Annotated in this window: 50 protein-coding genes, 1 other RNA gene and 1 pseudogene; 26 read left to right on the top strand and 26 right to left on the bottom strand. The window is 72.2% G+C overall.

What is annotated here, in order from left to right; all coding sequences use genetic code 11:
- Window positions 1-224 precede the first annotated feature (224 nt).
- Together AB0C36_RS21860 and AB0C36_RS21855 are read left to right on the top strand one after the other, a co-directional pair.
- Entirely contained in the window at window positions 225-857 is a 633-nt protein-coding gene (locus tag AB0C36_RS21860) for a neocarzinostatin apoprotein domain-containing protein (RefSeq protein ID WP_358356435.1), read from the top strand.
- Window positions 858-1,126: 269 nt separating this feature from the next.
- Window positions 1,127-1,537, top strand: a complete 411-nt coding sequence (locus AB0C36_RS21855) for a VOC family protein (protein ID WP_358356433.1) — start codon at window positions 1,127-1,129, stop codon at window positions 1,535-1,537.
- 87 nt (window positions 1,538-1,624) lie between these two features.
- Here AB0C36_RS21855 and AB0C36_RS21850 read toward each other — a convergent pair whose 3' ends face one another.
- Window positions 1,625-2,311: a helix-turn-helix domain-containing protein gene (locus AB0C36_RS21850; protein WP_358356432.1), complete on the bottom strand. Its 687-nt coding sequence runs from the start codon at window positions 2,309-2,311 to the stop codon at window positions 1,625-1,627.
- Between the two features lie 102 nt (window positions 2,312-2,413).
- Between AB0C36_RS21850 and AB0C36_RS21845 the strand changes: the two genes are divergently transcribed.
- Window positions 2,414-2,617: a YegP family protein gene (locus tag AB0C36_RS21845; RefSeq protein ID WP_358356430.1), complete on the top strand. Its 204-nt coding sequence runs from the start codon at window positions 2,414-2,416 to the stop codon at window positions 2,615-2,617.
- Between the two features lie 119 nt (window positions 2,618-2,736).
- Here AB0C36_RS21845 and AB0C36_RS21840 read toward each other — a convergent pair whose 3' ends face one another.
- The 6 genes from AB0C36_RS21840 to rny all read right to left on the bottom strand — a co-directional run bounded on the left by AB0C36_RS21840 (window position 2,737) and on the right by rny (window position 9,029).
- Window positions 2,737-3,138 (bottom strand): TraR/DksA family transcriptional regulator, encoded by a 402-nt coding sequence (locus AB0C36_RS21840; RefSeq protein WP_435839090.1) that lies wholly within the window; start codon window positions 3,136-3,138, stop codon window positions 2,737-2,739.
- A 322-nt stretch (window positions 3,139-3,460) separates the two neighbouring features.
- Window positions 3,461-4,291, bottom strand: coding sequence for a Scr1 family TA system antitoxin-like transcriptional regulator (locus tag AB0C36_RS21835; protein WP_358356427.1), 831 nt, complete (start codon window positions 4,289-4,291; stop codon window positions 3,461-3,463).
- Between the two features lie 8 nt (window positions 4,292-4,299).
- On the bottom strand, window positions 4,300-4,869 hold the full coding sequence (locus AB0C36_RS21830; RefSeq protein WP_358356425.1) for a DUF6879 family protein: 570 nt from the start codon (window positions 4,867-4,869) through the stop codon (window positions 4,300-4,302).
- On the bottom strand, window positions 4,856-5,062 hold the full coding sequence (locus tag AB0C36_RS21825; RefSeq protein WP_358356423.1) for a hypothetical protein: 207 nt from the start codon (window positions 5,060-5,062) through the stop codon (window positions 4,856-4,858). Before AB0C36_RS21825 ends, AB0C36_RS21830 begins: the two co-directional genes overlap by 14 nt.
- Window positions 5,063-5,758: 696 nt before the next feature.
- Window positions 5,759-7,141: an L-serine ammonia-lyase gene (locus AB0C36_RS21820; RefSeq protein WP_358356421.1), complete on the bottom strand. Its 1,383-nt coding sequence runs from the start codon at window positions 7,139-7,141 to the stop codon at window positions 5,759-5,761.
- Window positions 7,142-7,430: 289 nt separating this feature from the next.
- Window positions 7,431-9,029 carry a ribonuclease Y gene (rny, locus tag AB0C36_RS21815; protein WP_358356420.1) on the bottom strand — a complete coding sequence of 533 codons (1,599 nt, stop codon included), beginning with the start codon at window positions 9,027-9,029 and terminating at the stop codon, window positions 7,431-7,433.
- 958 nt (window positions 9,030-9,987) lie between these two features.
- On the opposite strand from rny, the pseudogene AB0C36_RS21810 reads away from it, so the two are divergent.
- Window positions 9,988-10,155: pseudogene (locus tag AB0C36_RS21810) on the top strand (IS5/IS1182 family transposase); the annotation flags it as partial.
- Window positions 10,156-10,211: 56 nt separating this feature from the next.
- Here the strand turns inward: AB0C36_RS21810 and AB0C36_RS21805 are convergent.
- The 3 genes from AB0C36_RS21805 to AB0C36_RS21795 form a co-directional block, all read right to left on the bottom strand.
- Window positions 10,212-11,171 (bottom strand): regulatory protein RecX, encoded by a 960-nt coding sequence (locus tag AB0C36_RS21805; RefSeq protein ID WP_435839091.1) that lies wholly within the window; start codon window positions 11,169-11,171, stop codon window positions 10,212-10,214.
- A gap of 429 nt (window positions 11,172-11,600) precedes the next feature.
- The gene (recA, locus tag AB0C36_RS21800; RefSeq protein ID WP_358356418.1) at window positions 11,601-12,668 is read right to left on the bottom strand and encodes a recombinase RecA; all 1,068 of its coding nucleotides are present in this window, start codon (window positions 12,666-12,668) and stop codon (window positions 11,601-11,603) included.
- A gap of 392 nt (window positions 12,669-13,060) precedes the next feature.
- Window positions 13,061-13,252: a hypothetical protein gene (locus tag AB0C36_RS21795; RefSeq protein ID WP_358356416.1), complete on the bottom strand. Its 192-nt coding sequence runs from the start codon at window positions 13,250-13,252 to the stop codon at window positions 13,061-13,063.
- A 423-nt stretch (window positions 13,253-13,675) separates the two neighbouring features.
- On the opposite strand from AB0C36_RS21795, the gene AB0C36_RS21790 reads away from it, so the two are divergent.
- Complete coding sequence (locus AB0C36_RS21790; RefSeq protein ID WP_358356414.1) at window positions 13,676-14,287, top strand: NADPH-dependent FMN reductase; 612 nt, start codon at window positions 13,676-13,678, stop codon at window positions 14,285-14,287.
- A gap of 264 nt (window positions 14,288-14,551) precedes the next feature.
- Here the strand turns inward: AB0C36_RS21790 and npdG are convergent, their stop codons facing one another.
- Window positions 14,552-15,244: an NADPH-dependent F420 reductase gene (npdG, locus tag AB0C36_RS21785; RefSeq protein ID WP_358356412.1), complete on the bottom strand. Its 693-nt coding sequence runs from the start codon at window positions 15,242-15,244 to the stop codon at window positions 14,552-14,554.
- A 223-nt stretch (window positions 15,245-15,467) separates the two neighbouring features.
- On the opposite strand from npdG, the gene AB0C36_RS21780 reads away from it, so the two are divergent.
- Together AB0C36_RS21780 and AB0C36_RS21775 are read left to right on the top strand one after the other, a co-directional pair.
- A complete protein-coding gene (locus tag AB0C36_RS21780) occupies window positions 15,468-16,277 on the top strand; it encodes a YegP family protein (RefSeq protein WP_358356410.1) in 810 nt (269 codons plus the stop codon).
- A 128-nt stretch (window positions 16,278-16,405) separates the two neighbouring features.
- Entirely contained in the window at window positions 16,406-17,188 is a 783-nt protein-coding gene (locus AB0C36_RS21775) for an MgtC/SapB family protein (RefSeq protein ID WP_435839089.1), read from the top strand.
- A gap of 9 nt (window positions 17,189-17,197) precedes the next feature.
- On the opposite strand, the gene AB0C36_RS21770 is transcribed toward AB0C36_RS21775, so the two are convergent.
- Window positions 17,198-17,503 carry a hypothetical protein gene (locus AB0C36_RS21770; RefSeq protein ID WP_358356408.1) on the bottom strand — a complete coding sequence of 102 codons (306 nt, stop codon included), beginning with the start codon at window positions 17,501-17,503 and terminating at the stop codon, window positions 17,198-17,200.
- 81 nt (window positions 17,504-17,584) lie between these two features.
- Between AB0C36_RS21770 and map the strand changes: the two genes are divergently transcribed.
- A complete protein-coding gene (map, locus tag AB0C36_RS21765) occupies window positions 17,585-18,433 on the top strand; it encodes a type I methionyl aminopeptidase (RefSeq protein WP_358356406.1) in 849 nt (282 codons plus the stop codon).
- 64 nt (window positions 18,434-18,497) lie between these two features.
- Window positions 18,498-19,487, top strand: a complete 990-nt coding sequence (locus AB0C36_RS21760; RefSeq protein ID WP_358356404.1) for an SCO2278 family lipoprotein — start codon at window positions 18,498-18,500, stop codon at window positions 19,485-19,487.
- A gap of 105 nt (window positions 19,488-19,592) precedes the next feature.
- On the opposite strand, the gene AB0C36_RS21755 is transcribed toward AB0C36_RS21760, so the two are convergent.
- From AB0C36_RS21755 to AB0C36_RS21745, 3 genes are all read right to left on the bottom strand, one after another.
- Window positions 19,593-20,300, bottom strand: a complete 708-nt coding sequence (locus AB0C36_RS21755; RefSeq protein ID WP_358356402.1) for a bifunctional DNA primase/polymerase — start codon at window positions 20,298-20,300, stop codon at window positions 19,593-19,595.
- Window positions 20,301-20,778: 478 nt separating this feature from the next.
- A complete protein-coding gene (locus AB0C36_RS21750) occupies window positions 20,779-21,021 on the bottom strand; it encodes a chaplin (protein ID WP_358356400.1) in 243 nt (80 codons plus the stop codon).
- A gap of 87 nt (window positions 21,022-21,108) precedes the next feature.
- Complete coding sequence (locus AB0C36_RS21745; RefSeq protein ID WP_358356398.1) at window positions 21,109-21,312, bottom strand: hypothetical protein; 204 nt, start codon at window positions 21,310-21,312, stop codon at window positions 21,109-21,111.
- 70 nt (window positions 21,313-21,382) lie between these two features.
- On the opposite strand from AB0C36_RS21745, the gene AB0C36_RS21740 reads away from it, so the two are divergent.
- Together AB0C36_RS21740 and AB0C36_RS21735 are read left to right on the top strand one after the other, a co-directional pair.
- Complete coding sequence (locus AB0C36_RS21740) at window positions 21,383-21,517, top strand: hypothetical protein (RefSeq protein ID WP_358356396.1); 135 nt, start codon at window positions 21,383-21,385, stop codon at window positions 21,515-21,517.
- A gap of 69 nt (window positions 21,518-21,586) precedes the next feature.
- Window positions 21,587-22,156 carry a hypothetical protein gene (locus tag AB0C36_RS21735; protein WP_358356394.1) on the top strand — a complete coding sequence of 190 codons (570 nt, stop codon included), beginning with the start codon at window positions 21,587-21,589 and terminating at the stop codon, window positions 22,154-22,156.
- A 170-nt stretch (window positions 22,157-22,326) separates the two neighbouring features.
- Here the strand turns inward: AB0C36_RS21735 and AB0C36_RS21730 are convergent, their stop codons facing one another.
- Complete coding sequence (locus tag AB0C36_RS21730; RefSeq protein ID WP_358356392.1) at window positions 22,327-23,454, bottom strand: LLM class flavin-dependent oxidoreductase; 1,128 nt, start codon at window positions 23,452-23,454, stop codon at window positions 22,327-22,329.
- A gap of 513 nt (window positions 23,455-23,967) precedes the next feature.
- Here AB0C36_RS21730 and AB0C36_RS21725 point away from each other — a divergent pair.
- Entirely contained in the window at window positions 23,968-24,315 is a 348-nt protein-coding gene (locus tag AB0C36_RS21725; protein WP_358356438.1) for a winged helix-turn-helix transcriptional regulator, read from the top strand.
- 10 nt (window positions 24,316-24,325) lie between these two features.
- Here the strand turns inward: AB0C36_RS21725 and AB0C36_RS21720 are convergent, their stop codons facing one another.
- Entirely contained in the window at window positions 24,326-24,880 is a 555-nt protein-coding gene (locus AB0C36_RS21720; protein WP_358356389.1) for a carboxymuconolactone decarboxylase family protein, read from the bottom strand.
- 180 nt (window positions 24,881-25,060) lie between these two features.
- A complete protein-coding gene (locus AB0C36_RS21715) occupies window positions 25,061-25,711 on the bottom strand; it encodes an SDR family NAD(P)-dependent oxidoreductase (RefSeq protein ID WP_358356387.1) in 651 nt (216 codons plus the stop codon).
- A 284-nt stretch (window positions 25,712-25,995) separates the two neighbouring features.
- On the opposite strand from AB0C36_RS21715, the gene AB0C36_RS21710 reads away from it, so the two are divergent.
- From AB0C36_RS21710 to AB0C36_RS21700, 3 genes are all read left to right on the top strand, one after another.
- The gene (locus AB0C36_RS21710) at window positions 25,996-26,892 is read left to right on the top strand and encodes a LysR family transcriptional regulator (RefSeq protein WP_358356386.1); all 897 of its coding nucleotides are present in this window, start codon (window positions 25,996-25,998) and stop codon (window positions 26,890-26,892) included.
- Window positions 26,893-27,062: 170 nt separating this feature from the next.
- The gene (locus tag AB0C36_RS21705) at window positions 27,063-27,338 is read left to right on the top strand and encodes an early set domain-containing protein (protein WP_358356384.1); all 276 of its coding nucleotides are present in this window, start codon (window positions 27,063-27,065) and stop codon (window positions 27,336-27,338) included.
- 117 nt (window positions 27,339-27,455) lie between these two features.
- A complete protein-coding gene (locus AB0C36_RS21700) occupies window positions 27,456-28,736 on the top strand; it encodes an MFS transporter (RefSeq protein ID WP_358356382.1) in 1,281 nt (426 codons plus the stop codon).
- Between the two features lie 396 nt (window positions 28,737-29,132).
- Here the strand turns inward: AB0C36_RS21700 and rnpB are convergent.
- Together rnpB and AB0C36_RS21690 are read right to left on the bottom strand one after the other, a co-directional pair.
- An RNA gene (gene rnpB / locus AB0C36_RS21695) (RNase P RNA component class A) lies at window positions 29,133-29,535 on the bottom strand.
- 24 nt (window positions 29,536-29,559) lie between these two features.
- Window positions 29,560-30,990 carry an RNB domain-containing ribonuclease gene (locus tag AB0C36_RS21690; RefSeq protein WP_358356380.1) on the bottom strand — a complete coding sequence of 477 codons (1,431 nt, stop codon included), beginning with the start codon at window positions 30,988-30,990 and terminating at the stop codon, window positions 29,560-29,562.
- A 205-nt stretch (window positions 30,991-31,195) separates the two neighbouring features.
- Between AB0C36_RS21690 and yaaA the strand changes: the two genes are divergently transcribed.
- Window positions 31,196-31,993 (top strand): peroxide stress protein YaaA, encoded by a 798-nt coding sequence (yaaA, locus tag AB0C36_RS21685; protein WP_358356378.1) that lies wholly within the window; start codon window positions 31,196-31,198, stop codon window positions 31,991-31,993.
- Window positions 31,994-32,031: 38 nt separating this feature from the next.
- Here yaaA and AB0C36_RS21680 read toward each other — a convergent pair whose 3' ends face one another.
- The 3 genes from AB0C36_RS21680 to AB0C36_RS21670 all read right to left on the bottom strand — a co-directional run bounded on the left by AB0C36_RS21680 (window position 32,032) and on the right by AB0C36_RS21670 (window position 34,950).
- Window positions 32,032-33,255 (bottom strand): bifunctional RNase H/acid phosphatase, encoded by a 1,224-nt coding sequence (locus AB0C36_RS21680; protein ID WP_358356377.1) that lies wholly within the window; start codon window positions 33,253-33,255, stop codon window positions 32,032-32,034.
- The gene (locus tag AB0C36_RS21675) at window positions 33,252-33,995 is read right to left on the bottom strand and encodes a zinc ribbon domain-containing protein (RefSeq protein ID WP_358356436.1); all 744 of its coding nucleotides are present in this window, start codon (window positions 33,993-33,995) and stop codon (window positions 33,252-33,254) included. Before AB0C36_RS21675 ends, AB0C36_RS21680 begins: the two co-directional genes overlap by 4 nt.
- 124 nt (window positions 33,996-34,119) lie before the next feature.
- Complete coding sequence (locus AB0C36_RS21670; RefSeq protein ID WP_358356375.1) at window positions 34,120-34,950, bottom strand: Nif3-like dinuclear metal center hexameric protein; 831 nt, start codon at window positions 34,948-34,950, stop codon at window positions 34,120-34,122.
- Window positions 34,951-35,308: 358 nt separating this feature from the next.
- Here AB0C36_RS21670 and AB0C36_RS21665 point away from each other — a divergent pair, with 358 nt between their 5' ends.
- A complete protein-coding gene (locus tag AB0C36_RS21665; RefSeq protein WP_358356374.1) occupies window positions 35,309-36,508 on the top strand; it encodes a PASTA domain-containing protein in 1,200 nt (399 codons plus the stop codon).
- Here AB0C36_RS21665 and AB0C36_RS21660 read toward each other — a convergent pair.
- Both AB0C36_RS21660 and AB0C36_RS21655 read right to left on the bottom strand, forming a co-directional pair.
- On the bottom strand, window positions 36,429-37,133 hold the full coding sequence (locus AB0C36_RS21660) for a hypothetical protein (RefSeq protein WP_358356372.1): 705 nt from the start codon (window positions 37,131-37,133) through the stop codon (window positions 36,429-36,431). The genes AB0C36_RS21665 and AB0C36_RS21660 overlap by 80 nt on opposite strands.
- Window positions 37,130-38,047, bottom strand: coding sequence for a MerR family transcriptional regulator (locus AB0C36_RS21655; protein WP_358356370.1), 918 nt, complete (start codon window positions 38,045-38,047; stop codon window positions 37,130-37,132). Before AB0C36_RS21655 ends, AB0C36_RS21660 begins: the two co-directional genes overlap by 4 nt.
- A gap of 210 nt (window positions 38,048-38,257) precedes the next feature.
- Here AB0C36_RS21655 and AB0C36_RS21650 point away from each other — a divergent pair, with 210 nt between their 5' ends.
- The 6 genes from AB0C36_RS21650 to AB0C36_RS21625 all read left to right on the top strand — a co-directional run bounded on the left by AB0C36_RS21650 (window position 38,258) and on the right by AB0C36_RS21625 (window position 48,637).
- Complete coding sequence (locus tag AB0C36_RS21650) at window positions 38,258-39,022, top strand: SDR family NAD(P)-dependent oxidoreductase (RefSeq protein WP_358356369.1); 765 nt, start codon at window positions 38,258-38,260, stop codon at window positions 39,020-39,022.
- A gap of 405 nt (window positions 39,023-39,427) precedes the next feature.
- Complete coding sequence (gene lanL / locus AB0C36_RS21645) at window positions 39,428-42,505, top strand: class IV lanthionine synthetase LanL (protein WP_358356367.1); 3,078 nt, start codon at window positions 39,428-39,430, stop codon at window positions 42,503-42,505.
- Window positions 42,502-44,403, top strand: a complete 1,902-nt coding sequence (locus AB0C36_RS21640) for a S9 family peptidase (RefSeq protein ID WP_358356366.1) — start codon at window positions 42,502-42,504, stop codon at window positions 44,401-44,403. Before lanL ends, AB0C36_RS21640 begins: the two co-directional genes overlap by 4 nt.
- 151 nt (window positions 44,404-44,554) lie before the next feature.
- Complete coding sequence (locus tag AB0C36_RS21635; RefSeq protein ID WP_268823938.1) at window positions 44,555-44,704, top strand: VenA family class IV lanthipeptide; 150 nt, start codon at window positions 44,555-44,557, stop codon at window positions 44,702-44,704.
- Window positions 44,705-44,981: 277 nt separating this feature from the next.
- Window positions 44,982-46,829, top strand: coding sequence for an ABC transporter ATP-binding protein (locus AB0C36_RS21630; RefSeq protein ID WP_358356364.1), 1,848 nt, complete (start codon window positions 44,982-44,984; stop codon window positions 46,827-46,829).
- A complete protein-coding gene (locus AB0C36_RS21625; RefSeq protein ID WP_358356362.1) occupies window positions 46,826-48,637 on the top strand; it encodes an ATP-binding cassette domain-containing protein in 1,812 nt (603 codons plus the stop codon). Before AB0C36_RS21630 ends, AB0C36_RS21625 begins: the two co-directional genes overlap by 4 nt.
- 19 nt (window positions 48,638-48,656) lie before the next feature.
- On the opposite strand, the gene AB0C36_RS21620 is transcribed toward AB0C36_RS21625, so the two are convergent.
- Window positions 48,657-49,430 carry a helix-turn-helix transcriptional regulator gene (locus AB0C36_RS21620; RefSeq protein ID WP_358356360.1) on the bottom strand — a complete coding sequence of 258 codons (774 nt, stop codon included), beginning with the start codon at window positions 49,428-49,430 and terminating at the stop codon, window positions 48,657-48,659.
- Between the two features lie 167 nt (window positions 49,431-49,597).
- Here AB0C36_RS21620 and AB0C36_RS21615 point away from each other — a divergent pair, with 167 nt between their 5' ends.
- The 3 genes from AB0C36_RS21615 to AB0C36_RS21605 all read left to right on the top strand — a co-directional run bounded on the left by AB0C36_RS21615 (window position 49,598) and on the right by AB0C36_RS21605 (window position 51,947).
- Window positions 49,598-49,954: a hypothetical protein gene (locus AB0C36_RS21615; RefSeq protein WP_358356359.1), complete on the top strand. Its 357-nt coding sequence runs from the start codon at window positions 49,598-49,600 to the stop codon at window positions 49,952-49,954.
- Between the two features lie 37 nt (window positions 49,955-49,991).
- Window positions 49,992-50,366, top strand: a complete 375-nt coding sequence (locus AB0C36_RS21610; protein WP_358356357.1) for a hypothetical protein — start codon at window positions 49,992-49,994, stop codon at window positions 50,364-50,366.
- Window positions 50,367-50,762: 396 nt separating this feature from the next.
- On the top strand, window positions 50,763-51,947 hold the full coding sequence (locus tag AB0C36_RS21605; RefSeq protein ID WP_358356355.1) for a PASTA domain-containing protein: 1,185 nt from the start codon (window positions 50,763-50,765) through the stop codon (window positions 51,945-51,947).
- Window positions 51,948-51,971 lie beyond the last annotated feature (24 nt).

The following is a 51,971-nucleotide window of genomic DNA, read 5'->3' as shown; positions in this document are numbered from 1 at the left end:
ACCCGCTGGAAGAGCTCGTACAACTCGTCCGGCACCAAACGTTCGACCATCGACACCAGTTCAGGCTACCGAAAGCACCAAATGAGATGACGTCTAAGTTAGTGTGATCGCGAGCCGGCAGGGCGACGCACGGTCCGCAGGACCCGCTGCGACGTTCGCGCCGAGCAACCGGGCTGCCCCGGCCCAGAACCGCGCACGACCTTTCTCTCTGGAGTCCGCAGACCATGACGTCCTCGCGCCTCATCACCGGTCTCACCCTGACCGCCGCCGCCGCGGCCCTGACCGTGGGCTTCGCCGCGCCGGCGAACGCCGCGGGCTCGCTGTCCGCGAGCAAGACCACCGGACTGGCCGCGTCCGGTGAAACGATCAAGGTCTCCGGCACCGGCTTCGAGCCGGGCAAGTCGCTCACCCTGATCAACTGCGCCCTCTCGACGCAGCGCGGCGAAGGCTGCGACATGGCCGCCACGGCGTCCGTGCAGACGGACGCGCAGGGCGCGTTCAGCGCCGACTTCGCGGTCAAGGGCTCCTTCGCGACGACCGACTGCGCCAAGGTCGAGTGCGGCGTCGTGGTGTACGACATGGCCACTCACTCCCTCCCGGCCCGCCTCAAGCTGACCTTCGCGGGCGGTGCCGCCCCGGCGCCGAGCCGGGCGGCCACCGAGAAGCCGAGCGCCGCGCCGACCGGCACCGCGGCTCCGACCGGCACCGCAACCCCGACCGACAAGCCGCAGCTCCCCAAGACCGGTGGCTCCGACGCCACGCTGCCGCTCGCCGCGGGCGGCGCCGCCCTCGTCCTGGTCGGTGCGGGTGCGGCGTTCGCGGCCCGTCGCCGCGGCGGCTCGAACCACGCCGTCTGACCGACGACTTCGCCACGCCGTGGGCGGTCACGCCGTGGGCGGTCACGCCATGGGCGGTCACGCCATGGGCGGTGGGTCCAGTACTGGACCCACCGCCCACGTTCTTTCGCACCACCGCCCTCGGCCGCACTACCCGCGTGCCACGAACTGCCGCCACCGTTCGCCTCGCCAGGCTCGTCAGCCGACGGCCGGTCCTCGGCGCGACACGGACCACCGCCGCGTCCGATTCGTTCAAGACCCCTGGGCCACCGCGCGCATAGCTTGAGCCCATGAGCACTCCGAAACCGCAGATCACCTTCTTCGGTCTGGTCGTCGCCGACATGGCGGCCTCACTCGCCTTCTACCGGCGGCTCGGCATGGACATCCCCGCCGACGCCGACCGTGAGCCGCATGTCGACGTGCCGCTGCCCGGCGGGCTGCTGCTGGTGTTCGACACGATCGAGACCGTCCGCTCGTTCGACCCGGACTGGGAGCCCCCGAAGGGCGGCCACCGCATGGCCGTGGCCTTCACCTGCGCAAGCCCGGCAGACGTCGACAGCCTGTACGCCGAACTCGTGGCCGAGGGCCACACAGGGCACAAGGCGCCTTGGGACGCGTTCTGGGGCCAGCGCTACGCCGTCGTCCTGGACCCCGACGGCAACGCCGTCGACCTGCTGGCCGCCCTGCCGACCGCAGGCTGACCGGGCAGACTGACTCGGCCGCCTCCGCCGACTCCGGCGTTCGTCGGCCCAGAAGCTGCGCCGGCGCCGGGGCCGCGTTGGCCCCGGTCAGCGGCCGAGCAGCGTGCCCAGCGGTACGCCGGCCAGAGACCGCACCTCACGGGCAAGGTGTGCCTGGTCGGCGTACCCCGTTGTGGCCGCCACGTCGGCGAACCCGCTTCCCCCGCGCGCCAGTTCGAGGGCGCGGCCGAGGCGGAGCACGCGGCCGAGCGTCTTGGGGCCGTACCCGAACGCGGCGATGCTGCGCCGGTGCAGCTGCCGGGCACTGAGGCCGGCCCGCTCCGCGAGGTCCGCAACGCTCGTACCGCGGGCGAGGCCGTTTGCCACCATCGCGGCGACCGGGTCCGGCGCGGCGTCCCGCAGGCGCCGTGCGGCGACGCCCTCCAACAGGCCCCCGGGGTCTTCGGACTCGCTCATGCGTTCGATCAGATCGCGGGCCGGGCCGCCCCACAGGTCGGCCAGCGGCACCCTGCTGTCGCGCAACTCGACGGCGGGCACACCGAACACCGCGGGCCCGAGCCCGGGCGGAAAACGGATGCCGGTGTACGACTCTCCCGCCGGCCCGCCCACGACGTGCGCGACCGTGTCGGGCCCGGCCACCACCAGGTCTCCGCCCATCCAGATGAGATCCATACACCCGTCGGGCAGCACGCGCGTCGCCGCGCCCGGCGAATCGTCGGGGCCCCGCCACCACACCACCGCCCCGGGGACCGCGGCTCGTCGCTCGCCATACATACCCCCAGCATGCCGGAGCCTTCACCCATTCGAGATGCCCCGTTGGACCCACCGGCCTACGCTGCCAATACGTCACCATCCACGGTAATTGAGGTGATTTCCGTGACGGGCAAGTTCGAGTGGTTCAACGACAAGGCCGGCAAGTGGCGCTGGCACCTGCTTGCGGGCAACGGCCAGATCATCGCGACCAGCCAGGCGTACAAGTCGAAGCAGGCGTGCATGGACGGCATCGAGTCCGTACGCAAGAACGCCCCCGTCGCGCCGGTGGTCGAACACCAGCCCGAGAAGATGATGGCCGGCGTCTGACGGACACCCGCCCCACCAACCACACCGAGGGTCCCGCTGCCGGGTGGCGGCGGGACCCTCGGCATGCGGTCGACGGTGTCGTCTGACGTGCCATCGGACACGCCGTCGTACAACGGGGATCAGCGCGAATGCGCCTCGGCGCAGCGCACGCAAGTCGTCGCGGCCGGACGTACCTCCAGCCGCTCCGCCGGAATGGCCTCGCCGCAGTCGACGCAGCGCCCGTACTCGCCGCGCGCCAACCGCTCGGACGCCACATCCAAGTCGGCAAGCCGCTCCCGGGCCTGGGTCAGGAGGGACGCGACGTGCGCACGCTCGAAGGCGGTGCTCGATCCCTCCGGATCGTGCTCGTCATCGACCGCCACGAGCGCGTTCGCCGCCACGATCTCGTCGAAGTCGCGGCTCAGCGCGGCAATCTGGGCAAGCGTCGCCTCCCGGTCCGCCGCCAACCGCGCCCGCACCGAGGACCCGTCTCCCACCAATTCGTCCACGCCAGACGCAACACCCACCCCGCGCCCACACATTCCACCCGAAGGCGCACCCGCCCAGCTAGCCCCGTCTGCCCCGCCGCGTGCTTTGAGGGGCTTGGTCTGTCAGCCCATCAGGTTGGGGCCTGTTACTTACCCGCCGAGATTACGAGGCGATTACCCCCGGCCAACCCAAGATCATCGAGCGCCCCGCCCCATAAGACGGCAACCGCCACTTAACACCCAATGATGCGCGCCTCACGCCGCCCCGCGGAGCGATTCCTGGCAACTCGTCGTCACCGGCACCGCAGTTCTGGCGAACAGTCCCGCCCTTTGCCGAGCAGAAGGCGAGTGCCACGGGCGCGCCGACCAAGCAGCGTCAGCCGTCGTTGCGCAGTCGCTCAAGCAGGTCACGCGAGTCATCGCCGAACAGCGCTCCTGACGCCAGGGTGTCGAAATGGCGTCGATACTGCGCGATGTCCTGCGGATCCGACACGGTGATCGTGGCATGCAGAAGCCCCACCGTGACGAGCCGTGCATCAAAGATTTGAAACGAGTGCAGCGGGACGTCGCCGACCTCGGCGCCGGTCGGGATGATGCCGATACGCACATAGTCGTTGCCCAGGTACGACGCGATGCGCGCAACCTGCTCGGCACGTGCTTCCGCCGGAACGAATCCCCAACGAAGCGCCGCTTCGGTGAGCACGAACATGAAGCGCTTGTCGGCCTCGTGCAGCACATGCTGACGCCGCTGCCGAGCTTCGATAGCGCGCACCAGTTCGGCGCCGGACAGGTCAAGCGAGAAGATCCGGCGCATGTAAGCCGGGGTCTGGAGCAGGCCAGGCACGCCGAGGATCGAGAAGAAGCGCAACTCTTTCGCCGCCGCTTCGATGCGGCCGATCTGCGTCTGCCGCTGGGCGGCACCACGGCGGAGGTGGGTGCGGTTGCTCTCGATGTCGGCATGGAGCCGATCGACGAGTTCGCCGACCTCCACACGGGCGTCGGGCGTCGCCCGGTACACGTCCAGGATCGTGGCCGAGTCCGGCGGGGACGGGAGCAGGTGGGCGTTCTCCCATTTGGAGATCTTGGCCTGGGACATGCCTGCCGCCGCGGCGGCTTGGGCGCCAGTCATGCCGGCACCCGAGCGCAGGTCCTTGAGGAGCTGCGCGAGCCGCTCACGATCGGTCAGGTAGCGCTCTGGGTTGTCCATGGATCCTGTCAGGTCTGCTGCGGCTCGATGGTGAGCCAGTTGTCCCGCCAGTACTGCGGATGAGCGGCCCACCACCGCTCGGACGGCACGCCCGCGTCGAGTGACCGGTCGCGCCATGCGACGTGCGCGGCGGCGGCGCTGCCGGGCAGTTCCTCGGCACCGACGAACGCGCCCGTTTCGTCGTAGTGGAACTTAAGCACAATGGCGGAGTCGAACATCCACCAGTCGTAGGCCGGGAGGCCGATGCGGTCGGCGTCCGCACGCTGGAGGATGCGCGTCCGCTGTCCGTGGCGCGCGGACGCCGGGTAGCCCCACTCGCATTCCCACCGCTCGTACGGAGTCAGGTTGTCCCCGAGCACGCGGACCTTGCGCCAGTTGATGCCTTCGGACGTGCGGGCGCGGATGTAGCTCTGCCACTTGGTCGGCTCGCGCGCCATGTCGTACGGCTCGCCGGCCAGGTACGCGCGGAGCAGCGGCTGCTCGACATCCACGCGGTACTCGGGCAGTGCCTCCATTCGGAAGATGTCGCCCTTGGCCAGGTCGAAGAACGGATCGAGGTCCGCGTCAGCCAGCAGCATCCAGCACCTCGCGAATCAGGTCGGCGTCGATGATGACGGCGCCCTCGCCTGGAGGCAGGCCGAGTTCGGCGAGTTCGTCGGGGTCGGTGACGTTGTAGCCCTGGACGAGGACGCGTCCGTCGGGACGTTCGTAGAGCGTCGGGCAGGTGCGTTCGTCGTCACAGCTACTGCGTAATACGCGAAGGAGAGCCATCGGGGCACCTTTCACGTCGGTTGAGTGCATCGTGACAGGACTTTCCTCTTCTCGCCAGACTGATTGAAACTTTCAGCGATTCAGTGAATAATTGCCGTAGGGGCGGCGAGAGGTCACGTCATGTGCGGAGTCTGCGGCAGTCGGGGCGTCTTGATGCATCCTCGAGTCCACGTGTATCCGGCAGGGCTTCGTACACCCGTGTGCCTGCGCTGTGTTCCCCTCCGGGGCGGTGCGCGGTGACGGCCGAGATGGACGTCCAGGCACACGCGTTGATGAATGAGCCGCCCAAGTGGACGGAGGCCGTTTGTGTGTTGCATGGGGGGCGGCGGGGGCGGCTTTGTTTGCTTGCTTCGGGGGGCTGGCTGTGTGCTGTGTGCCTTGCGCAGTTCGCGCTGCAGCAGCTCAATCGCGAGGCGCTGGCTGCGGGCGCCGTACGGGTTCCTGCGCCTGCGGAGTCGGCCTGGGGCCTTCCTCGGCTGCCGCGTGCCTACCTTCACTGCGAGGGCTGCATGCCCGCGGCGACAGAGCCGGTGGTGTGGGTCGCGGCGGCGGAGATGTGGTTGTGTGCCGAGTGCTGCGGGGAGGTCGTGCTGCGGCTCGGGGCCCGGGGCACGAACTCAGACGGCTAAAACTCGGACGGCTAAGACTCCGACGGCTAAGACTCCGACGGCTAAGGGGCGTTCGTGCGTGCCGCGGTCAGCATTCGATGATGTTGACGGCGAGGCCGCCGCGGGCGGTTTCCTTGTACTTGGTCTTCATGTCGGCGCCGGTCTCCTTCATCGTCTTGATCGCCTTGTCGAGCGAGACGTGATGGCGGCCGTCGCCGCGGAGCGCCATGCGGGCGGCGGTGACGGCCTTGACCCCGGCCATGCCGTTCCGCTCGATGCACGGGATCTGGACGAGGCCGCCGACCGGGTCGCAGGTGAGGCCGAGGTTGTGCTCGATGCCGATCTCCGCGGCGTTCTCCACCTGTTCGGGCGTACCGCCGAGCACCTCGGCGAGGCCGCCCGCGGCCATGGCGCAGGCCGAGCCGACCTCGCCCTGGCAGCCCACCTCGGCACCGGAGATCGAGGCGTTCTCCTTGAAGAGCATGCCGACCGCGCCGGCCGCCAGGAGGAAGCGGACCACGCCGTCGTCGTCGGCGCCCGGCACGGCCGCGGCGTAGTGGTGCAGGACGGCCGGGATGATGCCCGCGGCCCCGTTGGTCGGGGCGGTGACGACCCGGCCGCCCGCGGCGTTCTCCTCGTTGACCGCCATGGCCCACAGGGTGACCCACTCCATGGCGTGGCTCGCCCGGTCGCCCTCGGCGCGCAGCACCTTGGCGGTGTGCGCGGCGCGGCGGCGGACCTTGAGGCCGCCGGGGAGGATGCCTTCGGTCTTGAGTCCGCGCGTGACGCACGCGCGCATGACGTCCCAGATCTCCAGCAGCCCCGCGCGTACCTCGTCCTCGGTCCGCCACGCCTTCTCGTTCTCCAGCATCAGCGCCGAGACCGACAGGCCGGTTTCGCGCGTGAGGCGCAGCAGCTCGTCGCCGGTGCGGAACGGGTAGCGCAGCACGGTGTCGTCGGGCTTGACCCGGTCCGCGCCGACGGCGTCCTCGTCGACCACGAAGCCGCCGCCGACCGAGTAGTACGTCTTCTCCAGCACCGGCGCGCCCTCGGCGTCGTACGCGCACAGCGTCATGCCGTTTGCGTGGTACGGCAGGGACCGACGCCGGTGCAGCACCAGCTGCGACGACTCGTCGAAGGCGATCTCGTGCGCATCGCCCACCTCGGCGCCCAGCAGGCGCAGGCGGCGGGTGGAGCGCACGCGTTCGAGCACCGGCTCGACGCCCTCCGGGTCGACGGTACGCGGCGAGAACCCCTCCAGGCCCAGCAGGACCGCCTTCGGCGTGCCGTGCCCGTGGCCGGTGGCGCCCAGCGAACCGAACAGCTCGGCGCGCACCGACGCGGTCTGGGCGAGCACGCCCTGCGACTTGAGGCGGCGGGCGAACATCCGGGCCGCGCGCATCGGACCGACCGTGTGCGAACTCGACGGGCCTATGCCGATCGAGAACATGTCGAAGACGCTGATCGCCAACGGAGGTGGCCTTTCGTGGGGTCACGGTCGGTATGGGCGCCCGGCCCGCACGGAGGCGGACAGGCCCACTTGTGGCGGGCACGCGGACGATGGCGCGGGTGGTGCGTCGTCCCAGGGTATGCGCTGGCGCTTTCGCGGCGTGATCGCAGACATAGGCGGACACGGGCAGACACAGGCGGACACTGACACCGGCGGACACGGGCAGACGCTGGCAGGCAGACGCGGGCAGACACGGTCGGGATCAGGCAGAGACGGTCAGGGTCAGGCAGGGGCATGCCTCCGCAGGCCGTCAGCGGACGAACTCGGTGGCCCTGCTCTCCCGGACGACCGTGACCCTGATCTGCCCCGGGTACGTCAGCTCCTCCTCGACCTGCTTGGCCACGTCCCGCGCGATGACCTGCGCCTGCAAGTCGTCCACCTCCTCCGGCAACACCATGACCCGCACCTCGCGCCCCGCCTGCATCGCGAAGGCCTTCTCCACACCGGCGTGCGCGCGGGCGATCTGCTCCAGGCGTTCGAGGCGCGTGACGTACGCCTCCAGCGACTCGCGCCGCGCGCCCGGTCGGCCTCCGGAGATGGCGTCCGCCGCCTGGGTGAGCACCGCTTCGACCGAGCGGACCTCGACCTCGTTGTGATGGGCCTCGATCGCGTGTACGACGTCCTCCGACTCGCCATAGCGCCGCGCGATCTCCGCGCCGATCTGCGCGTGGCTGCCCTCCACCTCGTGGGTGAGCGCCTTGCCGATGTCGTGCAGGACCGTGCAGCGCTTGAGCAGCGGCGCGGGGAGCCGGAGTTCGGAGGCCATCATGCCCGCGATGTGCGCTGCCTCGACGAGGTGCTTGAGCACGTTCTGCCCGTACGACGTGCGGTAGCGCAACTTGCCGAGCAGTGCGATCAGTTCCGGGTGCAGGTCGGTGATGCCGAGGTCGACCACCGCGTTCTCGCCGGCGCGGACGCAACCGCGCTCGACCTCGCGGCGGCAGCGCTCGTACACCTCTTCGATACGGAGCGGGTGGATGCGCCCGTCGGCGACCAGCGTCTCCAGCGTGAGCCGCCCGGTCTCGCGGCGCACCGGGTCGAAGCAGGGCAGCAGCACGGCCTCGGGGGTGTCGTCGATGATCAGGTTGACGCCGGTCACCGCCTCGAACGCGCGGATGTTGCGCCCTTCCCGCCCGATGATGCGGCCCTTCATCTCGTCGTACGGCAGGTGTAGGACGGACACCACGGACTCGGCGGTCTGCTCGCTCGCGACCCGCTGGATGGCGAGCGTGACGATGTTGCGGGCGCGCTGCTCGCCCTCGCGGCGCGCCTCGGCCTCGATGTCGCGCACCACGACGGCCGCCTCCCGCTTGGCCTGGTGCGTGATGCCGCGCACCAGTTCGGTCTTCGCGGCCTCGGCGGTCAGGGCGGCGGTACGCTCCAGCACCAGCTGCCGTTCCGCCGCGACGTCCGCGAGCTGGGCGCGCTTTGCCTCCAACCGCTCCTCGGCCACCGCGAGCTCGGCGATGCGCTCGCGGAAGCGAGCGCGGTCCGCGTCCAGGCGTTCCTCGCGCTCCGCGAGCCGCTGCTCGCGGCGCTCCAACTCATTGCGGCGGTCGCCCAGTTCCTCGGTGACCCGGCGGTTCTCGCGCTGGATCCCCGCCGCCGCGGCCCGGATGTCGGCCGCGTCGGCCTCGGCACGGGCGCGGGTCTCGGCGGCCTCGCGGTCGGCCCGTGCCCTGACCTCGTCGGCGGTACGCGCCGCCCGGGACAGCTCCGCCTCCACCATCGCGGGCACCCGGGCCCGGATGCGCAGCACCGCGACGAGGCAGGCGACCGCACCCACCGTGAAGAACACGGCCCCGGCCACGGGGGCGACCACATCGGATTCCAGGCCGAACGTCACCACGGGCCCACTCCCTCTCAGTCACCGACTCCGCGCGCCCGGCGAGGCTCGTCAGGGCGTGCGGGAGCTGCAGGAGGGCGGTTGTCGCGGATCGCGACCGGGGCCGCCCCGGCGGGTGGTGGCCGGAGCCGGCTGGAGGTGACCCGCGTCGAGCGCCGACGGGGCGGCGGCGTGGGCGACGGCGTTACCCACGGGGCCGCCGTGCGGGCGGACGGCGATGGTCGAGAAGTGACTGCCGGGCGCGGTTGCTGGTGACGGCCGCCGATGCGGTCGGCCGGAGTTGTCGAGTACCGGGGTTGTCGAGTAGATGTCCGTGACTATCGAGTGGTGCGCTCGGCGTCGGTCGGCCCGCGCCACGGGATGCCCCCGAGGCGGCCCCGAATGGCGTACGGCACGGTACGGTCACATGATCCGCGATGATCCCTCACTGTCTGTGACAGGCTAGGCCGCTGATCACAGGAGGGTCAAGCAACCGGGCAGGAACTCCCTTATATCCACACGCGAGTTGCCCGCCCGGCCAGAGGGACGACGCCACGGACTACGGCCCCCGCGCGCTGCATGCGCGGCAGCGCGCGAGCACGGGTGTAGGGCGCGCGGGGTGGGCGGGACAGCCTCCCGAAGAGAGATCCCGCCAAGTCCCGCGGAATTCCCTCGGACACGACTTGGGGAGTGTCTTCACAGTCCCGCCGGACAGTCCGCGGGCCGTGGTGCGTGCGCTCGCAAGGCGCGGGCTGTGACTCGGCCTTGGTTTGGTTTGGGAGGGCCGCCCGGCCCGGCGCAGGCCCGAGCCTGCCGCGGTTCGCGGACCCGGCTGGAATTTGAAGACACGACCTAAAAGTTGTTGCAGAAGGCTGTGTGGGCATCTGCCTTGCATGGGTGGGGTGTTGCGGGTCGAGGCGCTATGGGTGGAGACGTTCACCGGGTTGCGGATGGACCGGTTTCTGCGGCTGGTGAAGGCTGGGAGGAAGCCGACAACGCCGCACACCGGCACGTCCGCGCCCGCGCCGAACACGTCCTCGCCCACCTGAAGAACTGGAAGATCCTCCGTGACTGCCGCCAGCGCGGAGGCGGACTCCACCACGGCGCCCAAGCCGTCGCCCAGCTCCATAACCTCGTCTACGCCGGCTGATCCAACTGCCCGAAATCTCAACCGAACACGCAGACCCCAGCGTTCTGCAACACGCTTTAGTCCTCCGGCTCCGGGGGTGTGTCGTCGGCGCCGAAGGGTTCGTGGGCCCAGCCGTCGTCGTCCTCGGCCTCGCGCTGCCACGCCTCGTCGGCGTCGAGGGCTTCTCGTACGACACGCAGTGCGAGCCCTTCGCCGTAGCCCTTGCGGGCCAGCATGCCCGCGAGGCGGCGCATGCGGACCTGGCGGTCGAGGCGACGTGTCGACGGGATGCGGCGTTCCACCAGGGCCCGTGCGGTGGCCAACTCCTGTTCCGGGTCCAGCCTTTCGACGGCCTCGCTGACGAGTGCCGAGTCGACACCGCGTTGCCGCAGCTCTTGGGCCAGTGCGCGGCGGGCGAGCCCGCGGCCGATGTGCCGGGTGTCGACCCATGCCGCCGCGAAGGCCGCGTCGTCGATCAACTTGACCTCGGTGAAGCGCCCGAGCACGTGCTCCGCCACGTCGTCGGGGACGCCCCGGCGCTTCATGGCGTCGGCCAACTGCGCGCGCGTGCGCGGCTGGCCGGTCAACTGGCGCAGGCAGATCGCACGGGCCTGGGCCTCGGGATCCTCGTCGGGGTCGATCTGCGCGGGACCGATCCGCCGCTCCCGGCGGCGGCCCCCGGGTTCGCCGGCGTCGTCTCTGCCGCGCCGACCGCGGCGCCTGCCGCCCGGCCGTGCCGCGCTGCCGTCGGTCGACTCGCCGAAGGTGCCGTCGTCATCGCCCCCGGAACCGGAATTCTCGTACGCGTCGCCCCGGCCGCTCCCCGCGAGTCCTCCGACCCGCCGACCGGACCCGCGCGTCGTGGTACCGCGGGTCCCTCGGGTACGCCGCCCCGCGCCGCCGAGTTCCGTCCCGCCCGGTTCCGTCTCACCGGGCGCCACGCCGTCGGGCGGCCCGGTGTCCGGGTTTGCCGCGTCGCCCGAACCGCGGCGGCCCGCCGGGCGCGTACGGCGGTTGGCCTCGGCCCACTCCTTCACCGCGTCGGCGGCCACCGAGCCGCCTTCCAGGGCCAGTCCGAGCAAGGCGCGAGCGCGCGCCTGCTCCTCGGGGCTGACCCGGCCCGCCCATGTGTCGTTCCAGCCGGGCGCGGTGTCCGCGGGTTCCGCCCCGCCGAGGGCACCCTCTTGCACGCCATCGGACACGCTGTCGTCGGGCCCTACCGCGTCCGCGGTACGCCGCGTGGCCCGCCGGTCGGCGGGCCGTCCGGCATCGCCGCGCGCGGGTCCCTCGTCACGGCGGTCTTCGCCGCCCACCGCTCGCACTGCCTCCGCTCACTTCCCTGCCACGGCAACGTCGTCGCCACGCCGACGGCCCCCGAGCCGTCGTCTCCGCGTGGGGGGCCGGGTGTGTCACCCGCCCGGCCCCGTCCCCTCGTCGGCGCCCCTGCACCCGCTACCGCGGGTCGGTCAGGAGCCCTCTGCCGCCGGCGCCGCCGGAGCTGCTTCGGCGGCCGGGGCGGCCTCGGCGTCGACGCGCGGGCCCACGCCCAGCTTCTCCTTGATCTTCTTCTCGATCTCGTTGCCGAGGTCGGGGTTGTCCTTGAGGAAATTGCGGGCGTTCTCCTTGCCCTGGCCGAGCTGGTCGCCCTCATACGTGTACCAGGCACCCGACTTGCGGATGAAGCCGTGCTCCACGCCCATGTCGATGAGGCCGCCCTCGCGGCTGATGCCCTCGCCGTAGAGGATGTCGAACTCGGCCTGCTTGAACGGCGCGGCCATCTTGTTCTTCACGACCTTGACGCGCGTGCGGTTGCCGACCGCCTCGGTGCCGTCCTTCAGCGTCTCGATGCGGCGGATGTCGAGCCGCACGGACGAGTAGAACTTCAGCGCGCGGCCACCGGTCGTGGTCTCCGGCGAACCGAACATCACGCCGATCTTCTCGCGCAGCTGGTTGATGAAGATCGCGGTGGTCTTGGTCTGGTTGAGCGCACCGGCGACCTTGCGCAGCGCCTGGCTCATCAGCCGGGCCTGGAGGCCGACGTGCGAGTCGCCCATCTCGCCCTCGATCTCCGCGCGGGGCACCAGGGCCGCGACGGAGTCGATGACGATGATGTCGATCGCACCCGAGCGGATCAGCATGTCGGCGATCTCGAGCGCCTGCTCACCGGTGTCGGGCTGCGAGACCAGCAGGGCGTCGGTGTCGACGCCGAGCTTCTTCGCATACTCCGGGTCGAGGGCGTGCTCGGCGTCGACGATCGCGGCGACGCCGCCGGCGCGCTGCGCGCTGGCGATCGCGTGCAGGGCGATCGTCGTCTTGCCGGAGGACTCCGGGCCGTACACCTCGACGATGCGGCCGCGCGGCAGACCGCCGATGCCCAGCGCGATGTCGAGGGAGATCGCCCCGGTGGGGATGACCTCGACAGGGGCCCGCGCGTCGTCGCCGAGACGCATGACGGAGCCCTTGCCGAACTGCCGTTCAATCTGGGCGAGCGCGGCGTCGAGCGCCTTCTCGCGGTCCTGTCCTGCTCCTGCCATCGGTGATGCCGCCCTGTCGGGTCGTGGTGTGCGCTTCATTGTCCTGACGCTAACCCGTCCCACCGACATCGCGGGACGCGCCTCGCACACCTGTGGATAACTCCGCCGAACCAGCGTAAGCGAAAGTTTGTTCGAGTACGACTCCGACACACGACCACGGCCCGAAAATCAGGCGAAAGAGGAGCTTCGCAAGGGGCGGCCACGGCGTGTCGCGGGGGCGCGACGATCACGTGAGGGGCGCGCGACAGGCGTACGGGAGCCGCCCCCATACCGAGGAAGCACTTCACGTCGGGGGCGCACTTCAAGTCGAACGGGCTTCAGCCGGACGGGCCTCAGTCGGACGGGCCTCAGTCGGACGGGCTTGAGTCGGAGAGGCTTGAGCCGGACGGGCTTCAGCCGGCCGCGGCCGCCGCATGGGCCTTGCGGGCCCGGCGCAGATAGAACCACGCGATATTGCCGTCCACAGCAGCCAGCAGCAGGAACGGGACGCCGAGCCAACTGCCGTCCGCAAAGGCGATCACGGCTGCGGCGAGCGCGAGCACGCAGACGACGAGGGCCAGCACGGCGACGCGCGGCGTACGCACGGAACCCGTCCCCCCGCCGGATGCGGGCGCGGCAGAAGGGGCGGAAGAGGAAGGTGCGGGGGACGCGGAGGACATGTGGTCGGCTCCCGAAGCGGCGGTGTCGTACACGCCATTGTGGCCGAACGGAATAAAAGTCCGGCGCGCGGACCTGCATAGGCGGGAGCGGCACGTACGAGCCGGCCCCGGCGATGTCGTGCGGAGCCGGCCAAGGGAGCGGGCAAACGCACCCGCCCCGGCACCACGAACGCCCCCGGCCCGGCGCCAGCCTGCCACCGAGACCGGCCCTGGACCGGCCGCCCACGCGGACTCGACGGGCACCCCACGGCGACCCCGACCGGCACCGCAACCGGTGAAGTTGAAATCTCAACGACCCGGAGGTATGTTGTTAAACGTTCAACCACTCATGCCGCTGGAGGTTCCGTCATGACCCGCATCCTCGCCATCTCGGGTTCGATCCGCACCGAGTCGTTCAACACCGCGCTGCTGAACGCGTTCGGCCCGCTCGCCCCGGAAGGCATGACGATCGAGGTCTTCAAGGGCATCGACGAGCTGCCGCACTTCAACCAGGACCTGGAGGGCGACGTACCGGCCTCCGTCACGCGCCTGCGTGAAGCCGTGCAGGCCGCCGACGGCGTGATCATCTCCACCCCGGAGTACAACCGCGCCATCCCGGGCGTGCTCAAGAACGCGCTGGACTGGGCCTCGCGTCCGTACGGCCAGTCCTCGTGGGCCGGCAAGCCCGTCGCCGTGCTGTCCTCCTCGCCGGGCGTCCAGGGCGGCATCCGCGCCCAGGAGGAGCTGAAGGGCCAGCTCCGGAACCTCGCCGCGTACGTCGTGCAGGGCCCCGAGATCGCCATCCCCGAGGTGCACACCCGCCTGGGCGTCGACGAGCAGGCCCGCGTCACGCTCACCGACCCGGCCACCGCCGGCATGGTGAAGTTCCTCCTCCAGGGCCTCCAGAACGCCGTCGACACCAAGACCGGCGAGACGCACACCAAGGCGCTCAACGCCTGGGCCGCCTCCCTGGCGGGCTGATTCGCGGAGCACGCCCCCGCCCGCGCCGGGGCACCCCTGCGGCGGCACACGCAGAACGCCGGGAAGCACCCGGCAGAGACACTCGTCGCGCGCCCGATCGAGGGCGCGGACGCGCGAAGGCCCGGCACCACCAAAGGTGCCGGGCCTTCGCGCATGGCCGTGAAGCTCGGGACACATCGCGGCGCGTGCTCGCGCATCGACGCCGCGGCCGTACGCACCCGCATACGCGTGCCCACGCGCGGTCCCGCGTACGCGGAACCCGCGTCAGACGTCGGTGATGCGGACGCCCGCGTGTGCCTTGTACCGGCGGTTCACCGAGATCAGGTTGGCGGTCAGCGCCTCGACCTGGCCCGCGTTCCGCAGGCGCCCGGCGTACACGCCGCGCATGCCCGGGATCCGGCTCGCCAGCGCCTGCACGGCGTCGGTGGCGGCGCGCTCGTCGCCGAGGACCATGATGTCGGTGTCCAGCGACTCGACGTTCGGGTCGAGCAGGAGCACCGCGGAGACGTGGTGGAACGCCGCGGTCACGCGCGACTCGGGCAGGACGGCGGCGGCCTGCTGCGCGGCGCTGCCCTCCTCGACGGGCAGCGAGTACGCGCCCTGCTTGTCGAAGCCCATCGGGTTCACGCAGTCGACGACGATCTTCCCGGCGAGCTGCGTCGCGAGGGACACGAGGAGTTCCTTGTGGCCCTCCCACGGCACCGCGACGATGACGACGTCGCTCTCGGCGGCGCACGTGGCGTTGTCGGTACCGCGGACTCCCGCGCCCAGCTCCGCGGCGGCGGACTCGGCACGGTCCGCGCTGCGCGAACCGATGATCACTTTCTGGCCCGCGACGGCGAGCCGGTACGCGAGGCCGCGGCCCTGCTCACCGGTGCCGCCGAGGACGCCGACGACGAGGCTGCCGACGTCCGGCAGGTCGCGCGGGTCGCGCTGGGCGTTGGAGGGGGTAGTCATGGCGTGATCCTGCCAGTGGGGTGCGCAAGAGGCACCAGGGCTACGCCCAGATGCAGCCGACGTCACAGCTCAATTCGGGCCTAAGCCGCCATTCGAGCATTCCCGACCTTTGACACTTCACCCAAAAGCACCGAAATATGTGACAACAGCCACAATTCGTGCTTATTTGATACGGAAATCGTTCGGCAACGGGCCGGACATGGCCCGATCACGGGAGGCACCGATGCCGGCGAAGTTCGTTCTCAGCAAGGGGCGTACAGGCAAGTACGGCTTTGTCCTGGAGGCGTCCAACGGCGACACGCTCGCGAAGTCGATGTCGTACGCGACGAAGGCGCAGGCAATGGCCGCGCTTCGCTCCGTGCAGCGCAGCGGCTCGGCCAGCGAGGTCGACGACCGGACCGCCGCGGCCAAGACGGCCAAGGCGGCCCCGAAGAAGGCCGCGGCCAAGAAGTCCGCCGCCAAGAAGTCCACGACGAAGAAGACCGCGGCCAAGAGCGCGACGGCCAAGAAGGCCGCGAAGAAGGCCGCGACCAAGAAGACGGCGGCGCAGAAGACCGTTGCCAAGAAGGCCGGCGCGAAGAAGGCGACCGCGAAGGCGACCGCCAAGAGCGTCGCGAAGAAGGCCGGCGCCAAGAAGGCCGCCACCAAGAAGGCGGTGGCAAAGCGCACGACCGCGGCGAAGAAGGCGGTCACCAAGAAGGTCGCGGCCACCAAGGCGGCCGCGAAGAAGACCACGGCCAAGAAGAGCGCCGCCAAGAAGAGCACGGCCAGGGCGTCCGCGGCGAAGAAGACCGCGCCCAAGAAGACCGTGGCCGCGAGGAAGACCGCGGCGAAGGGCACCGTCGCGAGGAAGCCCATGGCCAAGAAGGCGGTGGCCAAGAAGTCGATGGCCATGAAGTCGGTCGCGAAGAAGCCGTTGACCAAGAAGGCGTCGACCAAGGCACCCGCCCGCAAGTCGGCGGCCAAGCGCGCGCCCGCCACCAAGCGGACGGCCCGCAAAACCGCGACGCGTCGCGTCGCCACCAAGAAGTAGGCGAGAAGTCACCCACGCCGTACCGGCGTTCCACGAAAGCCCCGTCTCACGCCCGTAACGTGGGCCGTTCTCCGAGGTCATAGCGTGATCTCGGTTCGGTCCGGTTGCGGGCGTGAGGCGGTGTTGGGGTGGACAACGGCATAACCGGCGGGCTCGGGCTGGCCGCGGAACTGGCGCAAGGCGACCAGTGGCGCCAATTCTGGGAAGTACTCCTGGCGTTCGCGCTCTCGAGCGCCATCGGAATCGAGCGTGAGATCCGGCAGAAGAGCGCGGGCCTGCGGACACATGCCCTCGTCGGAGTCGGCACCGCGTTGTTCGTCGAGGTGTCGAAATACGGGTTCTGGGACGTCCTTCCGGCCGGCTCCCCCAACTACGACCCGTCCCGGATTGCCGCCCAAATAGTCTCCGGCATCGGGTTCATCGGCGGCGGACTCATATTCGTCCGCCGTGACAGTGTGCGCGGCCTGACCACCGCAGCCGTCGTCTGGCTCACCTGCGCGGTCGGCATGGCCTGCGCGGCCGGGCTGCCGCTGCTCGCGATAGGCGTGACCGCGCTCCACTTCGTGGTGGTCTTCGGCTACACGCCGCTCATCGGACTGTTCAACGGGCAGAAGGACAACAACGTCGAGCTCCGCCTGACGTACCTGCCCGCGCACGCGGTGCTGCCGGCCGCACTCGTCGCGGCGGTCGCGCACGGGTTCCGCGTCAACGACGTCTCGGTGCACCACCAGGACCACGATCCGGCCGCGGCCGAGGCACCCGATGCGATCGACCGGGTACGCGGGCGCGTGACGTACGTCGTCCTGCAACTCGACGGCCCCGCCGAGCCGCAGTCACTCGTCGCCGATCTCGCGGAACTGGACGGCGTCCTGGCGGTCGGCGGAGGATTCGTCACCGAACCGAGTGAATGACCGCGGCGCTCACGCCCCCGGTCGCGCGCCGCCCTCGCCCGGAGCGCCCGGAGCGCCCGGGCCGCCCGGACCACCACCGGGGTCCGCCGGGCCGCTCCCACCACCCGGCCGCGGGTCGTTCCAGTCCGGGTCGTTGTCCCACGACTCGTTGCGCTCGCGGGCGATCTCCAAGGCGTGCTCGGCCTCCGCCCGCGTCTCATACGGGCCGAGGCGGTCGAGCGCGCGGCATTCCGGGCCTTCCTCGACCTTGTTGTGCCGTACGCAGTAGAACCACTCGCCCTCGCGGCCCTTCGGCCGCCGCCACAGCCTGAACATGCGGGCTCCCCTGCCGGTCGACTTCGCGGTGCGCGTTCGCGGGTGATGATGCCCCTGCGGCGCTGGCTACACTCGCAGGTTATGGCGACTCTCGTTCCCGGCAGGCCGACCCCGATCCGCACCGTCCCTGCCGAAATCCCCCGACCGGAGTATGTGGGGAAGGCGGCGCCGGCGCCGTACGAGGGCCCCGACATCCAGACCGCCGAGACCATCGAGAAGATGCGGATCGCCGGGCGCATCGCCGCCGGGTCGATGGCCGAGGCCGCGAAGCACGTCGCGCCGGGCGTCACGACCGACGAGCTGGACCGCGTCGCGCACGAGTACATCCTCGACCACGGCGCCTATCCGTCGTGCCTGGGCTACCGGGGCTTCCCGAAGACCGTGTGCACCTCGGTCAACGAGGTCATCTGCCACGGCATCCCGGACTCGACGCGCCTGAACGACGGCGACATCGTCAACATCGACGTGACGGTGTTCGTCAACGGGGTGCACGGCGACACCGACGCCACCTATCTGGTCGGCGACGTCGACGAGGAGTCGCGCCTGCTGGTCGAGCGGACCCAGGAGGCGCTGAACCGCGGCATCAAGGCGGCTCGCGCGGGCCGCCAGATCAACGTGATCGGCCGCGTCATCGAGTCGTACGCGAAGCGCTTCGGCTACGGCGTGGTGCGCGACTTCACCGGCCACGGCATCAACTCGTCGTTCCACTCCGGCCTGATCATCCCGCACTACGACGACCCGCGCGCCGTGACGGTGATGGAGCCGGGCATGACGTTCACGATCGAGCCGATGCTCACCCTCGGCACGCACGAGTACGACATGTGGGACGACGGCTGGACGGTCGTGACCAAGGACCGCAAGCGCACCGCGCAGTTCGAGCACACCATCGTCGTCACGGATGGCGGCGCGGAGATTCTGACGCTGCCGTAGTCTCCCCGTCGTGGCCCGTACCGCACACTCTTCCCCCAGGCAGAATCGTTCGTCGGCATCACGCATGCACCGAGTCCTCCGAGTACGCCGAATATCCAGAGCCGCCCCGGCGCTTGTGCTGTCGCTCGTGCTGGGCGCGGCCGCGGCCGGCTGTGTGTCCGTCGACGGCAAGACCGCCCGCGTGGCGCCGCTGGACCAGCGCGAGGCGGCGCGCGTGCTCGCCGACTTCGACGCCCGCAACAACGAGGTCTACGCGAAGCGCGACGCCGCCCTGAACGCCGAGATCGAGACCGGTTCGGTCGGTGCGATCGACCAGGCGTCGCTGCGGGTCATGGCGTTCGGCGACCCGGAGCACAAGCGGCAGATCCCGGCGTTCACGCACGACAAGCCGACCTTCTGGATCCCGCGCACGGTCGGCTGGCCGAAGTGGTTCGCCGTGCACAACACGCCGTCGTACGCGAACGCCCGCCCGATGCTGCTGGTGTTCGGCAAGGACGGCCCGGACGCACCGTGGCGGGCTACCTGGGGGCCGACGCTGCGCGCGGGCGCGGCCTTCCCCGAGCCGCACCGCGACAAGGACGGGTACGTCGAGCAGCTGCCGCTGGACGCGCCGGGCCTGGCAGCCCTCCCCCGCGACACCGCGGCGGCGCTGACCGGCTACCTGACGGACGGGCGTTCGTCCGCGGAGTTGTTCGCGCCCGGGCCGCACACGAGCGAGGCGCGCAAGCTGCGCGAGGAGCCCGTGCAGAACGGCTACGTACGGCAGTTCGTGGACACCCCGGCGGCGCAGTACGCGCCCCTGGCGATCCGCACCGCCGACGGCGGCGCGCTGGTGCTGTTCGCCGTGACGCACAGCATGAAGCTGACGGTGCAGCCGCCGAACACCCTCGGCGAGGTGGAGCCCGCGCAGCAGGCGTTCCTGGCGGCGAAGCCGAAGCGGTCGGTCACCGAGCACAAGTTGGCGGCGTACGCGGCACTGGTGCCGCTCGCGGGGGCCGGCAAGGTGCAGGTGGTCGCGACCATGTCGGGCGTCGTGGGTGCCGAGGGCGAGTGACGGAACAGCGGGAGCAGCGAGAAGGACCGGGACCGGGAAGGACCGCGAAGGACCGGGAGGAACCGACGGAACTGGAGGGCCTGGGCAGGAAAGTGGCCCCCGGGGTCACATGCCCATGAGCCAGCGGGAGTCGGTGGCCGTCGCGCCGACCGTGTCGCACGCGTCGGTCAGCACGTCGAGGACGCGCAGCGGGTCCGGCAGCGGCGTCTCGGGGCCGCGGATCCAGCGCATCTGCTCGCCCGACGGGTGTCGGGACGGCGGCAGGAGCACATAGCTGCCGCGGCAGTGCCAGCGCAGGCCGGGGTGTTCGTCGAGGGTCTCGGGGTGGCAGTCGAGTTCGCAGGGCCACCACTCGTCCTCGTCGACGGGGGTGCCGCGCGTGGCGGTGAAGAACAGGTGCCGGTCGGGGCCGCAGGCGGCGACCGGGCCGACCTCGGATCCGAGGGCTTGGAGGGCCAGTTCGCCGGCCTGTGCGGGGACGTCGAGGACGTCGTGCGCGACACCGGTGGCGGTGACGAAGTTGGCGTCCGGATGGCGCTCGAGCCAGCGGGTGACCTGGACGACGTCGGTGGTGGCCTGGGTCTGCCAGGCGAACGAGACGGGGTGCATGCCGGGCGACGGACAGCCGACGCGGTCGCACGAACAGCCGTATTCGAGGGGGTGGGCGGCGGGGCAGACGGGCCAGCCGAGGCGTACCACGTCGAGGATGAGGTCGGCCCGCAGGTCGCGTCCCGCTCCCGGGTCCTCGCGCTGCACGCGACGCAGCCATCCGGCCACGCGGGCCCGCTTGCCGATGCGATCCGTACGGTCCATGGCACCCCTTCTTCCGCCTACTGACCTTGGTCTCCCGACGCGCGGCTTCACCGTGAACGCGGCGTCACCGTGAACAACGTGGGAGAACGACGAAGGCAATCCCCATCATCGCGGTTCTCGGGGCCGTCGGGCCGGGTCGGGTGCCGAGGTGACCGGATTGCGATCGAAGAGCTGCATCCGGTCACCACACTTGGGCGCTTCGATACCGATTTAGGTTTCGAAAGTGTCCGGATCAGGTCCTCGTTCAAGTGTCCGATACGCGCGCACATTCCCGTGCCCGGGGTCGGACCCGCTCGCGCCCCGCTCCCCGGAGGTCGACGAATGCCGGGAGCCGCGTGCTCGAAGTCCACTCGAAGGTCCAAGTGTCCGGGGTCGCGGCCCGAAACGCGAGCGGCCCCGCTCCCGGCGTACCGGGAGGCGGGGCGCTTGTCGCGGCCGTCCGCGGCCAAGGAGGCAGGCCGCGGTCCGGCAGGACGGCTCAGCCGTTGTTGATGCACGTGTTCCCGAAGGCGGGGTTCAGCGCGCCGATGACGTCCACGCTGTTGCCGCAGACGTTCACCGGAATGTGCACGGGGACCTGGACGGCGTTGCCGGACAGGACACCGGGCGAACCGACGGCCGCGCCGTCCGCCTCGGAGCTGGCGTGGGCGGCACCGGTGCCCGCGGCCACGACGCCGCCGGCGACGGCGACGAGAACGGCCGCCTTCTTGATGTTGTTCACAATTCCTCCACGAAATCGCTGCCGATGGGGTTCGGCAACGTGCTCAACGACGCACCTCATGGAGAGAAACGCGAGAGTTGTCCTGATTCACCCGTTCATCCGAGGCATCGCGGCCGCCTCCGGCGTCGGGTCGTTGTCGGTGGTGTTGCCCGCCTTGACCATGAAGCAGCCCAGGCAGTACTTCGACCAGGGCTTTCCCGGCACGTACTCCCCGTTGTACTTCCACGCGTGCGGGACTTCGTCGTGGCAGCGGAACGGCCACGCGTTACGCCATCCGTTGTCATCGTCCACGGGTACTCCAGCGCCGTGAGGGGTCCTAGACTCACCGTAACGGCCGTGGACGCGGACGGAGGACGTTCCCATGGAGTGCGGCGTGTGCGGGGGCCGGAAGGGTTACTTCCGGATCGTCACCGAGGTCAGAGACGGCAAGGTCGTCGAACGCCGCGAATGGGTCGACTGCTCGACCTGTCGCGGCACCGGCCAGAGTCCGGTCTGACTTCGCGACGCCCACCGCAAGCCGGGAAAGGCGTTGCCCGACGCACCGGTACGCCGCGAGCATGGCCGCATGGACGGCACCGCGGCGGCCGGGGCGCAGACACCGGCGGAAATGTCGGCGTTCGGAGTGGTGGCCAACGTGCGCTCCGAAACCGCCCAGGGCGAGGGCGGCCTCGACATCCGCAGGGGCCTGCGGCACTTCTCCGGCGGGGCCAAGGTGTGGGTACTGCCCCCGCAATGGGGCGACGGCGGCGAGAAATTGTTCGTCGTCGGACGCCACCGGGGCAACCGCACCTCGTACATCCGCATCGTCATCGAAAGCCGCCACCTCGAGAACTTCCGGGTCAGGGGCATCTACAGCCCCGCACTCCTACGCGCCATGACCCGACCGGGGCGCGGCGAACGCGACTATCCCGGGCACCCCTTGTGGCGCGACCGCGAAGCGGCCGAACGCTTCGCGGCCGCGCGCAACGTGGAGAAGATGCAGGCGGTCTCCCCCGAGGGCATCACGCTGGCGTGGGTCCCCAACCCCCCGCCGCTGGACCTCGACGCCAAGGGCCGCATCTGGCACCTGGCACACCTCAACAACCGCCGGGCGCTCTACTCCCCGCTCGAACCTCCGGAGGAACCGGTGTTGTGAGGTCTGGGGAGGGTGGCGGGAGAGGAGGCCTGCGGCCGGATGCCTGGTGTCTATGCCTGGTACCTGATGCCTGGTACCTGATGCCTGGTACCCGATGCCCGATGCCCGATGCCCGGAGCCTGGTACCGAGAGCCTGGTGCCTGGTACCGAGAGCCTGGTGCCTCGGGCCGCTATGCCGCCGCGTCGCGGGTGGCGGCGAGCAGCGCGTGCAGCCGCGGGACGACCTCCTCGCCCACGCGGTACGCCTCCTCCAGATGCGGATAGCCGGACAGCACGAACTCGTCGATGCCCAGCCCGTGGTACTCCGCCAGCCGGGCCGCGACTTCGTCGTGCGAGCCGACGACGGCGGTGCCCACGCCTTCGCGTACGAGCCCGATCCCGGCCCAGAGGTTGGGCGCCACCACGAGGTCGCGGACCGAGGCGTCGTGCGCGCCGCCGTGCAGGGCGGCCATGCGCGCCTGCCCGGTGGAGTCCATCGCCGCGAAGCGCGCCTGGCTCGCACGGACGGCCTCGGGATCGAAGCGGGACTGGATGCGTTCGGCCTCAACCCAGGCTTCGGCGGAGGTGTCGCGCGAAATGACGTGCACGCGCAGCCCGTACCGGAGTGAGCGGCCTGCGGCGCCGGCTCGCTCGCGCAGCCGCGTGATGCGGTCGGCAATCGCGGACGGCGGTTCACCCCAGAGGAGTTGCACGTCCGCCCGGCGCGCCGCCACGTCCTCGGCGGCGGGCGACGCACCGCCGAAGTACAGCGGCACGGGGAAGCCGACGCTCGGATCCACCAGTTGCGCTCCGTCGATCCGCACATGCCGGCCGGTGAAGTCCACGCGCTTGCCGTCGAGCAGGTCACGCAGCACTGCCATGGTCTCGTCGGTGCGTTCGTAGCGCGCGTCGTGGTCCAGGTCGTCGCCGTACGCCCGCTGCTCGGCCGGATCGCCGCCGGTCACCACGTTCAGGCGTACGCGCCCGCCCGCGAACCTGCGGAAGGCGTCCGCCTGTTGGGCGATCAGCGTGGGGCTGGCGAAGCCGGCGCGGAAGGCCACCAGGAACCCGATCCGGTCGGTGTGCTGCGCAAGTGCCGCCGTCAGGATCCACGGGTCGACGCAGCCCAGGCCGACCGGGGTGAGCAGCGCGGTGAAGCCGGACTGCTCCGCGGCCCGGGCGACCTGGGACAGGTAGCCGATGTCGGCGGGGCGTCGGGTGGCGGCGCCGGTGCGGCCTTGAACGGCGGTGACACCGCCGGGGTCGCGGCCGTCGCCGCCGGTGGGCAGGAACCAGTGGAACAAGGGGGCTGGCGACATGCGGTGATCCCGGGAGTCATGGGCGGATGGGAGCGGCGCGCCCGCGTGGGTGGACGCGGGGCGGCGTACGACCGGCGGCGGGGCAGGTGTGGCTGCGGCTCTGGGTGCGGCGCGGGTACGGCGCGCGAACGCGCACGTGTGAGTGCGGCTGTGAGTGCGGCTGGAACCGGCGTCGGCGGAAGTGGCGTGCTGCGTCAGATGCGGGCGGCACGCAGAGAGTGGGCCCGACACGCCATGGTCGCGACACGCATCAGATCCACGTGGCGTCGCGAGACGAGGTCAAGGGCCATGCCGCCATCCTGGCCGCCGGTTTTCCGGCGCGGCAAGAGTGTCTCGGATGCTGGTACACATGGCGACAAGTCGTCCGCCTCTATCCTGCATCCGGCGTACGAAGGAAAGTCGGCCGGGCGAACAGGAGGACAGGCGATGGCAGCACGCGGTCCGCATCCGGGTTCGCATCCGAGCCCGCGTCCGGGTACGCCGGTGCGCGGTTCGACGTCGGGGCGCCCCATGATGGCCGCCCTGGACCTGCTCGGTCGCCGCTGGGCGCTGCGGGTGTTGTGGGAACTGAGCCTCGACCCGGCCGGGTTCCGCGAGTTGCAGCGGCGCTGCGAGGGCATGTCGTCGAGCGTCCTGAGCACCCGCCTGAGCGAACTCGCCGACGCGGGGCTCGTCGAGTCGGGCGACGACAGCTATCGACTCACGGCTTTGGGACGCGAGTTGGTCGACGCGCTGGGGCCGTTGACCGCGTGGAGCGACAAGTGGGCGCGGCAGATGGGCGCAGCCGAGGCCGACGGAGCCGGTACCAGCGCCGACACCGGTACTGGCACCGGCACCGAGGCGGGTCGCCCGCGGCGGTGACGCCGACGCCCTACGTGCCCGGGTACGGCGTACTCCACGGCTCGGACTCCAGGCGCAGGCCGTTCGCGAGGTAGGCGACGGTCCGGTACCAGCCGCAGAGCACCAGGAACTCGAGGATCTGGTCCTCGTCGAAGTGCGCGGCCAGGGCCTGCCATGCCGGGTCGGAGAGGGCGGCCGTACGGTGCAACTCGTCCGCGGCGCCGAGCAGCGCGGCCTGACGCGGAGACCAGCGGGGGTCGTCCGGCGGAGCCGTCACGGTCGCGGCCAGCAGGTCCGCGGTGAAGCCGACGGCCTCTCCGAAGATCGCCGCGTGCACGCTCCACTCGTACCGGCAGGCGGAGCGGGCGCACACACGGGCGACCACCAGTTCCCGGTCGGCCGCGGGGAGTTTGCCGTGGGCGAGCAGTCCGGCACCCAACACCCGCATGCGTGAGGCGAGTTCCTCGTTGCGCAGCAAGGTGCGGAAAAGCAGGAGCGGTTCCTTGTCCACCCCGCCCATCCAGGCCGTGAGGGCGTCGCCGACGCCGGGCTCGTAGGGCGGGGAGAGCGGAGCGATGCGGGGCACGGGACGACCTCCTGCGCTTCGAATTCAGAATCACTCGACGCGCCCAGCCTATGCTTCTGATTCAGAAGCGCAAGGGCATCCGACTCCCCGGGCTTCCGACTTCAGCTCCGCAGTTCCCGTTTCCGGCTCCCCGCTTCCGGCTCCCCCGCCTGCCGAGTGCGCGCCCCGGCGGTCGGCCGCTCAGCGGGCGAACAGGACTTCCCGTTCCCACTCCTCGGGCGACTGCCGGTACAACTCCCAGTACAGGTCCGCGATGTCGTCGGGGTCGTACGCCGTGCCCGTCCTGACCTCGCCGGCCACCGTGACGGTCGCCACGTGGACGCCCGAGGGTCCGAGTTCCTGCGCCAGCATGTCCGCGGCAGCGCGTACGCCCGCCTTGCCGAGCGACAGGCTGACGTGGCTCGCGAGCGGCTGCGGCATGCCCCCGGTGATCAGGAACGCACCGCCTCCGGTCGCGGCCATCCGAGGGCCGAGGTGTGCAGCGGCGGTCAGCGCGCCGACGACGTTGACCGCCAAGGTCGCGAGGAATTCGTCGGAAGCCAGTTCGCCGAGCCGGTCCGCGCGGATCAGTCCGGCGTTGTAGACGACCGCGTCGGGCACCCCGTGCGCCTCGACCGCGGCGTCCAAGGCGGCACGCAGGCCCTTCTCGTCCGTGGCATCGGCGGCGAAGGCCACCGCGCGACCGCCGTCCGCGCGCACCGCGGCGGCGACCTCGTCCGCCGCGGCCGGGCGACGGGCGACGACCGCGACGGGAAGTCCCTCGCGGCCGAAGCGACGGGCCACGGAGCGGCCGATCAGCGGTCCCGCTCCGACGATGATCAATCCGGACATGACTCCTCCTGGGCAAGGCTGGCTCGTTCAACAACAGTTCGGCGGCTGTGCGGCGAGGGAGCAGCGGCTCTTCGAGGACAGTTCCACGGCGAGCAGCGGCGGCCATGCAACCGACCGCGCAGCACGTCCAGCCAGGCAGCACGTCCCCGGCCAGGCAGCACGTTCGACCGCGCCGCCTCGGAACGACCCGGAGAACCGGACCGCCGACCTTCGACAGCTACCATCTCGCCGTTCCTCCCTTAAGACAAGCGCAAAGATCTGCACGGAGCGTTAAGCTCCGCTGCATGCTTGATGTGCGACGCATGCAGGTGCTCGAAGCCGTCCTGGCCGAGCGGTCCATCACCGCGGCCGCCCGGCGCCTCGGGTACACGCCCTCGGCGGTCAGCCAGCAGATCGCCGCGCTGGAGCGCGAGGCCGGGCTGCCACTGCTGGAACGTACGGCACGGGGCGTACGGCCGACCGAGGCGGGGCAGTTGCTCGGCGAATGCGCGGCGGCCGTGGGCGCGCGGGTGAGCGAGGCCGAAGCCCTGCTGGCCGATCTGCGCTCCGGCCGCTCCGGCCGGGTCTCCGTCTGCTACTTCGCCAGCGCCGGGGCCGCGTTGGTCGCCCCGGCCGTCGCCGCGCTGCGCCGCACTCGTCCCGGCATCCACGTGGACCTGCGGCTCACCGACCCGGCCGATCCGCTGCCCGAGGTCCGCGAGGGACGGGCCGACCTCGGTCTCGTGATGCGCGCGGGCGGACCGCCGTCCGAGGACGGGGTGCGCTTCACGTACCTGCTCTCGGACAGCTACCGCGTGCTGCTCCCCGCCGAACACCCGCTCGCGGCGCACGAATCGCTCGCGCTCGCCGACCTCGTCGGCGAGCCGTGGGTCGGCAGCGCCTGGCAGGGGCCGTGTATGGACGCGGTCCTCGCGGTGTGCGCCGCGGCCGGGTTCCGCCCCGAGTTCACGGTGCGGTCCGAGGACTACGTGACCGCACAGGCCTTCGTCGCCGCCGGGCTGGGCATCAGCGTGGTCCCGGGCATCGGCCTCGGCGACCGGGTGCGCGAGGGTGTGGTGGTCCGCGACCTGCGCGACGCCGAGGCCGTCCGCGGCGTGTACGCGGCCGTCCGCAGCACAGCGCCGGACCACCCGGCGCTGGCCGCGATGTCGGACGCGCTGCTCCGCGTCGCGTCGGCCTGACCGGCCCCTGCGCGTTCCTCCGGGCCGAGCCGCCGTTTGGCGGAATCACCGCGCGCCGCGCCCGCAATGGGCGGTCGTTCGGCCGGGGGCACGGCAGCATGTCGGCCAGTCGGCACGGGTCGGACCGACCGTCCGTCCGTGTACCCCCTCCCGAAAGGAGTCCGCCGGCGATGCTGGAGCGCACCCGTTTGAAGGACAAGGTCGACGTCACGTTCATCCTGCCCGGCGACCTGCCCTCGGGCCCGGTCAGCGTGGTGGGCGACTTCAACGCGTGGGAGCCCGGCGTACACACGCTTGCCACCCGCAAGGACGGCACCCGTGCCGTGTCCGTCCAGGTCCCCGCCGAACAGCGGGTGTACTTCCGCTACTTGGCCGACGGCGGGCACTGGTTCGACGACGCGGACGCGGACGGCCACGACGGGCGCAACGGCTACATCGACAACTGACCTGCCCAGCGGCACATTCGTCATCCGACATCCGATTTGCGCAGCCGATCGAGCGCCGCGGCCGGTGCCGCGGCGCGACGGCCCGGTCGGCGGTGATCGGACGGTTAGGTTGCCCGGATGCAATCTGGCTCTCCGTGGCGCATACCGGGGTTCCGTCCATTGTTCGCCGCGAATGCGACGAGCCATCTGGCGACGGACATCGCGTACGTGGCGATCCCGCTCGTCGCCGTCACCTCGCTCGACGCGGGCACCGCGCAAGTCGGCCTGCTGGGTGCCCTCGGGGCCGTCGCGTTCGTCGCATTCGGGCTGCCCGCCGGAGTCTGGATCGACCGCCTGCCGCACCACCGGGTCCTCGTCGCCGCGGATGTGGCGCGCACACTGCTGCTGTTGTCGGTCCCGGTCGCCTGGTGGGCGGACGTCCTGACCTTCACCCAACTGTGCGTGGTGGTGCTCCTCAACGGCACGGCCACGGTCTTCTTCAACGTCGGCGCGCAGTCGATGCTCCCCGGCATCGCTTGCCACGGCAACCTGCTCAGGGCCAACACCCTCATCTACGGCCTGATGGCCACCGGCCTCATCGCGGGCCGCGCGGCAGGCGGCGGGCTGGTCCAACTGCTGGGCCCGGCAGCCGCGGTCGGGGGCGCCGGGGTCGCGTACCTGGTCTCCGCCCACCAACTCGCCCTGCTCCCCAGGGTCCGCGCCGCGACCGTCCCCGCGACCGCCCCACAATGCGAACCGCAAACCGAAGCGCACACCCCCGCCACCCACCTACGCCGCGACGAACTCGTCGCGGGCTTCCGGCACGTCTTCGGCCACCGCGAACTGCGTCCGCTCGCCACCACCGTCGCACTGACGAACCTCGGCGCCCAGATGATCAACACATTGCTGCCGGTGCTCTTCACCCGAGGCCTCGGCCTCCCCGCGGCGGCCCTCGGCCTGATGTGGGCGCTCAGCGGCGTCGGGAACCTCCTCGGCGCCTACCTCGCCCGTCCCGTCGCCGCGGCCTTCGGCTTCGGCCCCACTCTCGGCCTCACCGGCCTGTGGCTCGCCCCCTGGGCACTCCTGATCCCCCTGATCGACAGCGGCCCCTGGCTCTGCGTCGCCGCACTCGGCTGGCTCCTCGCCACCACCAAGATGGGCTTCGACAACGTCCTCGGCATCAGCCTGCGCCAGGTCCGCACGCCGACGGCCCTCCAGGGCCGCATGAACGCCACCGTCCACATCGTCTTCACCGGCGCCATGGCCATCGGCTCCGCCGCCGCAGGCCTCATCGCCCGCTTCGCCGACCTCCGAACCGCCCTGTGGACGGCGGGCATCGTCCTCGCCACCGCCTTCGTCCCCGTAGCCCTTTCCCCCATACGCAAACTCCCCGCCTTCCCCGCCCCCCTCCCCCAGTGACCCCACTCGGCACCGTCCAAGTCACCCCTCCACGACCCTCAACTGCGGTACGAATCCGCCGCAACAGCTCCCGCGCTTCGTCGCAGAGCAGCGACCGCGGCCTTGTTCGCTGGTCCCGCTGGCCGGAGACAAGCGCCGAGCGCAGCACGGCCGGAGACAAGCGCCGAGCGCAGCACGGCCGGAGAAGTGGCTGGGGCACGGCACCCCCGCCTAGTCGCTGGGGAGGTACACGCACGTCATACCGAGGTCCGGTGACTGGGCATCGCCGCAATCGGCGAGTGGCCGGCGCACGTCAAGGCAGCTCAGCCAACGGAGTGTTTTTGTCCCCGGATTCTCCACGGTTGCTTCAGGGACGTCGGAGACGCAGGCGTCTGCCCTGGTCAGATGTACAGGCGGCGGAAGAGTCGGCCTGTACGCCGGGTTCTGTGGCCGCTCGGACCTCGCGGTCCGGGCGGTGGCGGCCATCCATCTACGACCGGCGTTGCCGCCGGCCTCTAGCGGTCTACCCGCAGGCTCGGGCGGGCAGCCCTCGAACGCCTGCGCAGGAGCCTGTCGGCTCCCTCTTGACCTTGCTCCAGGTGGGGTTTACCTAGCCGCCCGAGTCACCTCGGGCGCTGGTGGTCTCTTACACCACCGTTTCACCCTTACCAGGTGTCCGAGGACGCCTGGCGGTCTGCTTTCTGTGGCACTGTCCCGTGGGTTGCCCCAGGTGGGCGTTACCCACCACCCTGCCCTGTGGAGCCCGGACGTTCCTCGGCGGGACCCCGGAGGGCCCCGACGCGGCCGCCCGGCCGGCTCTTCCGCCGCGCCCCCAGCCTAGCGGTCAGGCCGGGGCGAACCGTACGCGGCGCTTCGCCGGGTCGGCCTCGGTCAGGCGTACGCGCACCGCCGAGCCGAGCTTGAGGCCGGTGCCGGAGAACTTGGCGCGCACCGCGGGCTCGCGCAGTTGCACGGTGCCGGCGTCGCCCTTGTCGTTGAGGTCGACGACCACCGCGTCGAACTCCTCGCCGACGTGGGGACCGAGGACCGCCGCCTCGACCAGGTCGACGGCCTCGCGCTCGACCTCGTGGGCCCTGCGGTCGCCCGCCTCCATGGTCTTGGGCAGGTCGGGCAGGCGGCCCAGCACCCAGTCGGGCACGTCGTCGCCCGCGATCACACTCAGGCAGACCTCGGCGGCGAACCGGTCCACAAGGCGGCGCAGCGGGGCGGTCACGTGGGCGTACTCGTCGGCGACCGCGGCGTGGGTGGCCAGCTCCGGGACGCCCGCGTCGAAGGCCGTGTAGCCCGCGCCGCGCAGCAGTCCGGTGGATTCCTGCAGGAATGCGGCGTGGTTGGGGAGGCCGGGGTCGATGCGGTGGATCACGTCGCCGTACGTCGCGCCGTCCGGCCAGTCCACCTCCAGCGCCCGCGCGACGCGCCGGAGTTGTTCGAGGGCGCCGGGCGGGGCGTCCGGGAGGGTGCGGAGGATGCCGACGCCGGCGTACGCCATGAGGTCCGCGGCGGCCATCCCGGTCAGGAGGGAGATCTGCGCGTTCCACCCCTCGACGGCCGGCGGCGCGCGGAAGTCCAGCTCCCAGGTGTCGCCGCGCTGCACGATCTCCTGCTCCGGGATCGGCAGGCTGACGCCGCCGCGCTCGCGTTCGACGCGCTCGCGCAGGAGGCCGATCTCGCGCAGGAGCGCGAGCGGTTCGTCGGTCCGGTCCGGCGGACCCGCGTCGATCAGGCGCTGTGCCTCGAAGTAGTCGAGACGGCGGCGGCTGCGCACAGTGGCGCGCCGTACGTCGGTGGCGGTCAGCTCGCCGCCCGCGTCGAGGTCGAGCGTCCACAGCACGGCCGGGCGGTCCTGGCCGGGCAGCAGGCTCGCGGCGTTCTCGGACAGCGCCGGAGGGTGCAGCGGTACGCGCCCGTCGGGCAGGTAGAGCGTCTCGACGCGCTTCATGGTCTCGGCGTCGATCGCGCCGCCCGGCACCACCCACGACGCGACGTCGGCGATGGCGTAGTTGACGCGGTAGCCGTCGCCGCGGCGTTCGAGGTGCATCGCCTGGTCGAGGTCCATCGACTCCGCCGGGTCGACGGTCAGGAAGGGGATGCCGGTCGCGTCGTCGCCGGTGAGCCGCGGGGTCGCGCGCTCGGCCTCGGCGAGGACCTCAGGAGGGAACGCGTCCGGCAGACCGAGGTCGGCGCGCAGGGCGGCGAATCCGGCGCGGAGGCGCGCGCCGTCGGCGGCGTTGAGGTGCATGTTCCGTCGGGGCACGGGCCGAGCTTAGGCCCTGCGCTGCGGGATTCGGCCGGATTCGCCCCGGTTCCATCGGGGGCCGACTGCCTCCGCAACCGGTCGGCCGGCCTCCTCACCTGCGGATTCCGCGGCCGGGTCCGGAGCATGGGCGCGTCATGATTCACCGTCCCGGGCGCGTCATAGGGTAGGGCGCATCATCCGCGCGTCGCTGGGAGTTCCGTCCGTGCTCGTCCTGCTGCCGCCCTCGGAAGGCAAGGCCTCCGGGGGCTCCGGCCCCGCGCTCGACCTGGCCGGGCTCTCCCTTCCCGGGTTGACCCAGGCCCGGGAGCGCGTGATCGACTCGCTGGTGACCCTGTGCGAGGGCGATGAGATGAAAGCCCTCGAAGTGCTGGGCCTGGGCCCGAAGCTGCGCGGGGAGGTGCTGCGCAATCTGGAGCTGCGCGAGGCACCGACGCTGCCGGTGGCGGAGCTGTACACGGGGGTGCTGTACGACGCGCTCGCACTCGGCACGCTCGACAAGGCCGCGGCCAGGCGGGCGTCCCGGAGCATGCTGGTGTTCTCGGGCCTGTGGGGCGCGCTGCGGCCGACGGATCGGGTGCCGCCGTACCGCCTGTCGATGGGTGTGCGGCTGCCGGGGCTGGGCGCGCTGCCCGCGCTGTGGCGTACCGCGCTGGACACGGCGTTGCCCGAACTCGCGGGCGGCGGGCTGGTGCTGGACCTGCGGTCGTCGGCGTACACGCCCGCGTGGCGGCCGACGGGTGCGGTGGCGGGCCGTACCGCGACGGTACGCGTGCTGCACGAGCGCGAGGTGGACGGCGTCGTCCGCCGCACTGTCGTCAGCCACTTCAACAAGGCGACGAAGGGCCGGCTCACCCGGCAGTTGCTGGAGGACGGGGCACAGCCGAGGACTCCCGCGCAACTGGCCGACACGTGGCGCGACCTGGGTTGGACGGTCGAGGCCCAGCCTCCGGCGAAGCGCGGTACGCCGTGGGCGCTCGACGTCGTCGTCTCCGAGATCTGATCCCGCCCGGCGGCGGTCCGGCCGCGAACCTCCGCGCCCTACCCCTCCCGCAGGTGCGACGTGTCGTTGTAGACGCGGAGCGACGCGTTCCCGTCCGCCCACCAGTTGATGGCGGTGAGCGCCGCCGCCGACAGCTCCATGCGGAACATCGACTGCGCGGGCGCGTCGAGCGCGAGGCGTACCAGCGTCTTGATGGGCGTCACGTGGGTGACCACGAGCACTGTCTTCGCGGGGTAGCGGGCGAGCACCTTGTCGCGGGCCACGACGACGCGGCGGGCGACCTCGGTGAAGCTCTCGCCGCCGGGCGGCGGCGCGTCGGGGGACGCCAGCCACGCCGCGAGTTCGTCCGGCCAGCGTTCGCGGGCCTCGCCGAAGGTCAGGCCCTCCCACGCGCCGAAGTCCGTCTCGCGGAAGCCCTCTTCGACCCGCACCTGGAGTCCCAGGCGGCGGGCCGCGGCGGCGGCGGTCTGGCGGCAGCGGGCCAGCGGCGAGGACACGATCGCCTGGATCGTGCCGCGTGCGGCGAGCAGTTCGGCGGCGCGCTCGGCCTGCCACAGCCCGCGTTCGGACAGCTCGGGATCGCCGCCGACGCCGGAGAACCGCTTCTGCGGGGTCAGCGCCGTCTCACCGTGCCGCAGCAGGACACAGGTGGTCGGGGTGCCCAGGTCGGGCCCCCAACCGGCGGGCGGCGTCTCCGAGTTGGCGGCACGCTCCGGCGAGCTGCCCGCGTCGGCCCTGGCGCCGGGCATCACGGCGGTACGCGTCCCCGCCGCCGGCCCCGCAGCCGTCGCCGACTCGACCAGTTCGGGGTCGACCGCCACCGGGGTCTTCGGCCGCCACACCTCGCCTTTGGCGGCGAGGTCCATCGCCTCGTTCGCGAGCCGGTCGGCGTGCTTGTTCTTCTCGCGCGGCACCCAGGTGTACTTCACGTGCCCCGCCGGGTACACGTCGCGGACCTGGGCCGCGAGGTCCCGCATGTCGGCGTGCTTGATCTTCCAGCGCCCCGACATCTGCTCGACGACCAGCTTGGAGTCGGCGCGCACCTCGACCGGTGCCTCCGGGTCCAGGTCGCGGGCGGCACGCAGCCCGGCCAGCACGCCGCGGTACTCCGCGACGTTGTTGGTGGCGACGCCGATGGCCTCGCCCATCTCCCACAGCACCGCGCCGGTCGCGGCGTCGCGCACCAAGGCGCCGTACGCGGCGGGCCCCGGGTTCCCGCGCGACCCCCCGTCCGCCTCGACGACGAACCCGCGCGCGCTCAAAGGCCCGACTCTGCGGTACGCACGAGGATGCGGCGGCAGTTGTCGCACCGCACGATCGCGTCCGGCGCCGCGGCCCGGATCGCGTTCAGGTCGGTGATGCCCAGCTCCAGGCGGCAGCCCTCGCAGCGGCGCTGGTACAGCGCGGCGGCACCGACGCCGTGCTGCTGGTCGCGGATCTTCTCGTACAGCTTCATCAGGTCCGCCGGCAGCGCGGCGGCCACGACCTCGCGCTGCTTGGTGTCGCCGGCGCTCTCCGCGTCGATCTCGGTGACGGAGGCGTCGCGGCGGGCCTCGGCGGCTTCGCGCTCGGCCTGTGCGGCGTCGCGCTCTTCGACGAGTCCGGCCAGGCGGCCCTGGATCTCCTCGCGGCGCTCCATGATCTCCAGGACGACCTCTTCGAGGTCACCCTGGCGCTTGGCGAGCGAGACGATCTCGTGCTGGAGGTTCTCCAGTTCCTTGGGGTTGCTGACGTGCCCCGAGTCGAGCCGCTGTTGGTCCCGTTCGGCGCGCGTGCGGACCTGGTCGACGTCCTGTTCGGCCTTGGTCTGCTCCCGCGCGGCGTCGCTGTCCTCGGTCTGGGCCGCGACGACCAGGTCGCGCAGCGTGGCGAGGCGGGTGCCGAGACGGTCGATCTCCTCGTGTTCGGGGAGCGTCCGGCGCCGGTGGGCGAGACGGTCCAGGCGCGAATCGAGGGCCTGCAGGTCGAGCAGGCGGAGCTGGTCGGCGGGGGCGGCGTTCAGCGGGGTCTCCTAGCGCGTGTGGTCGTCGTCTGCTGCCGGCCGGTGCGGGAGGCGCGCCGGTGCGGCGGCCACCGTACGGCCGACCCGGTCGGGCGGCCTGGTCGGTCGACGTGATCGGGGTCGGTCAGGTGGTGCTGGGAACGTGGAATGCCCAGGGGTCGGTGGGCAGTCGTGAGACGTACGTCTCCACCGTAGCCCCGGACGCGGCCAACGCGGCCGTCAGTTCGGCTGCGGCCTGCTCCAGCCACGGCCACTCCGTCGCCCAGTGCGCGGCGTCGACGAGTGCGGGGCTGCCGGCCTCGATGGCTTCGGACGCGGGGTGGTGCCGCAGGTCCGCGGTCAGGTACACGTCGACCCCGGCCCGGCGGGCGGCCCCGAACAGGCTGTCGCCGGCGCCGCCGCAGACCGCGACGGTCCGCACCGTGCGCTCCGGATCGCCCGCGACCCGGAGCCCCGCCGCGGTGGACGGCAGGGCCTTGGCCGCGCGTGCGGCGAACGCGGCGAGGGACTCGGGCTCGGGCAGCGCGCCGATGCGGCCGATCCCCCGGCAGCCCTCCGGGTCGGCGGCGCTCGGGTCGAGCGGCCCGGCCACCACGAGCCCGAGGGCGCGGGCGAGCGCGTCGGAGACGCCGGGGTCGGCGGAGTCGGCGTTGGTGTGCGCGACCGCGAGCGCGCAGTCGCCCTTGATGAGGCTGTGCACGACGCGGCCCTTGAAGCCGGTCGCGGCGACGGAGTGCACACCGCGCAGGAAGAGGGGGTGGTGGGTGACCAGCAGGTCGGCGCCCCACGCGAGGGCTTCGTCCGCGACCGCCTGCACCGGGTCCACGGCGAAGAGCACCTTGCGGACCTCGGCGTCGGGGTCCCCGCAGACCAGGCCGACGGCGTCCCACGACTCGGCCCAGCTGGGGTCGTAGAGGCCGTGCAGCGCGGTCAGGACGTCGGAGAGCTTGGGCACGGTCCGAGGTTACCGTGATCCACGGCGCCGCCCGGCCGCGGCCGATCTTCGCGACTCACCGCGACGCGGCCCCTTCGCCCGACGTCTGCCACCCCTCCGCCGATCATCGTCACTGTGTCGACAATGCGCGGGAAGCTTTCCCCCACATCAGGAGAAACGCCGGGAATCGGCTGCGGCTCCCGGCCGCGATTCCGCGAAACGCCCCCAACCGACCGGCAGAACCGGTAGGACCGGCCACGCGGCACCGGCTCGCACAAGGCCCGCCGCAGTCGCGACAACGGCGTCCGACCCGAAGAACCGCGGGGGCACGCCCGGCCGACCGGCCCGGGGTGGGGTATCCGTCAGGGGGCGGGGAAACATGGTGCACTGCATACTCTGCGGCACCGGCAACGACTTGGCTGCCCAGTACTGCGCGGGGCTGGGCTGCGGTGCCGATCTGGCCGCGCAGCGCGACGGGGACACGTCCCTCGCGGTCCAGGTCGACTGCGAGCCGGCGGAGGTCGAGGCCCGCCCCGGGGACACGGTGGCGGCGACGCTGACCCTCCGGAACGCGGGCAGCATCGCCGACAAGTACGTCCTGGAGCTCCGCCGCGACATCGGCGACCGCATCACGGTCGAACGGCACGGCAAGCCGGGCGACGTACTCGCGGGCGAACTGTGCGTGTGGACCGTGCGGTACACCGTTCCGCCGGACTGGAACCCGGCCGCGCATCTCGTGGGCGCGGGCGGGTTGTTCGACGGCACCGGCCCGGACCCGACGGCGTACGGCGCACCGCTCGACGACGCCATCGTGGTGCCGCTGCGCGTGGTCTCCACGCTCGACCGCGGGGTCGCGGCCGGGGCCACGCTCACCGTACGCCCGCTCAGCGGCACGCCGGAGCCCGACGAGTTCCCCTCGCCGCGTGCCGCCCGCGCCCGGCGCAACCAGGCACGGCGTACGCAGATGGCCGCGGCGGGTGCGGTGGCCGCGGTCGCCGTGGTGGTCGCGCTCATCGTCGGCATGGCCTCGGCCGGGTCCGGTGGCGGGGGCAAGAAGGATCCGACGAGGAAGGCCGGGGCCACTTCGACGGCCCCGTCCGCCACCGGAAGCGGCGGTGACTCGCCCGCGCCGATGGAGACGGTCCCCACGGAAATACCGTCGTCCGACGCGCCGACGAGCACGACGCCCACCGCCACGCGGACGCCGAGCGCGACGCGGACCACGAGGCCGCCGTCGAGCCGTCCGCCGACGACGGTCCCGGGGCCGGGGGTTCCGACGGTGGCACCGCCGACGGCGACGCGGCCGACGGCGACGAACGAGCCTCCGGCGCCTCCCCCCAATGTCGTCGGTGAGACTTGGCGCAGCGCTCGGAGCACCTTGGCCAGGGCGGGCTTCGACGCGGAGCGGTCGGGGGCCTCCGACCCGGAGTGCCTGGACGGCCAGTCGGCAGGTACGTGCACGGTCTCGTCGCAGTCACCCCCGGACGCCGGCAAGACGGTCACTCTGACCCTGAAAGCCCCGCCGCCGCCGTCCTCGTCGCCGCCGGCGTCGCCGTCGACCGAGCCGGTGCGCGGTTAGACGCAGGCCGGCTCTCGTCGGGGTCCGTCGCCGTCAGCGCGTCGACCATCGCCTGCGGGTCGTCCGCATATATCCGCAGCGTCCTCGCCTCGCCGCGCGGTCCGCGCCACCCGTGTACGGTCACCGGCTCCGACAACTGCACCAGGACGTTCGTCTGGTGCGAAAGCGCTAGGGCCATCTCGCCGTTCGCCACCGACAGCGTGCGTTCGTGGTCCCACCGGCGGGCCACCCGCGCGGACACGATCGACGCCCGCGGCACACGCAGGTCGAACACCGCACCGTTACGGATCCGCAGTTCCGACTCCGACACGACATGCGGGCGCGTCGCCTGCGCGGCCAGGATCGCGAGGATCATCTCGGTCGTCTGTACGTCCACCACCAGCAGGACCAGGTGCGCGACGGGCCACGGGACCAGGATGAAGAAGACCAGGGCCTCGACGATCGACACGAACAGGAACACCAGGATGATCGGCCGCTGTTCGCGCGCATAGCCGACGGCCACGTCGCCGGGCCCGACCCCGTGGCGGCGGCGTATCGCCCAGAACCACAGGCTGAGCATCGCGCGGCCTTCGTAGCGGATCAGGAAGCGCACCAGTCGGCGCACCGGGAAGCGTTCCGGAGTCATGGGTCCTCCTCAGGTGCGGGCGCGGGCGCGGGTGCGGGTGCGGGTGCGGGTGCGGCGGGCTCGGGCACGGGGGCCGTGGAAGCTGCGGGCTCGGATGCGGACGCCGCGGACCACGACGCCTCCAACAGGCGCACGGTCCGGCGTACGACCTCGGCTTGTGCGGGGGCGAGTTCGTCGAGGAACGGTTCCAGCGACGCGGACTCCCACACCGAGGCGGATGCCGCTTTGGAAGCCGCTGTGGAAGCCGAGGCCGAGCCGGTCCCGGGCACCGGGCCGACCAGCAGATGTGTGGTGGTGAACTCGGCGAGCGCTGTGGCGAGGGGCTGGACACGCGGGTCGTCCGGTTCCGCCTCAGCCAGTTCGTCGAGCCTGCGGTAGAAGTCGTGGCCGATCCCGATCAGCTCCGGATCGGAGGTGAGCGGTGCGAACATCGCGCCTGCGCGGTCCCGGTCCGGTTGCGATGCCATCGTGTCGATCAGCAGCAGGAAGTCGCGGTCCCACGCGGCGATCGGCGACGCGGGGGCGTCGATGCCGCGCAGGAACGCCACGAGTTCCGGCGACGCGGTGTCGTCGGTGTCGAGCGCCCCGGCGTCCGCACGGGCCAGCAGCTCGGCGAGGCGGGCGCGGCGTACCCGGATCTCCGTCTCCTGGCGGGCCAGGCTCGCGTCGATGTCGTGCAGGATCTCGGGCAGCTCGCGGGCGCGGTCGTCGGCGATGACGTCGCGAACCTCGTCCAGGCTCAGGCCGAGTTCCACAAGGCGGCGTACGCGGGCCAGGGCGACGGCGTCGCGCATGCCGTATTCGCGGTATCCGTTGGACAGCCGTGCGGGTTCGGGCAGGACGCCTTGGTGGTGGTAGTGGCGGACGGTCCGGGTGGACACACCCAGAAGTGCGGCGAGCTCTCCGATTCGCATACCGCAAGTCAAGACGTTGACGTCGCGTCAACGTCAATCCCGCGCCGACGGCGGTGCTGTTCGGTCCTGTGGTCCTGTGCGATCGGGTGCGATCAGCGCCACATGCCCGGGCCCGCCCCTCCCCGCGTCGTCCGTGCGATGCTCCGTGACGTCATATCAGCTTGCTTCGGTCAAGCAGTCGCCGGGGCAGTGTCAGGGAGGACCCGACCCATGCTCGATCTCGCAGGAGCCTCGGCCGTCGTCACGGGCGGCGCTTCCGGCCTCGGGGAGGCCACCGCGCGACGGCTCGCCGAGGCGGGGGCCACCGTCGTGGTCGCGGACAAGAACGAGGAGCGCGGGGCGCGGGTCGCCGCCGACATCAAGGGCGTCTTCGCGGCCACGGACGTGACCGACGAGGCGCACGTGCAGGCCGCCGTCGACGCGGCCGTGGCGGCCGGTCCGCTCCGTGCGCTCGTCGCGTGCGCCGGCACCGGGTACGCCGCCCGCACGGTGGGCCGGGACGGATCCCCGCACCCGCTCGCGCCGTTCGAGTTCATCGTGAGGCTCAACCTGATCGGCACGTTCAACGCCATCCGCATCGCCGCCGCGGCCATGGCGAAGAACGACCCCCAGGCCGACAACGAGCGGGGCGCGATCGTGTGCACCGCGTCGGTGGCGGCGTTCGACGGCCAGATCGGCCAGGCCGCGTACGGCGCCTCCAAGGCCGCGGTCGCGGGCATGACCCTGCCGATCGCCCGCGACCTCTCCGCGATCGGAGTACGCGTCAACACGATCGCTCCCGGAACCATGGACACGGCCCTGTTCGACCTCGCGCCCCAGCAGGTCAAGGACACGCTCGGGGCGGCCGTGCTGTTCCCGAAGCGGATGGGCGTGCCGGAGGAGTTCGCGAGCCTGGCGTACGAACTGCTGACCAACAGCTACCTCAACGCCGAGGTCATCCGTCTGGACGGCGGCATCCGCTTCCAGCCCAAGTAGCCTTCCTACAAAGCCGGTTGACGGGGTGTCGGAGCACGGTCCGGCACCCCGTACGCATGCCGTGCGCCGGGCCGCCCAACCGCACGTTCGTCATATCGTCACACCACGCTCTCTACAGCTCCCCCTTCACTCCCGCCGACATTCGGTGGTTACTTCACCCATGCGGGTGAACCCCTCCGTAACTCGTTGAGTCGCCGCGAATACGAACCGTACGGTCTTTCTCGTCCCGAACGGACCGAAGCAACAGCGGTCGGACGACGGGCAGTTCAAGCCGACACCGCCAAACGGACGGTCGTCGGCGGAAGGTTTCCGGGCGCCGGCCCCACGGACCGAGAAAGGTCCGCCGGACCGGGCGCGAGGGGGGTATCAGGGTTGGCCGCAACACGAGTTCGTGGGCACCGTGCCGTGCACGGCGCCGCCCGCGACCTGCCGGGGGGGACCCTGGTCGAGCGCGTCCGAGCGGCGCTCGACCGGCACCAGCAGGCCGGCGCCCGGGAGCAGCAGCACCAGACACAGGACGACGGGCAGGGCGCGACGCCGGAAGGCGCGCACGGCAGCACGGCGGACGACGCGCACCGCAGCAACGACACCGACACCGACATCGCCGGCCGGACCGCCGACCGCCGGGTCTGGGACATCCGCACCGACGAACTCTGGTGCACCGTCACGCCGCGCGACCACGTGCTGCCGGCGCAGGGCTGGAAGATCCACGTCAGCGCGGCGACCGGGAGTGCGGCCGAGGTACTCGACCGGGTGTGCGACGTCGTCGTGCCGCGCGGCGTACCGTTCAAACTGGCCGCCGGAACCGAATTGCTGCGCATGCTCAACTCACGTGAAGCGGACCGCAGTTCATCGGGCAAGTTCATCACGGTCTACCCGTGCGACGACATCGAGTTCGTCGAGCTCGTCGACGCGCTCGACCTGGCCACGCGCGGCATGGTCGGCCCGAGCGTGATGTCCGACCGTGCGTGCCGTCCCGGCAGCATCGTGCACTACCGCTTCGGCGGCTTCACCCACCGTTCGCGCCTCGGCAACGACGGCGCGTACCGGCCGACCCTCACCGCTCCGGACGGCTCGCTCGTCGAGGACTCCCGGGCGGCGTGGTTCTCGCCTCCCCCGTGGGCGCCCGATCCGCTGGCGTCCCGGCATGCCCGCCAGAACGCCGACGGCAACAGCGGTGTGCTGGTCGCGGGCCGCTTCGCGGTCACCGCGGCGATCCGGCACTCGGCCAAGGGCGGCGTGTTCGTCGGCACGGACACCGTCACCGGCGCCGACGTCGTGGTCAAGCAGGCCCGCGCGTACGTCGAGGTCGACCACTCGGGTCGGGACGCCCACGCCGCGCTGCGCCACGAATCCGCGCTGCTGGAACGCCTCGCCGACACGGGGCTGACCCCCGCGCACGTGGCCTTGGTCGAGCAGGAGGGCACGCTGTTCCTCGCCCAGGAGCGCATATCCGGAACCTCGCTCCGTGCCTGGGTGATGCGCCATGCCGGCACCGAACCCCGTGATCCGGGCGGCTCGCCCGACGTGCCGTGGCACCTCGCCCGCGACGTCGTCGCCGAACTCCTCGGCGTCGTCGGGGGCATGCACCGCGCGGGTCTGGTGATCCGCGACCTGGCGCCGACCAATGTCATGGTCACCCCCGACGGGCGGTTGCGCCTGATCGACCTCGAACTCGCCGCCGACGCAGGCAGTTTCGCGGGAGCGGCGGGAACTCCCGGCTACCGCGCACCCGAGCAGCGCGCCGTGCCGCGCCATGCGCGGGGCCGGGGCCTCCACCCCGTCTCGCCGGAGGCGGACCTCTACAGCCTCGGCGGCCTCCTCTTCCTCCTCGCCACCGGCGCCGACCCGGGTCTGCCCGACGACGCCGAGGAGGCCGCGACCGGCTCGCGTTCGACAGTCGAACGCATCGGCCCCTGGCTGGACTTGGCCACCCGGTACGGACGCACCGCGCGCCTCCTCGCACCGGCCGTCCGTGGGCTCCTGCGCGACGATCCGCGGCAGCGCTGGGACTTGGCCCGGGTGCGCGCACACCTCGGCGCCATCGAGCGGCGGGGCGGCGCCCCCGTGCCCGCCCCCGGCCGGGTACGCGACGCCGCCCGGCCGCATCCGTACCACGCCGCCGCGGCGCACTCCGGCCCTCCGACCGGCGACGGGTCCGACCTTGACGACGGCGATCCCGCCCGGTTCGGCCGGGTGCTGGCGGACGGCCTGACGCACCTCGCCGAGAGCATGTCCCCGGACCGCCGCGACCGGTTGTGGCCGGTCACGCCGGGCGGAGCCGCGATGGATCCGTGCAGCGTGCAGTACGGCGGCGCCGGCGTCCTCGGCGTCCTCGCCCGCGCCGCCCGCACCCCGACGCTCGCGCCCGAGCTGCGGGAGATGCTCGTCGAGCGCGTGCGCACCGCGTCCACCTGGCTGCGCGAGCACGCGGCGCGGGAACCGGTCACGCTGCCCGGCCTGCACTTCGGCCGCTCGGGCACCGCGTGGGCCCTCATGGAGGCCGCCGAGCTGCTGGACGACTGCGAACTCGCCGGGCACGCCGCCGACATGGCGCTGCGCGTCCCGGTCCGCTGGCCCAACCCGGACGTGTGCCACGGCGCCGCGGGCGCCGGGTTCACCCAGCTGCGGATGTGGGACGCGACCGGGGACGGACGGTTCCGCCAGCGCATCGTGGCGTGCGCCGACGGCCTGCTGGCCGCGGGCCGCGAACACGGTGACCTGATGCTCTGGCAGGTCCCGAAGGACTTCGACTCCCAGCTCGCGGGCGCCGCCCACCTCGGGTACGCGCACGGCGTCGCCGGGATCGGCGCGTTCCTGCTGGCCGCCGGCCGGGCCACCGGGCGTGGCGCGTACCTCGACACGGCCTTGGCGGCGGGACGCACACTCTCGCGAACCGTGCGCGCCGAGGACGGCGCCGCGTGGTGGGCCCAGGGGCCCGCCGATCCGCCGGGGGTGCGCCTCGCCCACTGGTGCAGCGGCTCGTCCGGTGTCGGGACCTTCCTGATCCGCCTCTGGGACGCCACCGGCGACCCGGTCCTGCGCGACCTCTCCGAACAGGCCGCGACGGCGGTACGCCGGGCCCGCTGGCACAGCGGCACGACCGCCTGCCACGGACTCGCGGGCAACGGCGAGTTCCTGCTCGACGTCGCCGAACTGTCCGACCCGGGCGGTGCCGAGCTGTACCGCGGCTATGCCGAGGAATGCGCCGAACTCGTCGCGGCGCGCAGCGCGTCGGTCGGCGGCCGGCTCGTGCCGTGCGACGAGACGGCGGTGGGGATCTCCGCGTCGTACGGCACCGGCCTCGCGGGCGTGGTCGCCTTCCTGCTCCGCCTGGGACACGGCGGCCCGCGCCTGTGGGTGGACCCGGTGGACGCCGCCTCGCGCCTGGGCGGCATGGACACCATGGCCACCGAACCGCCCGCCGACACATCCCCGATCGCCCGGAAAGACGCCGAGACCGAAGGAGGACACGCCGCATGACCACGACCCTCGTCGCGCCGGCCCTGCGCCGCGTCAGCTACTCCTTCTCCGCGGACGGCAACCACGCCGCCTGCCTGGCCACGGCCGGCGACGGCGCGTGGCATGTCGAGTCCTGGTCGCTGCGCCCGGACGGCGGCTCGGGCGTGCTGAGCGCTCCCGAACGCCCGCACGCCGACAAGCCGGAGCAACTGCACACGCAGCTGCTCGCCCTCGACGACGGCAGCGTGCTGGTCTGCCGGCACGAGCCGGGCCACCACGAACTCGTGCTCCTGGGCGGACCCGAGGACGCCGAGCGGCGGATCGCCACGGTCCGCAGCCCCGGCCTGCGGTTGCTGCCGTACCCCGGTCCGGACGGCCTCGCCCTCGTTCTCGGCACCGACACGACGCCGGTCACCACCGTGTGGCGCGTACCGCTCGACGGCGGTCCGCTGGAGGTCCTGACGGAACTCCAGGGCCTGTTCGGCGGGGGCGTGTGGCTCGACCCGGCCGGGCGCCGGCTGGCGCTCGACGCGGTGCGCGACGGACGCGTCAAGAGCGCCGTCCTCGACCTCGACGACGGCTGGCTCAATCCGCTCCTCGAGATGTCCGAGACCAGCAACGACCGCTTGCAGATGTGCGATCCGGTCAGCGGCCTGCTGGTGATCTCCAGCGATGCGCCGGGCCACGACCGCCTCGGGTGGATCCGACTGGCCGAGGACCGCGGCGAAGCGCCCGGCCGCGTACGGTTCCCCGAGATGGTGCACCTGCCCAACACGACGGTGCGCCCGGTGGCGATCGCCCCCGACGGGGACCGTGTCGCGCTGCAACTCGACCGGGGCGCGACCTCGCGCCTGGCGGTGTGGGGGCCGGAGGAGGGCACGCTCCTCGACGTCAAAATGCCGGAAGGCTGCCTCGGCGGCCTGGGCCGATGGACGCGGTCGGGCCTGCACATCCCGTTCTCCGCGCCGGACCGGCCCAGCGGGCTCGCCACGGTGCTGCCCGACCGGCCCGGCAGTTGGCACCTCACGGGCACCGCCGGTGCCCCGACCGCGGGCGGCTCGGCCGTTGGGGTCGCGGCAGTTGGTGCCGCGGCGGCGACCGCGTCCGAGGAATCCGCTTCAGCCGACGACCCGGCGTCGGAACCCGTCTGGGAATCCGCGCACTTGGAGCTTCTGGTCGGCGAAGTTGGGCCGGTCGAGTCGGTCGTCTACGGCGGTCTGGACTGGCGGACGTCGGAACATGTGGTCCTGGCGCTGCACGGCGGCCCGGCGGCAGCCTGGCGCTTCGAGTTCTCCCCGGTGCTCCAGCACCTCGCGGCCAACGGGGTCGCGGTCGTGGCCCCGAACCAGCGGGGCAGCATCGGCTACGGCGAGTCGTACGCATCGTGCCTGCACGGCGCCTGGGGCGGACCGGACCTCGACGACATCACCGCGATCGCCCGCACGCTGGTGAGCGAACGCGCCGCCGGGCTGCCGTTGCCGGCGCTGTTCGGCACCAGCTACGGCGCGTACCTCGCTCTGCTGGCCGCGTGCACTTCGCCGGACTCCTGGTCGCGGGTGCTCGCCATCGCGCCCTTCCTGTCCGGCCCGCGGCTGATCGCCGAAGCCTCGCTGCCGGTAAGGGCGTTGATGACGCGCCTAGGCGGCGACGTGGAACTGGACGACGCCCTCGGACCGCGCGACGTCGTACGCCTCTGCGAAGGCCTACGCGCACCGCTGATGTTCGTGCACGGCGACCGCGACGACATCATCCCGGTCGGCCAGTCCCGCACCCTGCGGCACCGGCTCCTGCAGCTCGGACGCTGCGAGGGGACGGACTTCCGCTATCTGGAGCTTCCCGGCCAAGGCCACGAGGTCTTCGCCGGGGACGGGGCCCCGGAGCTGTACACCCGCCTCACGGCGTTCCTGCGGGACTCGTGACGAGTCCCGCGCGAGCTGCCGGACGGGCGGACCGGCCCACCGACGGGCCTCGGCCCGGCGGCCCCGGCACCACCCGCGTGCGCACCGCGCCGCGGCCCACGATCCACGGACACCCATTGGGGGGCGGTCCGTGTCACGAAAGGACACCATCATGCAGAACCTTGAGACCGACCTCGCGGCCCTGCAGCGCCTGCCCGAGACCGAGTCGGTCGAGCTGGGCGGCGGCCACGGCGGGGGCGGCGGCGGCTGCCAGTTCACCTGCCTGATCGTCACCTGCCTGATCTTCACGATCGGCTGCTGACGCCCCGCCGGGAGGCCGGTGGTCGGTGACGGCGTCCGGACCCACCCCCGGACCGCCGTGAGGGAACCGGGAGTTCCTGCCGGAATCAGGAGCTCCCGGTTCTCCGACAACTCTGCCAGCACGGCGGAGGCGACACCAGAACCGGGCCGTGCACGGGGTGCGTACGCGGCGGCACCAACGCCGCAGCGGACGGACACGGCACGGCACGGCACGGCACGGCAACTGCACCAACGCACCAACGCATTCAGGCACCACCACACAGGAAGGGACCTTCGACGTGGCCGACTCCGGAACCGGGTTCCGTGCCGCCTGGCGGCACGCTCCCGGGCCGATGGCCGCGCTGACGGTCTCCGTACCGGCCGCGTCCGCCGCCGCGCTGCTCCTTCCGGCGGCGGCGGCGGAGGCGGTCGACACGATCCTCGACGGGGGCGGCGCGGGCTCCGCGCTCCCCCCGCTCGCCGCGGTGCTGGCCCTCGGCCTGATCGCGGCGCTGCTCGGCGAGTTGGCGGGCCCCACGCTGACGGCCGCGCTCACCGCGCGGCTGCGCGGCCGACTCGCCGACCACATGGTGGCGCTCGGTACCGGAGGCCGCAACCCGTACCCCGAAGGCGATGTGACGGGGCGTCTGGTGGGTGGCGCGCCCGACGCGGCGCGGCTCGTGCCGGCGTTGATCGGCACCCTCGGGGCACTGGCCACCTCGCTCGGCGGCATCGTCGCCCTCGGACTGCTCGACCCGTGGCTGGCCGTCGCGTTCGTCGCGGGTCTGGTGCCGGCCCTGGTCATCGTGCGCACGTTCATGGTCCACGCGACGGACCTGAACGAGCGCTACCAGAAGGTCCAGGCACGGATCTCCGCACGACTCGCGGACGCCCTCGGCGGCATCCGCACCATCCGGGCCTGCGGCACGCGCGACCGCGAAGAGTCGCGCGTACTGCGGCCCCTCCCCGAACTCTCCGCCGTCGGACACGGACTGTGGCGCGCACAACGGCGTGCCGTCGCCCAGATCCTGCTGCTCGCACCGGTGGTGGAACTCGCGGTGCTGTCGGTCGCCGGGTGGGCTCTGTCGGAGGGGCGGATCCCCCCCGGCGACCTGGTGGCAGCCGCGGGGTACGCGGCACTCGGACTGGGGTTCCTGGAACAGTTGGAAAGCCTGGTCGGAGTGGCGCACGCCCGTGCGGGGCGGCGGCGTACGGACGAACTGCTGTCCGTGCCCGTCGCCCCGCACGGGACCAAAAGGGTCCTGCCGCCCGGACGGGGCGAACTGGCCTTCCGCAACGTGTCGGTCCGCGCGGCCGACGACCGCCCGCTGCTGAGCGGCGTGGACCTGACCGTGCCCGCCGGAACCTGCCTGGCACTGGTCGGCACCACCGGCTCGGGCAAGTCGCTGCTGGCGGCGCTGCCGGGGCGGCTGCACGACCCCGACGAAGGCGAAGTCCTCGTGGACGGGCTGCCGGTGGCGGCTTTGGCCCGCGGCGAGCTGCGCCGGGCGGTGGCGTACGCGTTCCCCGACCCGGCCCTGCTCGGCTCCGACCTGCGCGACGCGCTCGGGTACGGACGCCCGGGCGCGGGGGCGGGCGAGATCGGCCGGGCGGCGGCCATCGCCCAGGCCGACACCTTCGTCCTGCGGCTTCCGGACGGGTACTCCACCCCTGTCGAGGGCCTCGGCCTGTCCGGCGGCGAGGTGCAGCGGCTCGGCCTGGCCCGCGCGGTCGCCCAGGACGCGCGCGTGATGGTGCTGGACGACGCGACCTCGGGCCTCGACATGGTGACGGAGCATCAGGTGATGGACGCGTTCCGGCGGCGGCTCGCGGGACGCACGCGCATCGTGGTGGCACACCGCGCGGCCGCGGCGGCGCAGGCCGATCGGGTCGCGTGGCTGGACGCGGGGCGCATCCGCGCATTGGGCACGCACGAAGAACTGTGGGACGACGCGGACTACCGTGCGGTCTTCGCGAGTTCGGTGTCGAGCGCCGCGTCGGGCGCTGTCTCGGGCTTCGTCTCGGGCGCCGTATCGGGCGCCGTATCGGGTGCCGCGTCGGGCGCCGCGTCGGGCACCGCCTTGGGCACCGCGTCTGGCTCGGCCTCGCGTCCGCCGATCGGGCCGGCCGCCGAGGACGCGCGGTGATCCGCCGCCGGGCACGCGACAATGCACGGCACGCACCGGTCGACCCAGGTGGCATACGCGCGGGCCGCGATCTGCTGGTCGGCGAACTCCGGCCGCACAAAGCGGCGTTCCTGCGCGTGTTGGGCTGGTCGGTCCTGGAGGGCATGCCCGCGCTGCTGTCCGGCGCGCTGGTGGCCGCGGCTCTGGACCAGGGATTCCTGGCGGGGCGGAACACCGTGGGGTTCGTGCTGCTGGGCGTGCTGGGCCTGGCGATGCTGCTGCGCGTGGCCGCGACGTACGCGATGTTCCCGCACCTCGCCGCGGTCGTCGAGCCGCTGCGCGACGCGCTGGTGCGCCGCGTGGTCGGCGGCGCGCTCGACGCCGCGGTCGCGGGACGGCGCCCGGGCGGGACGGACCCGTCGGCGGCCGTCGCGCGGCTGACCGAGCAGGTGGAGACCTGCCGCAACCTGACCGCGTCGCTGCTGCGGACCCTGCGGCAGCTGGCCGTCACCGTCGTCGCGGCGCTGGTCGGCCTCGCGGTCCTGGCTCCGATCGTGCTGCCGCTCGTCCTGATCCCGTTGGTGCCGGCCGCGTGGCTGTTCATCCGGCTCCTCGGGCCGCTGGCCCGGCGGCGCCGCGCGCTGGTCCTTGCCGACGAGCGGATCGCGTCCGACACCGGGCGCGTCGTGGGCGGACTGCGGGACGTTGTCGCGCTCGGCGCTCAGGACCGCGTCGTCGCGGAACTGCGGGTCGCGATCGAAGCCCAGGCGAAGGCCGCGCGGGCACTGGCCCGAGCCTCCGCGCTGCGCCTGCTCATCGTCGGTATCGGCGGTCAACTGCCGCTGATCATCCTGCTGTTGGCCGCCCCCCGGTTGCTGCGCGAGGGCACTCTCTCCCCCGGCGAGGTCGCCGGTGCCGTCCTCTACCTGGTGAAGGAGCTGGCTCCGGCGCTGCGGGCGTTGACCGCGACCGTGGGCGACTGGATCCTCGAACTGGGCGTGGTGGCAGGTCGCTTGGCCGAGTCCGGCGGGCGGCCGAAGGCGGCAGCCGAACCCCTGGCCGCCGTCCCGGCGCCCGGCACCGAGCGTTCCATCCGGCCCGCCGCACTGACCGCCCGCGACGTCACCTTCTCCTACGGGCAGTACGCGGCTCCCGTGGTCCAGGGCCTGCACCTGTCCGTCCCCGAGCGCGGACACCTCGCGATCGTCGGCCCGAGCGGCATCGGCAAGTCGACGCTGGCGGCGTTGCTGGCGGGTCTGCTCACGCCGCAGCACGGCACGGTGCTGCTGCGCGGCGTGCCGACGTCCGACCTCGGCGAGGAGCGCCTGCGGCGAGAGATCGCCGTCGTGCCGCAGGAGGCGTACGTGTTCGCCGGGACGCTCCGGGAGAACCTCGCCTACCTGCAACCCGCCGCGACCGACGCCGAACTCGACCGTGCCGTACGCCTGGTCGGCGCCCGCGAGCTCGCGGAGCGGATCGGCGGCTACGACGCGGAACTCCCCGACCCGGCGGCCCTCTCCGCGGGTGAGTGCCAAATGATCGCGCTGGCACGTACGTTCGTCTCTCCGGCCCGCCTGGTGATCCTCGACGAGGCGACCTGCCACCTCGACCCCGGCACCGAGGCACTGGCCGAATCCGCCTTCGCGGCCCGCCCCGGAGCCCTCATCGTGATCGCCCACCGGATGGACTCGGCGCGCCGCGCGGACCAGATCCTCCTGATGGACGGCCACCTGCCCACGGTCGGGACGCACGACGAGCTGATGGCGCGCTCGACCCTCTACAACGACCTGATCGGCCACTGGTCCACCGCGAGCGCCCCCCGCGCCTGAGCGGCGGGCGCGTACCGGCTCACAGCCAGCCGCGCCGCGCGGCGAGCACTCCGGCCTGGAAGCGGCTGGCGGCTCCCAGCAGAGCCAGGAGTTCGCTGACGCGCCGGGCGTACGTGCGGCGGGAAAGACCGGTGCGCGCCGCGGCGGCGGCGTCGGTGAGGCCCTCGGTGAGGCAGCCGAGGACGGGGGCCAAGTAGCCGGGGAGTTCGTGGGCCGGCCGGTCGGCACCGGGGTCCTCGCCGCTGCTCCACCATCCCTGGTGCACCCGGACGAGCGCGGCGACCACCACCGGGTCGCGGACGACGAGCATGCCGTTGTAGAAGACGTCCAGATCGAGCGGCAGCAGTGCCACGGTGCGGTCGATGACCGAGAGCCGGAAGGGGATCCGCGGGATCAGCCGGGCGTGGGCGCCCTGTTGCCACGCGATCGTGCCGATCGGCGCGTCGCGGAGCAGCCCTTGCCGGGAGGTGATCTGGCGTACGGCCGGGACCTGGGCGGCGGCCCCGCGCATGCAGTTGGCGACGTGCACGAGCTTCCGCTCCGGGACCCCTTGGTCCAGGCAGCCGGAGGGGTCGTCGAACATGAGCATCTCGTGGCGTGCGGTCCGGGAGAACCGGGCCGCCGCGTGGCCCACTTGCGGGGGCGGCACCACCAGCGTGGGCGGGCGGATGCCCTGATTCGCGTGGAACGCGGACTCGTCGAGGGCCTGGGCCACGGCCTCCCGGATGTCCTCGCGCTTCGCGGCGGCGGCAGTGCCCGTCGCCTGCGCCGCCTGCCTCGTACCGCGGTCCATGGCTCGTCCCCCGTCGCCGTCTCGGCGCAGCGTGGCCCGCCACGGCGCCGATCCGATTGTTCAATGCCGAACAAATGGCATCTTCACGCCATGCGGTTGATCGGCTTCCGAGTGTAATCAATGCTGATCGCGGAACCAACCGTTTAGTCACAGACAAGGAGCTCGTCGTGCACCGACACCGTTTCCTGCCGGCCGCCCTCGCCCTCGCCTCCACGATGCTGCTGGGGACCGTCGTCGCCGCCCCCGCCGGCGCGGCGGAGTCCGTGCCCGCCGAGGACAGCCCGCGCGCCGCCTGCCTGGTGATCACCAAGCAGGGTGGCGGCCATCCGACGATCTTCGACAGGTGGGCGGACGTCCGCAACGACTGCGGACGCCACATCGACCGGGTCACCGTGCAGCTCGACTACCACTTCGACCCCACGTGCCAGGCCCTCGGCCCCGGACAGTCCGCTCGGTACCACTGGATCTCGACGCTCCAGGAGAACGTCGAGGCCAATTACGCGTACGAGTGCCCCGGTCCCTGACCGCGCGGGCGCAGGTCCACCAACAAAGGAGCAACTTGTGCGCAAGCGCAGCAATCGCCTCGCCCTGCTGGGCACAGCCGCCCTGCTGGCCGTCGGCGCCTTCGCCGGGCCGGGGCAGGCCGCCTCGGCCGCGCCGGCGAGCCCCGCGGGGCTATCGGGGGCCGCAGGGCCCGCAGGGCCCGCAGGACTCGCCGGACCCGCAGCCGGGGACTACATGAAGTGCGGCTTCTCGCACCACTTGAGCCTCCCGCAGTACGGCGACTGGTACTACAACTGCACGTGGGCGGACGCCCAGATCACCATCAAGTGGAGGGACGGGCACGTCAGTTGGAAGTGCACCGCAGCCGGCCGGGCCTACCGGCTGGGTGACGTGAACTCGGTCGAGAGCGCCTGGATCGCCGCCCGGTGCTGAACGGTCGGAGCACCCGCCGAGTCCCGTCCCGGGGACTCGGCGGGTCTCGCGCGTTCGCCGGCCGGCGATCCTCGCGGCGTCCGTCGCATCGCGCCTGAGGGTGTTCCCTCACGCTCCGGCGTGTCCGGCGGTCCGACGGAACCGGGGGCCGCGGGGTTCACGTCCCCCATACATCCCGGCGGACATCCCGATGGATGAGGAGAACGGGCCGGATTGGGAGGGGAATTCGGGATGAGGCTCTTCTGTCGCCTGTGCGGCGCGCGCACGGATGGGCAGGAACGGCTGGGGTCGTACTGTCCCGGGAACCGGTGCGGCACGGACCTGCGGGCGGGGAACGACACGGGGGTCCAAGCGTGGTGCGAGCCCGAGCGGATCCGGGGCGAGCCCGGCCGTACCGTGACCGTGCGTCTCGTGGTGCGCAATTCGGGTATGCGGCCCGACACGTTCCGGGTCGAGCCGGTCGAACAGGTGGACGGGCGCCTCGACTTCGATGCCACGGTCCTCAACGTGCCGCTGGCGCCGGACCAGACGCGCGTGGTGGCGATCCGGTACACGCTTCCGCAGGACCGCACGGCGCTGGGGATCGACGTCGCGTCGCGCTTCGGCGTACCGGGGGCGGACGCCGCGGGGCGCGTCAACGACGGGCGCAGCGAACGCTTCGGGGTGGCCCTGCGCGTGGTGTCGACGACGGCGAACCAGGGTGCGGCCTGTGCGGCGTTCGCGGTCGACGTCCCGGCCCGGTTCCGGCAGGAGCGCCAGGACGGCCGTTCGTCCGGGCTGCGGGCCCGTTCCACGCCCATGCTTGTCGGCGGGGCGGTGATCGCGCTGATCGTGGCGGTCGCCGCCGTGGTCGCGGTCGCCGCGAACAACGAGGACGGCGGCGGCGCGAGCAACGCGGCGGCGAGGCCGTCCACCACGGTGACGGTCAGCGAGACCGCTCCGACCGCGCCCACGTCCACCGTGACGCCGACCGACGACGCCGGCGGGGACGACGACGATTCCAAGAGCGCTTCGGGCGGCGGCAACGGCAACGGGGGCAACGGCGGCAGCGGCAACGGGGGCAACGGCGGGAACGGGAACGGCGGTAAGGGGAACGGGGGTTCTGGGGAGATCACCAGCCCGCCCACCAAGACTCTCGTCCGGGTCCCCAGCGTCACCACCATCTCCGACCGCAGAGCCGCCGAGACGCTGGAAGCGGCCGGGTTCCAGGTGCAGTTCCAGTACCTGCCCGGCACCGGCGGACCGCGCGGGCTCGTGCAGGCGCAGAAGCCCGTCCCGTCCACGATGGCGCCGCAGGGCAGCACCGTGGTCCTGAGCCTGCGCGACGGCAAGGTCAAGGTCCCCGACGTGGTCGGCATGACGCCCACTCAGGCGCGCACGAAGCTGGAGGAGTTCAACCTCGTCGGCGAGTCCGCGCAGTCGCTCACCGCGGACCGAAGGGTCGTGTCGACGGACCCGCCCGCGGGCACGCTGGTCGACGAGGGCTCGACAGTGATCCTCTACTCGGACTATCGCGTTCAGGAACTCCAGGCCCGCCATCGACGCGGCGCCTTCGGCGGTCACTGCCGGGTCGTCCCATGAATACGTGCGCGACCTGCCCATGCT

The sequence above is a fragment of the Streptodolium elevatio genome, from assembly GCF_040649515.1.
Taxonomy (GTDB): domain Bacteria; phylum Actinomycetota; class Actinomycetes; order Streptomycetales; family Streptomycetaceae; genus Yinghuangia; species Yinghuangia elevatio.
The sequence above is the reverse complement of the archived record's forward strand: the minus strand, read 5'-3'. Positions and strand labels throughout refer to the sequence as shown.

What these genes read in the sequence shown, in the direction of transcription:
- AB0C36_RS21715 (WP_358356387.1), bottom strand. Translation starts at nt 25,711, where the DNA reads ATGTCCGGATTGATCATCGTCGGAGCGGGACCGCTGATCGGCCGCTCC.
- AB0C36_RS21850 (WP_358356432.1), bottom strand. Translation starts at nt 2,311, where the DNA reads ATGTATGGCGAGCGACGAGCCGCGGTCCCCGGGGCGGTGGTGTGGTGG.
- AB0C36_RS21655 (WP_358356370.1), bottom strand. Translation starts at nt 38,047, where the DNA reads ATGCGAATCGGAGAGCTCGCCGCACTTCTGGGTGTGTCCACCCGGACC.
- AB0C36_RS21830 (WP_358356425.1), bottom strand. Translation starts at nt 4,869, where the DNA reads ATGCTGCTGGCTGACGCGGACCTCGATCCGTTCTTCGACCTGGCCAAG.
- AB0C36_RS21760 (WP_358356404.1), top strand. Translation starts at nt 18,498, where the DNA reads ATGCACCGAGTCCTCCGAGTACGCCGAATATCCAGAGCCGCCCCGGCG.
- AB0C36_RS21840 (WP_435839090.1), bottom strand. Translation starts at nt 3,138, where the DNA reads ATGTGTGGGCGCGGGGTGGGTGTTGCGTCTGGCGTGGACGAATTGGTG.
- AB0C36_RS21835 (WP_358356427.1), bottom strand. Translation starts at nt 4,291, where the DNA reads ATGGACAACCCAGAGCGCTACCTGACCGATCGTGAGCGGCTCGCGCAG.
- AB0C36_RS21635 (WP_268823938.1), top strand. Translation starts at nt 44,555, where the DNA reads ATGCAGAACCTTGAGACCGACCTCGCGGCCCTGCAGCGCCTGCCCGAG.
- AB0C36_RS21740 (WP_358356396.1), top strand. Translation starts at nt 21,383, where the DNA reads ATGGAGTGCGGCGTGTGCGGGGGCCGGAAGGGTTACTTCCGGATCGTC.
- AB0C36_RS21725 (WP_358356438.1), top strand. Translation starts at nt 23,968, where the DNA reads ATGGCCGCCCTGGACCTGCTCGGTCGCCGCTGGGCGCTGCGGGTGTTG.
- AB0C36_RS21705 (WP_358356384.1), top strand. Translation starts at nt 27,063, where the DNA reads ATGCTGGAGCGCACCCGTTTGAAGGACAAGGTCGACGTCACGTTCATC.
- map (WP_358356406.1), top strand. Translation starts at nt 17,585, where the DNA reads ATGGCGACTCTCGTTCCCGGCAGGCCGACCCCGATCCGCACCGTCCCT.
- AB0C36_RS21860 (WP_358356435.1), top strand. Translation starts at nt 225, where the DNA reads ATGACGTCCTCGCGCCTCATCACCGGTCTCACCCTGACCGCCGCCGCC.
- AB0C36_RS21620 (WP_358356360.1), bottom strand. Translation starts at nt 49,430, where the DNA reads ATGGACCGCGGTACGAGGCAGGCGGCGCAGGCGACGGGCACTGCCGCC.
- AB0C36_RS21790 (WP_358356414.1), top strand. Translation starts at nt 13,676, where the DNA reads ATGACCCGCATCCTCGCCATCTCGGGTTCGATCCGCACCGAGTCGTTC.
- AB0C36_RS21770 (WP_358356408.1), bottom strand. Translation starts at nt 17,503, where the DNA reads ATGTTCAGGCTGTGGCGGCGGCCGAAGGGCCGCGAGGGCGAGTGGTTC.
- AB0C36_RS21665 (WP_358356374.1), top strand. Translation starts at nt 35,309, where the DNA reads ATGGTGCACTGCATACTCTGCGGCACCGGCAACGACTTGGCTGCCCAG.
- AB0C36_RS21855 (WP_358356433.1), top strand. Translation starts at nt 1,127, where the DNA reads ATGAGCACTCCGAAACCGCAGATCACCTTCTTCGGTCTGGTCGTCGCC.
- AB0C36_RS21660 (WP_358356372.1), bottom strand. Translation starts at nt 37,133, where the DNA reads ATGACTCCGGAACGCTTCCCGGTGCGCCGACTGGTGCGCTTCCTGATC.
- AB0C36_RS21730 (WP_358356392.1), bottom strand. Translation starts at nt 23,454, where the DNA reads ATGTCGCCAGCCCCCTTGTTCCACTGGTTCCTGCCCACCGGCGGCGAC.
- AB0C36_RS21650 (WP_358356369.1), top strand. Translation starts at nt 38,258, where the DNA reads ATGCTCGATCTCGCAGGAGCCTCGGCCGTCGTCACGGGCGGCGCTTCC.
- AB0C36_RS21700 (WP_358356382.1), top strand. Translation starts at nt 27,456, where the DNA reads ATGCAATCTGGCTCTCCGTGGCGCATACCGGGGTTCCGTCCATTGTTC.
- AB0C36_RS21710 (WP_358356386.1), top strand. Translation starts at nt 25,996, where the DNA reads ATGCTTGATGTGCGACGCATGCAGGTGCTCGAAGCCGTCCTGGCCGAG.
- AB0C36_RS21735 (WP_358356394.1), top strand. Translation starts at nt 21,587, where the DNA reads ATGGACGGCACCGCGGCGGCCGGGGCGCAGACACCGGCGGAAATGTCG.
- AB0C36_RS21780 (WP_358356410.1), top strand. Translation starts at nt 15,468, where the DNA reads ATGCCGGCGAAGTTCGTTCTCAGCAAGGGGCGTACAGGCAAGTACGGC.
- npdG (WP_358356412.1), bottom strand. Translation starts at nt 15,244, where the DNA reads ATGACTACCCCCTCCAACGCCCAGCGCGACCCGCGCGACCTGCCGGAC.
- AB0C36_RS21755 (WP_358356402.1), bottom strand. Translation starts at nt 20,300, where the DNA reads ATGGACCGTACGGATCGCATCGGCAAGCGGGCCCGCGTGGCCGGATGG.
- recA (WP_358356418.1), bottom strand. Translation starts at nt 12,668, where the DNA reads ATGGCAGGAGCAGGACAGGACCGCGAGAAGGCGCTCGACGCCGCGCTC.
- AB0C36_RS21825 (WP_358356423.1), bottom strand. Translation starts at nt 5,062, where the DNA reads ATGGCTCTCCTTCGCGTATTACGCAGTAGCTGTGACGACGAACGCACC.
- AB0C36_RS21640 (WP_358356366.1), top strand. Translation starts at nt 42,502, where the DNA reads ATGACCACGACCCTCGTCGCGCCGGCCCTGCGCCGCGTCAGCTACTCC.